The sequence below is a fragment of the Varibaculum timonense genome (assembly GCF_027694345.1).
Lineage (GTDB): Bacteria > Actinomycetota > Actinomycetes > Actinomycetales > Actinomycetaceae > Varibaculum > Varibaculum timonense_A.
Genome location: NZ_JAQEVU010000003.1, coordinates 186,531 through 243,525, shown reverse-complemented (window position 1 = coordinate 243,525; position 56,995 = coordinate 186,531). Strand labels below are relative to the sequence as shown.

56 protein-coding genes and 1 tRNA gene (1 of these 57 running past the window's edge) are annotated in these 56,995 nt (G+C 50.5%); 21 read left to right on the top strand and 36 right to left on the bottom strand.

Going from position 1 to position 56,995, the window contains the following annotated elements:
* The 3 genes in view from PG728_RS03875 to PG728_RS03865 are tightly spaced (at most 31 nt apart) and all read right to left on the bottom strand, a layout consistent with a single transcriptional unit that may run on beyond the window.
* Positions 1-1,087, bottom strand: partial view of an ROK family transcriptional regulator gene (locus PG728_RS03875; protein WP_270625946.1) — the 5' portion only. It extends 44 nt beyond the left edge of the window; 1,087 of the gene's 1,131 nt are visible here — the first part of the coding sequence; the start codon lies at positions 1,085-1,087; the stop codon falls past the left edge of the window.
* A 31-nt stretch (positions 1,088-1,118) separates the two neighbouring features.
* Entirely contained in the window at positions 1,119-2,657 is a 1,539-nt protein-coding gene (locus PG728_RS03870) for a sulfatase-like hydrolase/transferase (protein ID WP_072509529.1), read from the bottom strand.
* 1 nt (position 2,658) lies between these two features.
* Positions 2,659-4,116, bottom strand: coding sequence for a sugar porter family MFS transporter (locus PG728_RS03865; RefSeq protein ID WP_270625945.1), 1,458 nt, complete (start codon positions 4,114-4,116; stop codon positions 2,659-2,661).
* Positions 4,117-4,281: 165 nt separating this feature from the next.
* On the opposite strand from PG728_RS03865, the gene PG728_RS03860 reads away from it, so the two are divergent.
* Entirely contained in the window at positions 4,282-4,596 is a 315-nt protein-coding gene (locus PG728_RS03860) for a DUF3039 domain-containing protein (protein WP_072509531.1), read from the top strand.
* Positions 4,597-4,602: 6 nt separating this feature from the next.
* Here the strand turns inward: PG728_RS03860 and PG728_RS03855 are convergent, their stop codons facing one another.
* Positions 4,603-5,997, bottom strand: coding sequence for a nicotinate phosphoribosyltransferase (locus tag PG728_RS03855; RefSeq protein WP_072509532.1), 1,395 nt, complete (start codon positions 5,995-5,997; stop codon positions 4,603-4,605).
* A 157-nt stretch (positions 5,998-6,154) separates the two neighbouring features.
* Here PG728_RS03855 and PG728_RS03850 point away from each other — a divergent pair, with 157 nt between their 5' ends.
* Genes PG728_RS03850 through PG728_RS03835 form a run of 4 tightly spaced genes read left to right on the top strand, consistent with a single transcriptional unit; the run spans position 6,155 to position 8,657 of the window.
* A complete protein-coding gene (locus PG728_RS03850; protein ID WP_072509533.1) occupies positions 6,155-6,451 on the top strand; it encodes an ATP-dependent Clp protease adaptor ClpS in 297 nt (98 codons plus the stop codon).
* Positions 6,448-7,047: a DUF2017 family protein gene (locus PG728_RS03845; RefSeq protein WP_072509534.1), complete on the top strand. Its 600-nt coding sequence runs from the start codon at positions 6,448-6,450 to the stop codon at positions 7,045-7,047. Before PG728_RS03850 ends, PG728_RS03845 begins: the two co-directional genes overlap by 4 nt.
* A gap of 9 nt (positions 7,048-7,056) precedes the next feature.
* Positions 7,057-7,869 carry a glutamate racemase gene (gene murI / locus PG728_RS03840; protein WP_270625944.1) on the top strand — a complete coding sequence of 271 codons (813 nt, stop codon included), beginning with the start codon at positions 7,057-7,059 and terminating at the stop codon, positions 7,867-7,869.
* A 2-nt stretch (positions 7,870-7,871) separates the two neighbouring features.
* Positions 7,872-8,657 (top strand): MBL fold metallo-hydrolase, encoded by a 786-nt coding sequence (locus tag PG728_RS03835; RefSeq protein WP_270625943.1) that lies wholly within the window; start codon positions 7,872-7,874, stop codon positions 8,655-8,657.
* 44 nt (positions 8,658-8,701) lie between these two features.
* On the opposite strand, the gene rdgB is transcribed toward PG728_RS03835, so the two are convergent.
* On the bottom strand, positions 8,702-9,361 hold the full coding sequence (rdgB, locus tag PG728_RS03830; protein ID WP_270625942.1) for an RdgB/HAM1 family non-canonical purine NTP pyrophosphatase: 660 nt from the start codon (positions 9,359-9,361) through the stop codon (positions 8,702-8,704).
* Positions 9,358-10,092, bottom strand: coding sequence for a ribonuclease PH (gene rph, locus PG728_RS03825; RefSeq protein WP_270625941.1), 735 nt, complete (start codon positions 10,090-10,092; stop codon positions 9,358-9,360). Before rph ends, rdgB begins: the two co-directional genes overlap by 4 nt.
* A gap of 130 nt (positions 10,093-10,222) precedes the next feature.
* Here rph and nudC point away from each other — a divergent pair, with 130 nt between their 5' ends.
* Positions 10,223-11,242, top strand: coding sequence for an NAD(+) diphosphatase (gene nudC, locus PG728_RS03820; RefSeq protein ID WP_270625940.1), 1,020 nt, complete (start codon positions 10,223-10,225; stop codon positions 11,240-11,242).
* A gap of 9 nt (positions 11,243-11,251) precedes the next feature.
* On the top strand, positions 11,252-13,294 hold the full coding sequence (locus PG728_RS03815; protein WP_270625939.1) for an ATP-dependent DNA helicase UvrD2: 2,043 nt from the start codon (positions 11,252-11,254) through the stop codon (positions 13,292-13,294).
* Here PG728_RS03815 and PG728_RS03810 read toward each other — a convergent pair.
* Entirely contained in the window at positions 13,291-14,232 is a 942-nt protein-coding gene (locus PG728_RS03810; protein ID WP_270625938.1) for a hypothetical protein, read from the bottom strand. The two genes, PG728_RS03815 and PG728_RS03810, sit on opposite strands and share 4 nt — an antisense overlap.
* 73 nt (positions 14,233-14,305) lie before the next feature.
* Positions 14,306-15,934 carry a zinc-dependent metalloprotease gene (locus PG728_RS03805; protein WP_270625937.1) on the bottom strand — a complete coding sequence of 543 codons (1,629 nt, stop codon included), beginning with the start codon at positions 15,932-15,934 and terminating at the stop codon, positions 14,306-14,308.
* Positions 15,935-16,060: 126 nt separating this feature from the next.
* On the opposite strand from PG728_RS03805, the gene PG728_RS03800 reads away from it, so the two are divergent.
* Positions 16,061-17,152: a YlbL family protein gene (locus PG728_RS03800; protein WP_270625936.1), complete on the top strand. Its 1,092-nt coding sequence runs from the start codon at positions 16,061-16,063 to the stop codon at positions 17,150-17,152.
* On the opposite strand, the gene PG728_RS03795 is transcribed toward PG728_RS03800, so the two are convergent.
* A complete protein-coding gene (locus PG728_RS03795) occupies positions 17,133-17,729 on the bottom strand; it encodes a PPA1309 family protein (RefSeq protein ID WP_270625935.1) in 597 nt (198 codons plus the stop codon). The two genes, PG728_RS03800 and PG728_RS03795, sit on opposite strands and share 20 nt — an antisense overlap.
* 118 nt (positions 17,730-17,847) lie before the next feature.
* Between PG728_RS03795 and PG728_RS03790 the strand changes: the two genes are divergently transcribed.
* Positions 17,848-20,958, top strand: coding sequence for a UPF0182 family membrane protein (locus tag PG728_RS03790; RefSeq protein WP_270625934.1), 3,111 nt, complete (start codon positions 17,848-17,850; stop codon positions 20,956-20,958).
* Between the two features lie 181 nt (positions 20,959-21,139).
* Here the strand turns inward: PG728_RS03790 and ilvA are convergent, their stop codons facing one another.
* A complete protein-coding gene (gene ilvA / locus PG728_RS03785; RefSeq protein WP_408648199.1) occupies positions 21,140-22,399 on the bottom strand; it encodes a threonine ammonia-lyase IlvA in 1,260 nt (419 codons plus the stop codon).
* A gap of 92 nt (positions 22,400-22,491) precedes the next feature.
* Between ilvA and orn the strand changes: the two genes are divergently transcribed.
* The 3 genes from orn (at position 22,492) to PG728_RS03770 (ending at position 24,199) form a co-directional block, all read left to right on the top strand.
* Entirely contained in the window at positions 22,492-23,118 is a 627-nt protein-coding gene (gene orn / locus PG728_RS03780; protein ID WP_072509545.1) for an oligoribonuclease, read from the top strand.
* 52 nt (positions 23,119-23,170) lie between these two features.
* Positions 23,171-23,341 (top strand): hypothetical protein, encoded by a 171-nt coding sequence (locus PG728_RS03775; protein ID WP_270625932.1) that lies wholly within the window; start codon positions 23,171-23,173, stop codon positions 23,339-23,341.
* 174 nt (positions 23,342-23,515) lie between these two features.
* Positions 23,516-24,199 carry a tyrosine-type recombinase/integrase gene (locus PG728_RS03770; protein ID WP_270625931.1) on the top strand — a complete coding sequence of 228 codons (684 nt, stop codon included), beginning with the start codon at positions 23,516-23,518 and terminating at the stop codon, positions 24,197-24,199.
* Here PG728_RS03770 and PG728_RS03765 read toward each other — a convergent pair.
* From PG728_RS03765 to PG728_RS03675, 20 genes are all read right to left on the bottom strand, one after another.
* Entirely contained in the window at positions 24,183-24,407 is a 225-nt protein-coding gene (locus PG728_RS03765) for a helix-turn-helix transcriptional regulator (RefSeq protein WP_270625930.1), read from the bottom strand. The genes PG728_RS03770 and PG728_RS03765 overlap by 17 nt on opposite strands.
* A gap of 375 nt (positions 24,408-24,782) precedes the next feature.
* Complete coding sequence (locus PG728_RS03760; protein WP_270625929.1) at positions 24,783-25,121, bottom strand: hypothetical protein; 339 nt, start codon at positions 25,119-25,121, stop codon at positions 24,783-24,785.
* Between the two features lie 2 nt (positions 25,122-25,123).
* Positions 25,124-25,324: a phage holin gene (locus PG728_RS03755; RefSeq protein WP_270625928.1), complete on the bottom strand. Its 201-nt coding sequence runs from the start codon at positions 25,322-25,324 to the stop codon at positions 25,124-25,126.
* A gap of 3 nt (positions 25,325-25,327) precedes the next feature.
* Positions 25,328-26,077, bottom strand: a complete 750-nt coding sequence (locus PG728_RS03750; RefSeq protein ID WP_270625927.1) for an N-acetylmuramoyl-L-alanine amidase — start codon at positions 26,075-26,077, stop codon at positions 25,328-25,330.
* Positions 26,078-26,089: 12 nt separating this feature from the next.
* Positions 26,090-26,530: a hypothetical protein gene (locus PG728_RS03745; protein WP_270625926.1), complete on the bottom strand. Its 441-nt coding sequence runs from the start codon at positions 26,528-26,530 to the stop codon at positions 26,090-26,092.
* Positions 26,514-28,379: a hypothetical protein gene (locus PG728_RS03740; protein WP_270625925.1), complete on the bottom strand. Its 1,866-nt coding sequence runs from the start codon at positions 28,377-28,379 to the stop codon at positions 26,514-26,516. The genes PG728_RS03745 and PG728_RS03740 overlap by 17 nt, the downstream gene beginning before the upstream one ends.
* The gene (locus PG728_RS03735; protein ID WP_270625924.1) at positions 28,376-30,583 is read right to left on the bottom strand and encodes a phage tail tape measure protein; all 2,208 of its coding nucleotides are present in this window, start codon (positions 30,581-30,583) and stop codon (positions 28,376-28,378) included. Before PG728_RS03735 ends, PG728_RS03740 begins: the two co-directional genes overlap by 4 nt.
* Before the next feature lie 78 nt (positions 30,584-30,661).
* Positions 30,662-30,979 carry a hypothetical protein gene (locus PG728_RS03730; protein WP_270625923.1) on the bottom strand — a complete coding sequence of 106 codons (318 nt, stop codon included), beginning with the start codon at positions 30,977-30,979 and terminating at the stop codon, positions 30,662-30,664.
* Positions 30,976-31,419, bottom strand: coding sequence for a hypothetical protein (locus PG728_RS03725; RefSeq protein WP_270625922.1), 444 nt, complete (start codon positions 31,417-31,419; stop codon positions 30,976-30,978). The genes PG728_RS03730 and PG728_RS03725 overlap by 4 nt, the downstream gene beginning before the upstream one ends.
* A gap of 2 nt (positions 31,420-31,421) precedes the next feature.
* Positions 31,422-31,856, bottom strand: coding sequence for a hypothetical protein (locus PG728_RS03720; RefSeq protein WP_270625921.1), 435 nt, complete (start codon positions 31,854-31,856; stop codon positions 31,422-31,424).
* 13 nt (positions 31,857-31,869) lie between these two features.
* Positions 31,870-32,238 carry a hypothetical protein gene (locus PG728_RS03715; protein ID WP_270625920.1) on the bottom strand — a complete coding sequence of 123 codons (369 nt, stop codon included), beginning with the start codon at positions 32,236-32,238 and terminating at the stop codon, positions 31,870-31,872.
* The gene (locus PG728_RS03710; protein WP_270625919.1) at positions 32,235-32,546 is read right to left on the bottom strand and encodes a head-tail connector protein; all 312 of its coding nucleotides are present in this window, start codon (positions 32,544-32,546) and stop codon (positions 32,235-32,237) included. Before PG728_RS03710 ends, PG728_RS03715 begins: the two co-directional genes overlap by 4 nt.
* Positions 32,547-32,548: 2 nt before the next feature.
* Positions 32,549-34,102, bottom strand: coding sequence for an HK97 family phage prohead protease (locus PG728_RS03705; RefSeq protein WP_270625918.1), 1,554 nt, complete (start codon positions 34,100-34,102; stop codon positions 32,549-32,551).
* Complete coding sequence (locus PG728_RS03700; RefSeq protein ID WP_270625917.1) at positions 34,095-35,243, bottom strand: phage portal protein; 1,149 nt, start codon at positions 35,241-35,243, stop codon at positions 34,095-34,097. Before PG728_RS03700 ends, PG728_RS03705 begins: the two co-directional genes overlap by 8 nt.
* 97 nt (positions 35,244-35,340) lie before the next feature.
* Positions 35,341-36,789, bottom strand: coding sequence for a terminase large subunit (locus PG728_RS03695; RefSeq protein ID WP_270625916.1), 1,449 nt, complete (start codon positions 36,787-36,789; stop codon positions 35,341-35,343).
* On the bottom strand, positions 36,786-37,133 hold the full coding sequence (locus PG728_RS03690; protein ID WP_270625915.1) for a hypothetical protein: 348 nt from the start codon (positions 37,131-37,133) through the stop codon (positions 36,786-36,788). Before PG728_RS03690 ends, PG728_RS03695 begins: the two co-directional genes overlap by 4 nt.
* A 125-nt stretch (positions 37,134-37,258) precedes the next feature.
* Entirely contained in the window at positions 37,259-37,546 is a 288-nt protein-coding gene (locus PG728_RS03685) for an HNH endonuclease (protein ID WP_270625914.1), read from the bottom strand.
* Entirely contained in the window at positions 37,539-37,739 is a 201-nt protein-coding gene (locus PG728_RS09350) for a helix-turn-helix domain-containing protein (protein ID WP_408648198.1), read from the bottom strand. The genes PG728_RS03685 and PG728_RS09350 overlap by 8 nt, the downstream gene beginning before the upstream one ends.
* Positions 37,740-37,753: 14 nt before the next feature.
* Positions 37,754-38,896: a hypothetical protein gene (locus tag PG728_RS03680; RefSeq protein ID WP_270625913.1), complete on the bottom strand. Its 1,143-nt coding sequence runs from the start codon at positions 38,894-38,896 to the stop codon at positions 37,754-37,756.
* An 80-nt stretch (positions 38,897-38,976) separates the two neighbouring features.
* A complete protein-coding gene (locus PG728_RS03675) occupies positions 38,977-39,231 on the bottom strand; it encodes a hypothetical protein (protein ID WP_270625912.1) in 255 nt (84 codons plus the stop codon).
* A 23-nt stretch (positions 39,232-39,254) separates the two neighbouring features.
* On the opposite strand from PG728_RS03675, the gene PG728_RS03670 reads away from it, so the two are divergent.
* The gene (locus PG728_RS03670; RefSeq protein ID WP_270625911.1) at positions 39,255-39,692 is read left to right on the top strand and encodes a hypothetical protein; all 438 of its coding nucleotides are present in this window, start codon (positions 39,255-39,257) and stop codon (positions 39,690-39,692) included.
* 9 nt (positions 39,693-39,701) lie between these two features.
* Here the strand turns inward: PG728_RS03670 and PG728_RS03665 are convergent, their stop codons facing one another.
* Complete coding sequence (locus PG728_RS03665) at positions 39,702-39,950, bottom strand: hypothetical protein (protein ID WP_270625910.1); 249 nt, start codon at positions 39,948-39,950, stop codon at positions 39,702-39,704.
* Between the two features lie 2 nt (positions 39,951-39,952).
* Positions 39,953-40,165, bottom strand: a complete 213-nt coding sequence (locus PG728_RS03660) for a hypothetical protein (RefSeq protein WP_270625909.1) — start codon at positions 40,163-40,165, stop codon at positions 39,953-39,955.
* 145 nt (positions 40,166-40,310) lie between these two features.
* On the opposite strand from PG728_RS03660, the gene PG728_RS09345 reads away from it, so the two are divergent.
* On the top strand, positions 40,311-40,580 hold the full coding sequence (locus tag PG728_RS09345) for a helix-turn-helix domain-containing protein (protein WP_408648197.1): 270 nt from the start codon (positions 40,311-40,313) through the stop codon (positions 40,578-40,580).
* On the opposite strand, the gene PG728_RS03655 is transcribed toward PG728_RS09345, so the two are convergent.
* Positions 40,539-40,614 (bottom strand) — tRNA-Arg (locus tag PG728_RS03655). The genes PG728_RS09345 and PG728_RS03655 overlap by 42 nt on opposite strands.
* A 155-nt stretch (positions 40,615-40,769) precedes the next feature.
* Here PG728_RS03655 and PG728_RS03650 point away from each other — a divergent pair.
* From PG728_RS03650 to malQ, 3 genes are all read left to right on the top strand, one after another.
* Positions 40,770-41,399 carry a single-stranded DNA-binding protein gene (locus tag PG728_RS03650; RefSeq protein ID WP_072509546.1) on the top strand — a complete coding sequence of 210 codons (630 nt, stop codon included), beginning with the start codon at positions 40,770-40,772 and terminating at the stop codon, positions 41,397-41,399.
* A 94-nt stretch (positions 41,400-41,493) separates the two neighbouring features.
* Positions 41,494-43,176 (top strand): energy-dependent translational throttle protein EttA, encoded by a 1,683-nt coding sequence (gene ettA, locus PG728_RS03645; protein WP_072509824.1) that lies wholly within the window; start codon positions 41,494-41,496, stop codon positions 43,174-43,176.
* A gap of 60 nt (positions 43,177-43,236) precedes the next feature.
* Entirely contained in the window at positions 43,237-45,414 is a 2,178-nt protein-coding gene (malQ, locus tag PG728_RS03640) for a 4-alpha-glucanotransferase (RefSeq protein ID WP_270625907.1), read from the top strand.
* A gap of 50 nt (positions 45,415-45,464) precedes the next feature.
* On the opposite strand, the gene PG728_RS03635 is transcribed toward malQ, so the two are convergent.
* On the bottom strand, positions 45,465-46,235 hold the full coding sequence (locus PG728_RS03635; RefSeq protein ID WP_072509548.1) for an HAD family hydrolase: 771 nt from the start codon (positions 46,233-46,235) through the stop codon (positions 45,465-45,467).
* Positions 46,236-46,247: 12 nt separating this feature from the next.
* Positions 46,248-46,478, bottom strand: a complete 231-nt coding sequence (locus PG728_RS03630; RefSeq protein WP_270625905.1) for a PTS glucose/sucrose transporter subunit IIB — start codon at positions 46,476-46,478, stop codon at positions 46,248-46,250.
* 332 nt (positions 46,479-46,810) lie between these two features.
* Between PG728_RS03630 and PG728_RS03625 the strand changes: the two genes are divergently transcribed.
* The 3 genes from PG728_RS03625 (at position 46,811) to PG728_RS03615 (ending at position 54,155) form a co-directional block, all read left to right on the top strand.
* Positions 46,811-48,115, top strand: a complete 1,305-nt coding sequence (locus tag PG728_RS03625) for an ATP-binding protein (protein ID WP_270625904.1) — start codon at positions 46,811-46,813, stop codon at positions 48,113-48,115.
* Between the two features lie 45 nt (positions 48,116-48,160).
* Entirely contained in the window at positions 48,161-48,721 is a 561-nt protein-coding gene (locus PG728_RS03620) for a methylated-DNA--[protein]-cysteine S-methyltransferase (RefSeq protein WP_270625903.1), read from the top strand.
* 304 nt (positions 48,722-49,025) lie between these two features.
* Positions 49,026-54,155 (top strand): leucine-rich repeat protein, encoded by a 5,130-nt coding sequence (locus tag PG728_RS03615; RefSeq protein WP_270625902.1) that lies wholly within the window; start codon positions 49,026-49,028, stop codon positions 54,153-54,155.
* A 342-nt stretch (positions 54,156-54,497) separates the two neighbouring features.
* Here the strand turns inward: PG728_RS03615 and PG728_RS03610 are convergent, their stop codons facing one another.
* Positions 54,498-55,259, bottom strand: a complete 762-nt coding sequence (locus PG728_RS03610; RefSeq protein ID WP_270625901.1) for an NADPH-dependent oxidoreductase — start codon at positions 55,257-55,259, stop codon at positions 54,498-54,500.
* Positions 55,260-55,396: 137 nt separating this feature from the next.
* Here PG728_RS03610 and PG728_RS03605 point away from each other — a divergent pair, with 137 nt between their 5' ends.
* Complete coding sequence (locus tag PG728_RS03605; RefSeq protein ID WP_270625900.1) at positions 55,397-56,953, top strand: class I adenylate-forming enzyme family protein; 1,557 nt, start codon at positions 55,397-55,399, stop codon at positions 56,951-56,953.
* The last annotated feature ends 42 nt before the right edge of the window (positions 56,954-56,995 follow it).

Sequence of the window (56,995 nt, the reverse complement as noted above, 5' to 3'; positions counted from 1 at the left end):
CCAACTCGTTATAAACCGCTGCCACTGCCCCTAAGGCAACGTCACTATCAGCGAGCTTGGCGGTTACTATTTTGGGATTATGAAATAGGCGGGGAGCTACTGCTGCTGCTATTTGCTTCGACAGAGCCGGGAAGGTGTCTATGAGTTCTCCCCCTAGAACGATGGTTTTCGGATTATACAAGAGGGCTGCATATTCAATTCCTTGAGCAAGATAGGATAGTGCGCGCTGAAGAATATCTACGGTTTCGAGGTCGCCTGCCTGGGCTTTTTGAGCGAACTCGGTAAGGTTGCTAACTTTAGCTAAGCTGCACAGGGCGGGTACGCTAGTGAACTGTTCGAGGCATCCGGTGCGTCCACAATAGCAGCGTAAGTCTTGCCCCGCGGCAGGAAGATGTCCCAGTTCACCTACGATTACTGGCGAACCGGTAGTAGCATTATCTACCGTAAAGCAGCAGCTGACTCCGCCAGATATACGTATATATAGTTGCCTGTCTCCTTGGTCAGGTTGTGTTGATCGCGATTCCCCTAGCCCAGACATTTCTACTACGTTTTTAGTTACTGTCAGGCATTGCCAAAATTTGGATACTGTTTGTTCTACGCTGTTGGTTAGGTGAGGTGAGATGGGTTCGGGAATACCTACTCCCACTCCAGACAAAGAAGTTAAGTCGAGTTCTTTTAGTTTTGCGTTATCGCTGATTAACTGACAGATACTGGCTAGAGGTTCGGTCCAGTCAGAAAAAGAGCAGTAATCTTTACTAGATTTATCGAGCACATTTCCGGCGCGATCCATAATGAGCGCAGTGGCGTTATTGCGGGCAATGTTGATCCCGATTGCGTGGCCGGTTTTTTCTCGTAAATATAGGGTCTCACTTGGGCGGCCGCGAGGACGTAAAGGTGTTTCGTCCTCTGTTACTCCGGTAACGCTGGCAATACTATTAGTGTCAAAGAGCCTGGTGAGAGCGCGGCTTAGGGTTGGTCGCGATACTTTTAACGCTCTAGCTAGCTCCCTGCGAGAAGTGGGTGCTTGGCTTAGGTGCTTGACGATTCGGTTTTCTAATTCAAACGGATCGCTTAGCCGCGTTCTCATCCAGGCTCCTTTCTAGTGTATTTATCTACTATTAGTCAGTGAGTACTTCGTCAAGGTCAGACCGGGCGGTGTTGACCAAGGGAATGTCGAAATCGGTCATTGCTGCCATCCATTTTGCGAAAGAATGGTCGCCACGTTCTCGTAGTTGTTTATACAGTTCAGTGGCTAATTCTTTGCGGATTTCGTCGTAAACTGGCACGGTATAGACATTATTCATTTCTGCTGGATCTACTCGTAGATCGTACAACTCGTTGATAGATTCATGATTCATTACCAGTTTGAAATCTTTAGTGCGCAGCATTCTTTGTTGTAGCGGGAAATGGTGCCCATGGAACTCACACACGATGTTTTCGCGCCAGTTGGGAACTTCATTTCCTCGGGTTAAGTCCACAATTGAACGTCCGTCCTCGACTAGGTTTTCTGGAAGTCCTGCTATTTCCATGACGGTAGCCGGTAAGTCAATCAGCGAAATGAACTTCTCGCTGCGTCCTACTTTGGACACCCCGGGAATATGTGCGATAAAGGGAACGTTGTAAATGTCATCGTACATCGCTGGCCCTTTGTCATTCATTCGGTGCGAACCGGTAAATTCACCGTGATCAGCACAAAAGAACAAGGCAGTATCATCTAGTACTCCGAGTTCGCGGGCTACCTGCATTATTCTGCCAATCTCGTAATCAATCATGGCCACATATCCCCAATATACGGCGATTAGTTTCTTCCACTGTTCGTTGGTGAAACTTGAGGTAGACCAATAGGTTGCATAATTTTGTTGAATTGGCGGCTTACCAAATAGGGTGTCCCCGAAGTTTTCTGGTAACTCCACGTTGTCTGGGTCAATCAGGTCGAACCATTTATCTGGTAAGAAATAGGGTAAGTGGGGGCCGTAATAATGGACGTCCAAGCAGAAAGGTTTACCGCTTTGTTTCCAGTCTTTTGCGTATTCGCGTAGTTTCTCTATTGCCCGGTCGGTCAAGAAACGCTCAAAAGTTGCTTCCTCAGGTTGGTCGAGGCGGGCGGCGATAATGTGTCCGGGTCTGCCTCCTGGTAGCTCTCCTCGCCACAAATCATGGGCTTTCACCGGGGGAAGATTATTCTCTTTGAGCCAGGCGACATATTTTTCGTTCGCAACTGGGTTTTCAGCTCCCCAATAAGTGTCGTCATCGGCTCCGAATTTGTCAGGCAGATTGTATCCGCAGTGGTATTTGCCCACTATACCTACGTTGTAGCCGTGATTTCGTAGTTCTTGTGTATAAGTCCAGCTATCTAAAGGAATGTCTGTGTTGTAGGCGATATTCCATTCCGGATTGGCAAGTACCTGGTGTTTTAGGGGAAGCTTTCCAGTCATTAGGGAGGCTCTGGCGGGGGTGCAAATCGCGGTTGGGGTGAAACAGTTTGTGAAAGCAAAGCCGTTTTCACCTAATTGGTCGATATTTGGAGTTTTAGCATGGGGATTCCCTAGGCACCCAATGGTATCGACTCGGTGCTGATCGGTCATTAGCACCAGAACATTACGTACATTATCTGGGATAACTCGCGTTTTAGCTGTGCTATTGTCGGAAGTACTCATTTTAGATTCCCATCTCCTCAAGTTGTTTTCCAGATGTTTCTTGGACAAATTTTCCGGTGAAAATAACGGCTAGCACACCGAAGACAAAGAAAATCCAGTACACGCCAGCCGGTGACCAGGCAACTAGGAAGGGGAAGAAGAAAACCACTAGGAAGTTGACCAAGAAATCTGCACCGCTGGCTAGAGACATTGCGCCTCCGCGTATCTCGTTGGGGAACATTTCTCCCATCAATATTGAGAATATAGGACCCCAAGAGGAAGTGAATCCCAAGAGGAAAAGGCATAGGGCTCCCACTGCTATCCAGCCTAGGAGAGGTTGGCTAGCAACATCGGCGCTCCCATCCGGGCCGGTGGGGGCGATGGTGAATACGAGAGCCACTAGCCCTAAGGCAACGAATATCATGGTGCCGCCAATCATCAGCATTCGTTTGCGTCCCACTTTGTCAACCAGGAAGATGCCGGTAAGCACCCCCACGATTTTGAAGAAAGTTAGGAGAGTGGTTTGTTGGAATGCCATTTCTTCGCTAAACCCTACAGTTTCAAAGAGCTTATTGGAGTAGAAGAAGATACCATTTGTTCCGGTGAGCTGTTGGAAAGCAGCAATTGCCATAGCGACAAAAACCAGAGGACGCCATTTAGAGGACATAATTTCTTTAATTGTGAGCTTGCGATTTCCGCTTTGTCCAAAAGAAGCCCGAATTTGGGCAATTTTTGCCTCCGGATCTGCTTCTGCAGATACTTTAGCCAAGGTAATAGCTGCTTGTTCGTCTTTACCTACTGATACTAAGAAGCGAGGGGATTCTGGGATTAGTGCCGTCAATATAACGAATGCAATTGCCGGTATCAGTAGACATAAAAACATCCACTGCCAGGCTTTTAGCCCGAACGCCATTACCGCGAGGGATCCTTGTTCGCCGGCAATAGCTAAAATGGCGCTATTAATCCAAGCGGCTAGGAATAGCCCCAGAATAATAGCTAATTGGCGGAAACCGATTAAGCGTCCTCGAATTTCGGTGGGAGAAATCTCTGCCACATAGCCGGGAGCTACTGTAGTGGCTGCTCCGAAGCCGATTCCTCCAATCACTCGACAAAAGATTAAGAAAAAGTATCCTCCCTGAACTCCCAGTAGAGGACTGAAAGCACCGAAAATAGCTTCAAATAGCAGGAAGGGGCCTACTAGTTGTAGAGCTTTTTTGCGTCCAATTCTGTCGGAGATTCTTCCGGCGAATACCGCACCTATTAGACCTCCGATAATGCCTGCTGAACCAGCTAAACCCTGGGCAATAGTTCCTAGTTTGAAATCTCCAGCAACTGCTTTGATTGCTCCATTTATTACCATTCCTTCGAAGCCGTAAAAGAATGGCCCTAGGGTGGCAATTAGGGCGATGATGGTGGCAGTTTGTCGGGCTTTTTTAACTTTTTCGGGTGGCAGCTCTGCCACCGGGTTTGAAACGCTCATGTTCCTCTTCCTTGAAGTTTAGAGTCAGATCCGTTGCTCGGTTAAGCAAGTCTGCGGTTTTCTGGCTCACTTTCTATTAAAGAAGCTGGAAAATATGCTCAATTTGATGGACAAAAAGATTTTAGTGGAGTACCTCACTGTAATTGTTCGTCTAAAATATAAACCATGAATATACGTGATGGACTATCAGACCCAGATGAACAACACAGTCAAAGCGGAATCGGAGTCCTAGAACGTCCGGAGACCCGACGCCAAGAACCCGGTGATAAAGACCGTTACGCCCATTACGTTTCTGCACATCGCCTGGCTGCCTCGCGGATAACCGGGCAGCCGGTAGTTGCCCTCTGTGGGAAAGTATGGGTTCCCACCCGCGAGGTGAGTAATCACCCCATTTGTCCGCGTTGCGTAGAAATCAAGAAAGAAATGGATTCCAACGGGGGAGCGGACTGGCCGTTTAGAAATCCCGGTGATTCCCGCTAAAGCCCTTTAACTGCGTAAATCAGAGGAAACTGTGGGCAGCTCCACCTCGTCCTCGCGCTTTGTTAAATCAATAATTTCGGTAGGAATCGCTGCTTCCCCGGCAGATAACCTCCACCCCTGATAGGGCAGTTCGTTACGTGAGTGAATATGGCGTTCTTGAGCTTCCTGCAAAGCCTCTTTACCTACGAAACTAGCATTAGCCTGCCCATCGGTAACCAAATCCACTAATAAAGCTCGGGCGTTACGCCGCTCAAACTCTGCCTGAGCCTGCTCGGCGCTATCGGCTATCACCACCAGCTCCCCGGTCGCATAACCATCCTCTCCGCGGGCGCGACCAGCAAACTTACGTCCTCCTAAAGTAGATTTAGAGGACGAACGTTTAGCTACGTCATGAACCGATCCGTCCTCATTGACCCGCTGTACCAGTTTATAAACTAAAGCAGCTGTCGGAATTCCCGAACCGGTCACCATCTTGGTTCCCACCCCATAAGAATCGACCGGTGCAGCCCCTAAAGCGGCAATCGCATATTCATCCAGGTCGTTAGTGACCGTAATCTTGGTGCTTTTTGCGTCTAAAGAATCCAAGAGAGCACGAACTTTGAAAGCCTCCGCCACCAAATCCCCAGAATCCAAACGGACACATCCTAGTTCTCCACCGGCTTCGCGCGCCAGTTTTACTCCTCGTTTTACGGCGCGCTGCACATCGTAAGTGTCCACTAAAAGAGTGGTTCCCGGTCCTAGATTAGCTAGTTGCGCCCTAAAAGCGTCCTCTTCGCTATCGTGTATCAAAGTAAAGGAGTGTGCGGCCGTGCCAATGGTGGGAATCCCGTAACGTTTCCCTGCTTCCAGGCAAGATGTCCCTTTGAATCCTCCAATATAGGCGGCTCTGGCAGCCGAAACTGCGCTGCGTTCATGGGTGCGCCGCGCTCCCATATCTACGCAGGGACGTCCGTGAGCTGCGATAGTCATTCGCGAAGCAGCCGATGCTACCGCACAATCGTGATTTAAAATCGATAACAGCAGCGTCTCTAATAGGACGCATTCGGCAAAAGTGCCCTCTACTTGAAGCAGGGGAGAAGATTCAAAATAGCATTCTCCCTCGGCGTATCCACGAATTCGCCCTTTGAACCGATAGTCCTTTAGATAGTCAAGGCAATCATCGGAAACAATTTTCTCTCGTGACAGATAGTCGATTTCGTCTTTGGAAAACTCAAAACGTTCCAAAGCCTCGATGATGCGGGCGTTACCGGCCATCACCCCAAATCGACGTGCAGGTGGCAGGCGGCGACCAAAAAGCTCAAAAGTTACCTGCCGATTCCAGGTGCCAGATTGCAAAGTTGCATCCACCATGGTCAGTTCATACATATCGGTCAGTAGAGAGGTGGTTATCGAAGAACTCATACTTGCAGCATACTCGCAACTGGGGTGGCAGATATTTTTCTGCTCATCAGGTGGAGTTAAAGAATAAAACCTTATCCAACCAAGCATAAAAGGATGGCGGGATAAAAAAGTTTGTCAAAGCCCCCCATTAGCAGCGGATTCCTAATACCCTTAGGGTATGGTTAATGATTTGGCTTCCACTCCAGGCGCACCTACCTGTGCGGGTAAAACTACCCTTGGTAGCTGGCGGGTAGCCATCTGGCGCGATCCGGTTAATCAGCCTAGATATGTTGAAAGGGTGCTAGCTCACCAGTTTTCGATGTCCACTGAAAAAGCTAGGCGCACCCGGCTAGAGATTTTTAACCAGGGGAAAACCGAGATTGCCTACGGAACTCGGGAAAGAATGGAAGCCCTAGTACAAGCACTACATGGGTACGGCTTGCGGGCTACCCTTGGCGGACCGGAAGAAGTATGAACGCTTTCCGCCCAGTGCCGGGAGGATGGGAATGCTCACTGGGGGAAGTTGAGCGTCACCTGTTCTTAAAAGCTATTTCTGAAGTCAGAACCTTGCTTGATCCTCCGGTTTTACCTTTTGAAATCACCACCATCCTCGAGAATCCCGAGGCAGAGACGGAGGCAGAGGCTAAGGATATTCATTTAGAGAATGCTTCTTTGGATCGCTTACTTCCTCCGGGGGCTAATGATCAAAGAACCGCACAGGCAATGCGGGATTTGACCGATTCGCAGCTACGCATTCAGAAAGCTGAAAGGCTAGATTTTCTCTATGGTCTGCTCGCAAAGCAGTGCGAAAACTCGTTGTTAATAAAAAGTGGGCAGGAATGGGATTGGTTAAGCGGAGTAAATGATGTGCGTCTTGCCATATCTGGCAAGTTATATCCCGAGGAACGCGGTGATAACCCTTTGCCAGAAAAACAAGTATCTTCACAGGTGAAACCGCAATCCAGTAATGAAAAATTTGAGGAAGTTCTGGTCTCTTCCTTTTACGAATGGCTTTCTGGGTGGCAAGATTCACTGTTACAGGCGATAGATTGCTGGCCGCAGCCTAGTTAGGCTGTTTTTGTGACTAATGAATCGGCTATCGGTATTTTCGACTCTGGGGTAGGGGGTCTTACGGTCGCACGCACGGTGCTAGATGTGTTACCCCGAGAAGAAATCCGTTATGTGGGCGATACGGCGCACACCCCCTATGGGGAAAAGGATTTAGAAACCGTACGCCACTATTGTCTTTCAATCATGGATTCCCTGGTTGATTCGGGTGTGAAAATGCTGGTGATAGCCTGTAATACTGCCTCGTGTGCGGTGTTAGATCAAGCGCGTCAGCGCTATCAGGATGAACAAGGGATTCCGGTAGTAGAAGTGGTGCAACCGGCGGTTGAACAAGCACTCACCCGTTCGCGCAACGGCAAAATCGGGGTAATTGGCACCAGAGCTACGATAGAATCCGGGGTTTACCAGCGTAAACTATCTGGAATGGGGGCGGAAGTTTTTACCCAGGCCTGTCCGCGTTTCGTAGAGTTCGCCGAGGAAGGTATTACCGCTTCTCAAGAGCTTTTTGATGTCACCGAGGAATATCTAACTCCACTGAAACAGGCAGGGGTTGATACTTTAGTTCTCGGTTGCACTCACTATCCGCTGCTAGAAGGACCGATTTCTTATTTTATGGGTGAAAACGTGTCCCTGATTTCCTCCTCGTCGGCGGTGGCCAGAAAGGTTTATAGCGAACTTTTGGAGGGAAAAATGCTGCATCCTTTCGGCACTCAAAAAGCCAATCACCAGTTTATTTGTACTGAAACTAAAGACAGCTTCGCCGCTCTCGCATCTCGGATTATGGGGGCGAACTTTAATGGAATAAAGCAGGAGAAAATCGACTAATAATGATTTTAACCATCATAGGAGTAACTGGATCTATGTCGGGGCCGGCCTCGCCTGCCTCGTGTTATCTACTGCAAGCGCAAGGTAAGGACGCATTAGGGGTTCCGCACACCTATTCGGTGGTCTTTGATTTAGGGCCGGGGTCTTTCGGGCAGCTTTGGAACTATACTGACCCGACCAAACTTGATGCCCTCGTGCTTTCGCACCTACACGCGGATCATTGTTCAGATATTGTTTCTATGCAGGTTCATCGGCGTTGGCACCCGCGCGGTGCGCTCGGGCCGATTCCGGTTTATGCCCCGAAAGGGGTAAAAGATCGCGTCAGGGGACTAGATGGTTTTAGCCCGCGCGATGACTTTAGTGGCGAGTTTCAGTTCCACCAGTTAAAACAGGGGAGAGTCTTTAACGTTGGTCCCTTGGAAATTACCCCTTTTGCCTCTTGGCATTCAGTACCGGCTTTCGCGTTCCGTGTGAAAGGACCGGGTAAAGACGGGGATGCGATTTTTACCTATTCCGGCGATTCCGACGAATGCGATACTTTGGTACAGGCTGCTGCCAACTCGGATTTATTCCTCTCTGAATGTGGTTTTACCAGTGAGGACGAGGTGCGAGGAATTCATATGTCGGGCGAACGTGCCGGTAGGGTAGCCCAGAATTCTGGTACTAAGAAACTGGTTTTAACCCATATTCAGCCCTGGACTGATCGCGATGTTGCCCGCCGAGAAGCTGAGACTACTTGGCGGGGCGAGTTAGAAATAGCCCGTCCGGGGATGCGCTTTGAGCTTTAATCTCTGCTGGACTCTTGGACTCTTGGACTCTAACTTGGGGTCTGTTAGGGTCTAGCCTGAGCTGGGGTGAGATTTCCTCCGAGTTCAAGGGCGGCCGCGATAGCTGGAGCGAGGGCGCGGAAGGCTTTTCCCCGGTGGCTTAAGGCGTTTTTTTGCCCGGCGCTTAGCTCAGAGTTAGTGCAATCTTGACCATCTGCCACAAAGATAGGGTCGTATCCGAACCCTCCCTCACCTTGCGGGGTGCGAATTAAACGTCCGCTCATTTTCCCTAAGCAGTGGCGTTCTAGACCACCAGGGCAGCATAAAACTGCTGCTGAAACAAAGCTAGCTGTTCGCTGCGCATCTGGAACATCTGCCATTTGGTCAAGGAGTAGCTGCAAGTTAGCTTGGTCATCTCCGTGGTGACCGCACCAACGCGCTGAAAAAATACCGGGAGCACCTCCCATAATATCTACACAAATCCCCGAGTCATCGGTCACTGCCGGCAAACCGGTAGCTGCGCTTGCGGCTCTCGCTTTAATCAGAGCGTTCTCGGTGAAGCTCACTCCGTCCTCGACCGGTTCCGCTATCCCGAGTCCAGCGGCTCCCACAACCATATCTGAGGAGAAGCCGGGGATTAGGGGGGAAAGAATATCTGCTAATTCCCTAACTTTATGGGGGTTATGGGTAGCTAGCACTAGACGGGCAGAGCTGGGAATATTCATGCCAGCACCTTTGCTTGTAGTTCGGAAATCTGCTCGATTCCTTGACCGGCTAGGTCAAGAAGCTGATTCAACTGTGAACGGTCAAAAGGTTCCCCTTCGGCCGTTCCTTGAATCTCTATCAGTTTTCCGCAGCCGGTAGCCACAATGTTCATATCAACATCTGCGCGCGAATCCTCTTCATAAGGTAAATCCAGCAGGGGATGTCCCTCTATGAAACCGACTGAAACCGCGCATAGTGAATCTGATAGCACCTTGCCCGGACGTATCCATCCCTTTTCTTGTCCCACCTTAATCGCATCTGCAAGCGCCACATAAGCACCGGTAATGGAGGTAGTGCGAGTGCCGCCGTCCGCGCTAAGCACGTCACAGTCCAGCACAATCGTGTTTTCTCCTAGGGCGCTCATATCGACCACAGCTCGTAGCGAACGTCCAATCAGCCGAGAGATTTCATGGGTGCGTCCCCCAATTTTTCCCCGTACCGATTCGCGTCCAGAACGCGTAGCGGTGGCGCGAGGAAGCATTGCGTACTCGGCAGTCACCCAACCGAGACCGCTATCTTGCCGCCACCGCGGTACTCCTTGGGTTAGGGATGCGTTACATAGAACTCGGGTATTTCCGCAGTCGATAAGCACCGAGCCTTCAGCTTGCTTTGCCCATCCTCGGGTAATTTTTAACGGTCGCATCTGGTTAAAAGCGCGCCCATCGGCGCGGGTAAACTTTTCACTACTCACCTTGCCGATTATACGTGGAGAGCTTTTTTCTAGCATTGCTTAGTCAAATAGCTCACCTTGTCTGCATTTTTGAATTACCGCAAACCGCTTGCTGATGCCTTAAAGCGGGAAAACAGTTAGGTTAGAAGATATGAATACTCCCGCTCTGTCACGTTCCTTTATTGATCTGGATACCGGATGTCGCCAATTCGTGCACGTTCCCAGTTTGTTACGGGAGGGAACCACCGAGGTTTTTGCAGTATCAGATAAACGTCGGGTGTTGATGGAAATACCTAAAGGAGTGAGTGCCGCTCAGGGAATACCGGCTAGTCGCTCCCATATAGATGCGCCTTTAGGATCGGGCTATTTGCATCGTCTTGGAAGTGAAGAACGCGAAATATTAGGGCAGATTCAGTCCTGGGATGAGCGTTTTAACCAGGGTAAAGCCTGGTATTTAGGGCGCAACGGCGCAACTTCTCGCGTGGTCTTGTTTATTACTGATGCGCAGCTGAGCCGAATCGCGGAATATACCACCAGCTCCTTAAAACTAATGCCGCTGCGTCAAGTGGGTGCATTTTTAGTTGCAGAGGACGCGGCAATCGCTGCGCACGCGGTTTGCCTATCGGTTTGGCATTCCTATACGAGCTTTTGTTCTCGCTGTGGCGCAAGTTTAACCGTCGAGGCTGGGGGCTGGGAAATGCACTGTCCTGACTGTGCTTTCATCAGTTATCCGCGCCAAGATCCCTCTATCATTGTCGCGATTCGAGATGATAGCGACCGCCTCCTCCTTGCCCATAACACCGCTTGGAGCAGTGATTTTTATTCAATAATTGCCGGATACGTAGAGGTAGGGGAATCCCCAGAAGCAGCGGTACGTCGCGAAAGTGCAGAAGAAGTAGGTCTAGAAGTTGATGATATTCGTTATCTCACCTCCCAGCCTTGGCCGTATCCTCACTCACTAATGCTGGGCTTTTCTGCTCGCGCCCGCACGCCCTATTTCATCTTGGATTACACCGAAATAGATCGCGCTATGTGGGTTTCTCGCGCCGAATTTAAACAGTTAGTTGCAGGAAAAGAAATTAGTCCTCCCGGTCCGGCAAGTATTGCCTCGAACCTGATTGAAGATTGGTTAGGTCAGACAATTGTTCGCCCTGATACCCGTTATCTTTAAGGAAAATACGTGCAACCGGCAGAAGAACTACTAAAACATCTAGACCCTGACCAGGCGAGTGCCGCTCGGGCTTTGCGCGGTCCAGTATGCATCAGAGCTGGGGCGGGTACCGGTAAAACCCGGGCAATCACCTACCGCATAGCCTATGGGGTAGAAAGCGGGGTCTATGACCCTTACTCGGTGCTCGCGGTTACTTTCACTACCCGGGCGGCTGCCCAAATGCGCAGTCGGTTGCGTTCTTTGGGGGTTGAGGGCGTGCAGGCTAGAACCTTTCATTCGGCCGCGCTTAGGCAGCTTAAATATTTTTGGCCCACCGCTGTTGGGGGACAGTTGCCGAAAATCATGGAATATAAATCTTCCCTGGTAAAGGCGGTAGCTTCCCGCTTAGGTTTACCCCATGATAGAGCCGCACTGCGCGACTATTCGGCGGCAATAGAGATGGCGGCAGTGTCTATGGTTCAGCCCAGCGAATATGAAAAATGGGTGAAACAGACAGGAGTGCAGCCACCGGCGGGAATATCGACCTATGATATGAGCGATATTTTGCGTTTATATGCGGAAGTTAAAAGGGAACGCTCAGTTATTGATTTTGAAGATGTACTGGCTTTGACCTGTGGCATGATTGAGGAAAGAGCCGATATTGCGGCTCAGATTCGCCGGCAATACCGGTTTTTTATAGTTGATGAATATCAAGATATTTCTCCGCTACAAAAGCATTTACTGGACTTATGGTTAGGGGAAAGAAACCGGGATTTATGCGTGGTCGGGGACGCGGCGCAAACCATTTATTCTTTCGCCGGTGCTAGTCCTGACTATCTAGTGAGATTTGCGAGCGAATATCCGGGAGCTAAAACCGTTACCCTTTCGCGTGATTATCGTTCCACTCCTCAAATAGTTTCCTTAGCTAATGGAGTGGTTTCGCGTGATAAAGAGACTAATAGCCAGGCAGTAAGGCTAACTTCCATGCGCGAATCAGGCAAAGCGGTGCGCTATGAGGTATATCCCGATGATGAAGCTGAGGCGTATGCTATTGCGAAACTGATTAAAGAGCGAATAAACGAGGGCGCTTATACCAGCCAGATTGCTATCTTGTTTCGTACTAATGCCCAGTCCAGCCTGTTTGAAGCCGCTTTAGCGAGAGAAAATATCAAGTATTGTGTGCGCGGAGCCGAAGGTTTCTTCACTCGGCCCGAAATTGCTTCTCTAATGCAGCAGGCAAGTATGATAGCCCGCCGCGGAGCCAAAGGAAACATCGGAGAAATCATAGCGGAACTAGCTCGTCCTCTGGGGTGGTCAAATAAAGCTCCCGATACCCAAGGGGCGGTATTAGAACGTTGGGAAGCTCTAAATACCCTGGTAGCGCAAGCGCAGTTGCGAGAGGCGGCCGGTTTAACCCTCGCTTCGCTCCTGCAGGAATGGCAAGAACTGGCCAATGCGCAACTAGATCCGGCCGGAGGAGGGGTTACTTTAGCTTCTATTCACTCCGCTAAAGGCTTGGAATGGAACACGGTTTTCCTGGCTGGCGTTAGTGAGGGGTTAGTGCCAATCACCCAGGCAAAAACGGTCAAAGAGTTAGCAGAAGAGCGCCGCCTAGCCTATGTGGCGGTTACTAGGGCGCGAGATGAGCTTTTCATCAGTTACGCCAAGAAACGTAGCCTAGATCGGAAAGTTAGCCGAACTTGCTCCCGGTTCTTTTCGCCAGTTTGGCCAAAAGAAGAAGGGGTAAAAACCTCTCCTGCCCCGGTCAAACGCGCGAGGACTAAAAATTTTCTAAACCAGGCGAGTCACCAGGAGCGGGAATTGTTTGAGCGCCTTAGACAATGGAGGTTGCTGCTCGCCAGTTCGCTCGAAAAACCGGCATATACGGTACTTTCAGACACTACCCTTAGAGATATTGCTACCGTTAAACCTCAAACCCTCAAGCAACTGGCATTGCTGAGAGGAATCGGTCCTGTAAAGTTAGATAAGTTTGGAGCCGCGATTCTAAAAGTTGTGCGCGGCGCAGATCCAGACCAGGTTGCCGCCTGTAACCTGGAGGATTTGAAAGACTAGGATTTTACGCACCCGCATTTGGGGTGGGGATACCATTTCCTCACTTGGGGAAGCGGATCGGCAGGATTGAAAACCCAAGAGGCTCCCACCAGCGAGATTGGTAGACCAGATAGGTAGTTCAGGATTTCTCGCGTGGCAAAGGCGCTCGCGTATTCAGCTAGGGAAGTATCTGCCATTACCGGTTCGGCGCTCGCAAGTTGGGATGCTAATAGTGGCCACTCCGGGTCTATTTCCCGCTTCGCTAAGTGCTGACAGTGCAAGCAACAGGTTCTGCCGGGGATAAAAAGCGGACCGACTTCTATCTCGGTTTCGCGTTTAATAATAGGCAAATGGGGGATTGAGCTGCGGATACAGGTTTTTGCCCAGGCGGGATTGGTTAGATAAGAACAGATTGCTATTTCTAAAGTGACTGGGCGGTTAGCAAGCTGCTTATTGACTCCCAGTATCAAAGGAGCAACATCTTGACGCATAGCCCCTAAATAGTTGTCTCTATAGACGCATAAATCGCGAGTTTTTACCGGAGAAGAATCGCGCAGGATTAAAGAATCAATTCCGCAAGATACCAACTTGCGAGCTAGGGTAATCCCCAATGGACCAAGACCGCTGATTCCCACCAGTGAGCGTTTACGCGCCTTAACTAATTCATCAGAGCCATATAGATGGAATGCGCAAGCACAGTCCCCATCGGGAACCTGATGTTTGGCAGTCAGACCTCCATCTGCCAGTAAGCGCAAGATTTCGTTTACTTCTTTCTTGTTTTCTGGGAAACGTCGCTCTAAATGAGAGTTATACCAAGCTTGTTTTTCAAACAGCCATTTTAGAATGGCGATATGGGCAGGAGTTAGCCCCTTAACCAGGAAACCGTTACGTTCCCCAGTTCCAAATTGTGCTTTTCCATCGGCACGTAAAAGCATCACCGATCCATTAATCAACCGCATGGCTTAAGCATTTCAAGATTGAAACTGCGAGGCTAGAGCAACTTTAAATCTGTGGATAACTATTATTTAAACTCTATTTACCGGGAGTGTCGGGTGGTAAATCGTTTCCACCCAAGCCGTAGTCTCCATTTGATTTACCCCAATCGTCCTCAACAGAACTTTGCGTATTATCAGTCGGCCCGTCCTTAGGAGAAAATCCCACTAACTGGTCTCCCTGCGAGTCCACTTGCGGGGTCAATCCTTGCGCCCAACCCAAAGTACCGGAAAGCAGAGAATCTAAATCCTGATCAACTTGGTCTTTTTCTGATTCTTTGTCGCTTTTATTCACAAAATTTTCCGGGTCAGTCAAATCTTCCAAAGTGGGAATCATATCCGGATGAGACCAAAGCTGATCTCGTTCTTTCATTCCCCGCTGGGTGAGTAAAAGCGCCCAAAGATTTGCTGCTTGACGTGAATACTTGGGGCGTAACTCCATCCCTATCAGAGGTTTCAATACGGTTTCGATAGGGGAAGTGGTGGCTCTACGCCGGCGCATAAGCTCTCTTAGCTGTATCACATGTTCCAGGTTCGGCATACAGGCTCTGGTAGAAACCTCATCCACCCATCCCTCAATCAACGCCAGTAGGGTCTGCAAATCCTCCATAGCTTGACGCTGCCGCTCCGTCTCTTCCGCCGCAAAAATATCGGCGGGCAGGGTAGAGCTAAAACCGGCGGGATTAATCCCTCCAATGGGCAAACCAATAGCGCCTTGGGTATCGCCCAGCTGCTCTTGCAGACGATCTTGCAAATCCCTAACCGACCTATCAATAGCCTCCGGGTCAATCCGTATCTCTTGTGCATACCGGGAAATCAGCTGGGATAGCTTATGACGCAACCAGGGGACAGAATGGAAAAGTCGGGCATGAGCCGCCTCCCTAACCGCAATATACTGTCCAATTTCTTCATCACTAATATCTAAGTCATTTGAAAACTGCTGTATATTAACCGGAACTAGCCCCATAATTCGTTCTTTAGCCAGGGGGATGCCGATATCGGTTGAGCCAAAAGCCTCTTGGGCAATCTGCCCCATAGCTTGACCAATCTGGACAGCAAACAATCCCGCAGCCAAGTTCTTTAGTAATGCATCCGGATCCATTGGGCCTAGAATCTGGCCAATCCCCGGGATTGCTGCCGAGGCTTTCATCTCTTCGCGGTCTATTCCTTGCCGGTCAAACTGCTGGGCAATAGCCTCAGTAAAAGCTCGCACCACGTTAGCAATCACCGGTTCACTCAGGCGCTGCCAGGCGGGTAGGGTAGCGTTAATCCATTCCCGAGGTGTCCACGCCACCCGGTCACTGCCGGTAGGAGTCAAAGTAGTAACCGCGTCAAGCCACAGGTCGGCAACTGCTAGCTGATTGCGAATCTTTTGCGCCTGGGCGGCACTGGTAGGTGCAGATTGCGGTAGCCGCGAGGAAGCAACCTCGGTAGCAGCTTGCCAATTAACCGCGTCCTCGGAAGGGGTAAAAAACTGTTTTAGCTGACTGGAAAAAAGGGAGCCGGAAGCCCCGAAAGGCAGCGGCATTGCGCCCCCACTGAGCTTTTCGGGGTCAAGTCCTTGCGCTTGCAACTGACGGTAGGCGTCCTCGGCTGCTTCTTCCCCCAGCATTTGTTTTAGCACTTTGAACCATTCAGGGCGTTGCTCGTCGCCGTTCTGCTCTTTCAAGTGCGCACCCCCCGTGAAAATAGACTACTGTCTTTAAGAGTAGCGGTATTGAGGGCGCACTACTAGGTAGCTGAGCCGGTTTCGCCTTAGGCGGAGCGCAAAATAGGACTTTATAAAGGAGAACAGATGAAACGGGATCGATCCGCAAAATCTCTCCGCCAAGGACGGATAGGTAAAGCCATGATGGTGCTGTCAGTTATCGGTTTCATGGTGGTAGGTTTTGCGCTCCGCGCTCCTTTTATAATCGAATCTCCCGGTCCGACCTTTAACGTTTTACGTTCCCAATCCAACCATGGGGAGATTATTAAAATTAAAGGGGCAAAAACTTATCCCACTAGCGGTGAGCTTCGGATGGTGACGGTATCAATGCGGGGAGGACCGGGAACTCATGTCACCTATGCAGAAGTTCTACTTGCCAAATTTAAACCCTCAAGTGCGGTTCTACCTGAATCTGAGGTCTATCCCGAAGGGGTAACCCAAAAAGAGATTGAACAGGTATCCAAAGCGCAGATGGAAGACTCTCAAATGAGTGCGAAAGTCGCAGCCCTGAGTGAACTTGGATATAAAGTGACAGCAAAATTCCGAGTAACCGGAGTGGCGCAAGACTCTGATTTTGCAGATAAACTCAAAGAAAACGACATCTTAGAAGAAGTTACTTTTAAGGGAAAAACCCAGGTCTTAAGTTTCGCTAACTCTCTTTTTGATGTTTTGGAGGAGGCACCTGCCGATAGCTCCCTAAGCTTTAAGGTGCAGCGCGCGGGCAAGACTCTATCGGTTAGCGGGAAAACCCGTAAACCTGCCGATGGGCGCCGGGGCTCGCAGTTGGGAGTATATCTTGATACCCAAGCAAAGCTACCGATAGATATTCAAATCGCCTTACAGGAAGTGGGAGGACCATCTGCGGGAACCATGTTCGCCCTCGGGATAATCGATTCTCTCACGCCCACATCTTTAACCGGAGGAAAAAATATCGCTGGAACTGGCGCTATTTCCTATGGTGGTGAGGTTTTGGCAATATCTGGGGTTCCCCAAAAAATGGCTGGTGCGAAAAACGATGGTGCTCGCTGGTTCCTGCTGCCTAAAGCAAATTGTTCGGAAGTGAAACCCATTAAGGGAATCCAGGCTGTGCCGGTACAAAATCTGCATCAGGCACGGGAGGTTAGTGAGCAAATCGCGTCCAATAAGGTTAGTAATTTGCCTAGCTGTCCCCAGAAGTAGCTAGCTCACGAAGCTCATCATCACTAACCAACATAGCTTTCAGAACCGCTAAAAGTTCGGGGACAATGCTTTCACCGTGCGCCACCATATCATCGCTATCTTCGCTGCGTGCCCTAGAAGCGCACCAGGTATTTCCGTCACGGGTAGCGGCGGCTACAATCCGCACGTCTTGACGAGAGGGGTGAGACAGTAAGAACTGCTCCCGTTCCTTCGGGTCTTCAGGCGCTTCGGTATCGGCTTGGGGAGAAACCAAAAAACGTTCCATCGCGACTGCCACTCCCGCCACGTCCTCGCCAAAGACTAGATGCCCTAAAGTTTGCATTAAATCTGCCGAGGGAAGATGGTCTTGTAAAACTGCCGTCAAATGTAGCGGATTCTCCGTCAGCGCGCCGCGCAGCTGTTCAGCTTGCTTAGAATCCATCTCTGCTTCTAATTGCGGAAAAATTGACTTGGTGTAAACCAGGGCGAATAAGCTAGGAGGTCTATCCCAGCCTAGACTGGCAATATCTTTTTCTAAAGAGGAAACCGCTAAGCGCAAAGATAGCTGCGCAGAAGACAAATCCGGTGAAGTAGCCATGAGGTAATGTTGCCATTTTTGTAAGGGGCGCGGCTACTTTAGTTAGCCAGCGTGAGTAAAACTCTTAAACATGAAAGAATACGGTAAGGCAGATATTGACTAGAACCCGGAGGGGCTCGTGAGTAACGATTTATTTGGAAATCTTGGTTTTGGTGGCGGGAAAGGCGGGGGTTTCCCTGGTTTTCCCGGGGGATTTGGGTCAGGTCGAGGCGGTGGCAATAGCCAATCTGGCTCCGGGGGCTCTTCAAATAGCAAGGGCGAACCCTTGCCGAAAATAAAGTTTAAAAAACCCGGACCGCTCACTATCGCTATTGGCGTAATAGTAGCGCTGGTGGGGGTGCTGCTAGTGGCTTCAACAGTCTGGACCGAGATTCTCTGGTATCGGCAAACCGGGTATTTGCGAGTATTACTGACCCAATGGGTAGCTGCCGGAGGAATGTTTATAGTTGCGTTCGTCCTGGCCTGGGTGATTTTGGCAGTCAATTTGCGTATTGCCTATCGTAACCGTCCAGAAATGGGAACTGTAGCTTCCTCAATGCGCTCCTACCGTTCAGAGATTACCCGGCATAACCGTTTAATCTTCTTCGGTATTCCCGCAGTAATCGCTGCGTTCTTGGCAGTGGGAATGTCTACCAATTGGCGACAGATATTAGTCGCTTTTACCGGGGGATCATTTGGTAAAAAGGATTCCCAATTCGGTTTTGATGTTTCGTTCTTCGTTTTCCGTCTGCCCTTAATCGACCTGATTGTTACTTTCTTATTGACCCTGCTAGGGATATCTTTGGTTGCCTGTTTAATCGCCTATTATCTGCTAGGTTCAATGAGGATTAGCCCTAAAGCCAAAGCCAGTAAACCAGCCCGGATTCATATGGGAATATTGCTGGCAATTTCTTCAGTGATGGTGGGGGTAACCTATTTCATTGACCGCTGGACTATGGTTTATGGGCAAAATTCACCTACCGATGGGGCTATGTACACCGATGTACACGCGATTATTCCGGCTCGCACGATTTTGGCGGTTATCGCTTTGATTGTGGCGGCATTGTTTGTGTTCGCCGCCTTTAGGGGGGGCTGGTATCTACCGGCAGCAGGGATTGCAGTGACCGTAGTATCGGCTTTGGTAATCGGGGTGGGATACCCGTTCATTATCCAGCAGTTCCGGGTACGTCCTAACGAGCGGGAATTAGAGAGTCAATATATTGACCGGAATATTAAAGCCACTTTGGATGCCTTCGGGATGAAAGATTTAGATCTGATTTCCTATGACCAGGTAACTAATGAAACCAGCGCCAATCAGCTGCGTAAGGACGCGGACTCTACCCAGCAGATTCGCCTACTTGACCCCGAGATTATTTCTCCAGCGGTACGGCAGATGAAACAGTCTCGTCCTTACTATTCTTTCCCGGATCAATTCGCGGTTGATCGCTATAATTTCCCGGATAAAAATGGAGGAACTGAAAAACGTGATACCGTGATTGCGGTACGTGACATTAACCTGTCAGGTTTAGCCAGTTCCCAACGTAACTGGGTCAATGACCACACGGTTTATACCCACGGTTTCGGGGTAGTTGCCGCCTACGGTAACCAGGTGACTTCCGAGGGGCTACCTTCATATTGGGAATCTTCCCTGTCCGATAAAGAATCTGGAGAAATCGGAGACTACGAGAAGCGTATCTACTTCTCTAAGGCTTCTCCGCAGTATTCGATTGTGGGCGCACCTAAAGGGGCAGAGCCTAAAGAACTGGACTATCAGGATGCAAAGAACAATAAACAGGTTTACACCACTTTTGATGGTGACGGCGGTCCGAAAGTTGGAAACTTCTTTAACAAAGTGCTCTATGCCCTAAAGTTCCGTTCCACCGATTTGTTCTTCTCTGACCAGATAAACAGCGAATCCCAGATTCTCTATGACCGCGATCCAGCTAAGCGGGTAGCGAAAGTGGCTCCCTATCTCACCTTGGATTCTCGTGCCTATCCCGCAATCGTCAATATGGATGACAAGCAGGGCGCGAAGAAACGCTTGGTGTGGATTGTTGATGCCTACACCACCACTGATTCTTATCCGTATTCACAGCACATAAACCTTAACGACGCGACTGCCGATACGGCTACGGCTAAGACCATGCAGTTCGCTACCCAAAATAATGTGAACTATATGCGCAACTCGGTTAAAGCCGTAGTTGACGCCTACGACGGTTCAGTGCAGCTGTACCAGTGGGATAAAGAAGATCCGATTCTGAAAGCCTGGCAGAAAATCTATCCTGGACAGGTAAAACCACTTTCGGAAATCAGTGGCGATTTAATGAGCCACCTGCGCTACCCGGAAGATTATTTCAAGGTGCAACGCTCCCTATTGGCTAACTACCACGTCACCAATCCTTCGGAGTTTTATACCGGTGGTGACCAGTGGAAACTTTCTGAAGATCCTACGGCTACGTCCCGAGAATTAGCCGGGTCAGGCAAGCTACAGCCACCCTATTATTTGACGATGAAAATGCCTACCGGTAAGAACACCGATCAGGGTAGTGCCGAATTTTCATTAACCTCAGTGTTTATTCCCGGTGGTGAAGGTCGGCGCGCAGCCATGGCTGGCTTCTTGGCCGTAGATTCGGAAACCGGTAATCAGAAAGGTAAAGTGCGCGAAGGATACGGCAAGATGCGACTTTTGGCTTTGCCCTCTGATACCACGGTTCCCGGTCCGGGGCAGGTGCAAAATACTTTCAACTCTGACCCCGAGGTAAACCGGGAGCTGAATCTGCAAGACCAGCAAGGCTCTAGGGTTATCCGCGGAAACCTGCTGACTTTGCCAGTAGGGGGCGGTCTGCTTTATGTGCAACCGGTCTATGTTCAATCCACCGGTACTACCCAGTATCCGCAGCTCAGGAGCGTACTGGTTGGCTTTGGTGATAAGGTCGGATTCGCGCCTACTCTCAAAGACGCTCTAGATCAGGTATTTGGCGGAAACTCTGGGGCGGTTACTGCCTCCAATGACGGCAACAAGAACGCCCCGGCAGCTAAAGGGAAGGAAACGCCGGCGGCTACCAAAGCACCCAGTGCTCAAGAAAAGCTCAATACCGCTTTGCAAGATGCCAAGAAAGCGATGGCGGAAGCTAATACCGCTATGAAAGCTGGCGATTGGGCAAAATATGGGCAAGCACAAAAATCTCTTGACGAAGCTATTTCTCGGGCAGTAGCAGCTCAAGAAGAGGGTGCAAAAACCATGAAATAGTTGAATAGTTAAGGGCAAAGTTTTGGGGCTGCGCTAAAATCGCTTAGCGCAGCCCCAAAACTATAGGTAATGGCGCAATAGTATTGGATTAGTACCCAAATAATCAGCCCAAAGATTTAGCTAAATCCCAAAACCAGGGCAGAAATGGGCTAATAGAGTAGGGGAGTCAGCCCCAAGAAATCTAGACCAAAATCTTAAAGATTTGCGAAGACGGATCGATTTCTTGTACTTGCAGGGGAGAAGCAGCCATCCGTCTGCGCAGTCCTTTAATATCTGTTGAATCCGGTAGCTCAATCCCTACTAGCGCCGGACCGGTATCCCGATTATTCTTCTTGGTGTACTGGAAATAAATAATATCCTCACCGTCGCTGAGCACGTCATTTAGGAATGAGCGCAAAGCCCCCGGCTCCTGATTAAAAGTAACCAGGAAATAGTGGCGTAAACCTTCGTAACGTCCAGAACGCTCCGTTACTTCCGCGTAACGTGACAGGTCATTATTGCCGCCAGAAACCAGGCAAATGACCGAACCATTAGGGATTTGGGGTAAAAAGTTGCGTGCCGCTGCCGACGCGAGCGCCCCGGCTGGTTCCGCAATAACGCCCTCGGAATGATAAAGGTCAAGCATCTCGGTACAAACTGCGCCCTCGGGAACCACCACAATATCATCCACCAGTTCCCGCACAATCTGATAGGTCAAATCTCCAGCTCTGCCCACGGCGGTGCCATCTACGAAAGAATCTACCCGATCTAGGGAAACCGGATTCCCTGCCTGAAGGGCTGCTTTCATCGAGGCCGCGCCGGCAGATTCCACCCCCACAATCCGGATTCCAGGGCGGTGGGCTTTGAGCCAAGTCGCCATTCCGGCGATTAAACCGCCACCTCCCACCGGAATTAAAACCATATCGGTATCAGCTGGCAGCTGAGAATCTAAATCCACTGCAATACTGCCTTGACCGGCTATAGTGTAGGGGTCGTCATATGGGTGTACATATACTTTGCCCCCCTCTTTAGCGGCTGCCGCTGCCACCCGGTTAGCTTCATCAAAATCCCCGGCCACGATCACCGGCTCCACCCATTTGCCCCCAATAGTGGCGATCCGTTTACGTTTTTGCCTAGGGGTAGAGGCCGGCAAGAAAATAGTTCCCTTAATCCCTAATTTAGAACAGGCATAGGCAACTCCCTGGGCGTGGTTACCCGCCGAAGCGCACACCACCCCGGCTTTGCGTTCGTCCTCATCCATAGCTGCCATACGCACATAGGCGCCGCGCACTTTAAAAGAACGGCAAATCTGCAAATCTTCGCGCTTAAGATAAACCGGTCTGCCCACTTCGGAGCTTAGACGCTCACTTTTTTGTAGCGGAGTTTTGCTCGCTACCTTGGCTAATACCCCGGCAGCCACCTCGATATCTTTAGCGCTAACAGTATTCATCATTCCTCCCATAATCGATATTTCATAACCTATCGGGATTATGAACCAAGCTGCGCGGGCTTTCGCTATCTGGCACTGAGGCAAGTTTGGATTAGGGTAAAGGTATGAGTAATAACTTGAAAGAACCGCTCGTGTGGATTGACTGCGAAATGACCGGTCTGGATTTAGAGAAAGATTGCCTACTAGAAGTGGCAGTGATTATCACCGATGGACAGACCAATATCGTGGATGAGGGAATCGATTTGCTGATTAAACCTAGGGCGGAGGCCTTAGATCATATGGGGGATTTTGTGCGCGAGATGCACACTAAGTCCGGTTTGTTAGCGGAATTGGAAACTGCGGTGGCGCTCGATTTGGCGGAGGCCGAAAAACAGGTTTTGGACTACATTAAACGTTTCGTTCCCGGTAAGGGGCAGGCTCTGCTGGCGGGAAATTCGGTAGGTACTGATAAACAGTTCCTGGAAAAGGAAATGCCACAGGTAATCTCACACCTGCATTACCGGCTAGTGGATGTTTCTTCGGTAAAAGAACTGGCCAAACGTTGGTATCCGCGCGCCTTTTATAACGCACCGGAAAAGCATGGGGGGCACCGCGCCCTCGCCGACATTCGTGAATCTATCCAGGAACTGCGTTACTACCGCAAAGCACTTTGGTCGCCCGGAGAAGGCCCGTCCAGCGAAGAATGTCAAGAGGTCGCGAAAGAGGTTTTGGCGCAAGGCTTGGGGGCGTAGGGCTAACAATCCGGTTCTTAAGGACGCGCAGCTGTACGTAGTCTAAAGATTGGTGATCGAAACTAGCGAAAGCTGTCAGGGCGTAGTTACTAAAGCTGTCGGGGAGGGGGTATTGGGAATACTGGCAGGTAAAACCGGTTTACCTGGGTTACACTTGGCGCCCCCGACAGGAATCGAACCTGCAACCTCGGGATTACAAGGCTTTGGGTATGAGATGGATTAACAGTTTCTTCTAAGCCGATATGTAAAATGAGAAATGATTGGATTAGAGCCTGTTCCTGCTGGCTGGGAGGAACCACTTAAGCAATTTGTCAGTTTTCTAGTTTCTGAGGGGCGCCCTGCTACTACCCGGGATTTGCGGTTTAGGTGGGTTAGACGGTTTGCCCGCTGGGTAGATATGCCGCCGTGGCAAGTTGATTTAGGCGCGGCGGTGGCTTGGTCAGCTGCTCACGATTGGGCGCCTAATACCCGCCGGTCTGCTCATCAGTCGGTCAAGTGCTTTTATTCCTGGGCGGTGCTTGCCGGGCGGGTGGAAGTTTCCCCGGTGGCAGATTTACCCGCATGTAAAAAGTTCAGAGCGATTAAGCGCCCTGCCACTTTGTCAGAGGTGGAGCAAGCGCGCGCGGTAGCTTGCGAGCGTGTAGAGATGATGGTCAGGCTTGCGAGCGAGGCAGGGCTAAGACGCGGTGAAGTAGCCAGGGTACATGCCCGCGATGTCACCGCCGATCTTTTAGGTGCTTCTCTTATTGTGCATGGCAAGGGCGGTAAAGATAGGCAAGTGCCTATTACCGAGAGCCTAGCAGGAGCGATTAGACAAGGCGCGGCGGGCGGCTTCCTTTTCCCGGGAGCAGACGCCGGTCATCTCGCACCGGCCACAGTAGGCGCGCTGGTGTCCAGGGTGCTACCTAGCGGTGTTTCTATGCATGACCTTAGGCGCGGGTTTGCCACCCGTGCCTATCAGGCTACGGGGGATTTGCTTAGCGTTCAAGAGCTTTTAGGGCACGCTTCCCCGGAAACTACGCTAGCTTATGTGACGGTTGCGCCCGCTAGGTTGCGGGCGGCAGTTATGGGCGCTGCTTGATGCTGCCTTGGGGTCTGCCGGGTTTGCCGGGGCGGGTTTGCTGCCAGTTGTCTACGGTTTCGGGTAGCCAACCGTATTTTATGGCTTTTCCTGCTCCAATCGCGGCATCAGGGGCGGGGAATGTTCCTCGCGTGATATAGCTTTTTATGGTGTGAGGGGATAGCCCGAATCTTCGGGCTATCCCGTTCACCGTTAAATAGTTAATCATCGTGCTTGTTTTGGCGGTAGACGGCGATAACGCCAGCCAGAGCTACTAACGATATTGCTAGCTGTAATATCTGCATAACCATAATGTTGCCCTCCTAGAGTAAGAGAAAGTTCCCCCTCCTTTCGGAGGGGGCTAACCTTTCTTTTACTTTTTGCGCTTGTCCCACCAGGTGAGCCAGGCTACAATAGCAATTGAAAGGTTAGTAATCATGTTTACTATTTCGACAGGTAACATGATTTTCCTTTCTCTTGTTTTATCCCCCGGCCTGCCCGGGGGATATTCTTTCGGTTTCCCTCAAGAACACTTCCATTTTATCCACTTATGCAGCAATTATGCAAGCTGAAAGCTGCATTATTTTAATTGTGTTGGTCACATTTATTGCAGTATTTTGATGGTGGTTACTGCGTCTCGGTTTTCTTTTATTTCTTTTTCGTGACGCTCGAGTGTATGGTTTATGGCTTCGTGTTCTCTTGCCATGTCTCGCCTGATTTCTCCTACTTGGTGACCGACTGATTTTACCGAGTCGGTCAAGAGGTTTATTTTGTCTACCAGGCTTGACCCGTGGTTAGGTTGGAACTCTTTGCCGATTTCGTCTCTAGTCTTTTTTAGGTGTATTGCCGCTATTGTGCCTGGGATAGAGGCTACAGCTGTTATTAGGGCTGCGATTCCGGCGAAATCTTGCCACCAAATGAGGGGGCTTGTCGGTAGTGTCATTTTCACTCTTTCTTTGGGGTGTGGGCTAGCGCGGTGGAAGTGCCTAGGATAGACGCTGCTAGCGCTATCCAGAGCGGGGCGGTTTGCTCGTCTAGTACGCCGTAAATGATTAGGAGGGGTACTAGGGCAGTTATTACACCGTAGAGCCAGCCGCGAACTTGCGGGGTTAGCCAGTTGAATCTTTCTTTTGAATGTCGCCCCATGACTTACCCCTTTAGCCTTTTGTTTACGATTGCTTGCACCGCTTGATAGTTAGCGCCTAGGGCGCGCTTGCGGGCTTCTCCGTTGCCGTATTTCCCGGCGATTACCGCGGTAGCGAGTGCTTCTAGGTTCACGCTAGGGGCGGGCTTTGATTTGCCGGTTAGCCGTTTGTTCACGATTGCTTGCACCGCTTGATAGTTAGCCCCTAGGGCGCGTTTTCTTGCTTCACCGTTGCCGTATTTCCCGGCGATTACCGCGGTAGCGAGTGCTTCTAGGTCTAGGCTAGGGGCGGGGGCGGGGGTCGATGTTCCGCCTTTTAGGCTGTTTGCTAGGTTGGATAGTTCTTGTAGGCGGGGATACCATCTTCCGGGGCAATCGGTGTTCATATGGTCTTTGTGTCCTACCAGTGGTAGGTTGCCGTAGGTTTTGCGCAACTCAGCGATTAGTTCTGCGACTGTCCTAAAATCCCCATCAGAGCATTCGGGGCGGCACTCAATACCGATTCCGCGCGGGTTTCCGGTTTTTCCGGCGTGCCAGGCGCGATCATCGGGGTCTACGATACAAGTTACGATTCCAGCGCTTGCTACGTAGTGAGCGGAAGAGTTCCCGCCTTTTCTACATAGGTAGGACACTACGTTATGGTGTTTTTGCCCGTCGATTCCCCAATGATGGATAACTATGAAAGCGGGCGCGCCCGCTGGTCTGCCTTTTTGGTAGTTAGGGCTGTTATATTGAGTCTCGTAAGTGTAAGACATTGTTATTTCTCCTTAATTTAGTCGGTTTGGGTCGGTAGATGTAGGTACGAGGCGCCAGCCGATTAGCTTTAGGGCTTTGGGGTCGTTTGACCAGGTTTGTATGAATCGACAGGTAATCATTTTTTGGTCTCGTTTTAGCTCTGATGTGCATACAAACGTGGTTGAGCTGGATTCTAAGACGAAAGTTTCAAAAGTGTATCCGGCGGGCGGGATATATGGGGCTGGTATGTCAAAAGCTGCATAGAACCAGGGTTTTTGTCCCGCAAACTGCCAGTTTTCAGGAGGGATAGCTGCTCCGTTGATAGGGTATTTAGCGCCGTCAATTAAAACGAATGGTTCGTGCAGATAGTCGTCAATTATCTGCATTGCGTTTTGGAGTGTTTGGGGTGCGTCTCTTACGGGGTCTCCCCCGGTTGGGTAGGGGATTTTGAATTGGCTAGTTGTTGCGGGCATCTTTGTATCCTTCCTTTATTTTTGCTTTGGTTGTTAGGGCTGCGAACCGTGCCCATGGCAATGGGGTTTTGTCCCAGGTGGCGGGGGCGGGGATTTCTTCCCATTTGAGGGCGTAGCCGGCGCCTCCTGGTCTGGTTAGGTTTAGGTCGATAATCCACCCGTTTTTGTGGGAGGTGAGGGTTCCGCCTTCTATGCAGAATCGTTCGATGTCGTGGGCGGTGGGTATCCAGGCGGGCATTGAGTAGATTACTAGCTGCTGTCCGATACGGTAGAGGATATCGATTAGTTGCCCGGCGCTGGTATCGCCTTTTAGGCGGTGGGTGTCGATTCTTATTCCGCTTATTTTCCAGTCACCGCGCTCGACTCTGCGTAGCCATCGGTTACCGGTTTCTGTCGCGTCTTTAGGGTGTTTTAGCCAGGTGTCGATTTTTAGCCCGGCAGGCCCGATATATCCGGTTAGGGTTTTGCCGGTTTCGTAGGAGATTTGCCCGCTTTGGGGGTCGGTTTTTTCTATCGGGTAGGTGACCTCACATTGGGTTGCGGATACTTCCCCATCTTTGGTTATTGTTACCCCGTCTAGGGGGATTTGTGACCCGTCTACTATGACACAGTTGGTGTGGGTTTTTTCGGTGGATACTATCCCGGCTGAGTCTAGGGTGATGTAGGAGATGGCGGGGCGGGCGTCTGCGTCTTCTAGGAAGATTCCCCAGTCTCCACCTTCTGATACTACTGGCCAGGCGGTTAGAGCAGCTGAGTTAGCGGCTTGGTTTATCAGGTCAAGGGCGGTGCGTGCGTCTACGTCTATTGATTGCAGAACCGGGTTTATGTCGGATTGGGTGAGCAGGGCTAGCGGGGTGTATCCGGCTCCTGTTAGGTAGTCGGCGGTCTGGTCTAGCACCCATTGGATACGGCTGGTTAGGGGTTCTGCTTGCCGGCGGGGAGCTGCGATTTTTGCGGCGTTTAGCGGGTGGAGGTGGTCGGAGGCGGTCAGGTTGATTTCGCTTTTCCCGCCGGGTAATCCTTTTATCTGTAGCCCGGTTATTACCCCGGAAAATACGTTTACGGATTGGGAAGCGCGAGAGGTTGCCCCTAGTTTTAAGGTTTTTTCTATTTTCCAGCAGCCCCATATTCGCCAGGAGGGGTTAGGGATAGTTTCCCAGGTTTCTTCTTCTGGGTGGTTATCCCAGGTGAGGGCGGGGGCGTGTAGGTAGAGTACGGGGTAGCCTTCTTGTGGCATGGCGCCTTGCCCCGCGATTTTCCAGGTTTCGGTCTCGGTGTTGTGGGCTTTTATTTCTGGGTCGGATTCCAAAATGGTTAGATAGGTGGAATCCGGGTTAAAGACATTAGTCAGGCGGGCTATCGGGGGAACGGGCGCATATTGGGGGGCGATGATAGTTAGCTCTATATCTATGATTGAGCCGGCGTTTACTTTATCGGCTACATATCTCCATTCTTGAGGGTTACCGCTATTCCACGTACCGTGTCCTATCCAGCAAGACCCGGAAACGTAATAGTTCCCGCTATATTCGGCGTATCCTATGGGCTCACCGTCTTGGATATAAGGGGTTATCCACCCGTCCTTGATGGTTTTAGTTTCGGCTATGGTGTGGGATAGCTCGGTGGTGGCGTTTAGGACGCATGGGAGACCTGGCCGGATTTTTTGGGCGTTTTTAGCTGCTTGAATACTCTGGCAGCGGATTGTAGCCGTAAGTGTCCCTATTTGCGGGGTGTCTAGCTGTCCTTGTCGCCCAAAGGTGATGCGTACCCCGTCTAGTACCGCGAAACCACCTTTTTCGAGCGCGGCGGTGTCATCTGGTATTTCCCAGTCTCCTACCCATAGTCTGCTCATGCGATTACTGCTCCTGAGTGGATTGTGATTTGACCGCGGCCGCGCTCAAGAGTGGTTAGTAGCTGTTTTATTTGCCTAGCTACTGCTAGGGGGTCGAGCGCCCCGTTCACGGTGATGTTTATGGGCGCTACTTGCCCGGGGTGGTGGGGCTGGTGGGGGTTTATTCGGGCACTGATTTTGGGTATGGGCTGGCTTGCTGGGATTGATACTAGATTTTTTGATGCCCGCCTAGCGTCACCAGCCATGGATTCTATACCGTTGATGAAGCCTTGACCGGTTTGTTTACCTATGAGGGTGAAAACTTTGGAGGGGGACGCGATTCCTAGAAAGTTTTTAATCGAGCTGATGGCTTTTTTCGCTATGTTTTTACAGGCGTCCCAAATCGCGCTTCCCATGGAGCCTACCCCGTTGATCATGCCTTGGATTAGGTCTTTTCCGGCTCCAAGTAGTTTTGACCCTAGGTTACCGATAGCTTTCACGGCTTTAGAGGGTAGGGACTTTACTACTGATATAGCTTTGCTTACCCCGGACGATATCGCCCCGGTGATGCTGCTCCAAATCGAGGAGGCTTTATTTTTGACCCACCCCCACCCGGCAGACCAGATATTTCGGATTAGGTTTATCCCGGAAGTGAAAACGGATTTAATTTTTCCCCATACGTTTCCAATCACGGAGCTTACTGCACCAAAAATAGTTGATGCGAGATTTTTTATTCCGCCCCATGCACCTGACCAAATGTTTTTCACCCCTGCTAGAGCGCTGGTGAAGATTGTTTTGATTAGCCCGAAAGCACCGGTAACTATCCCGCTGATGGCGCTCCACACCCCGGAGAGTATGGATTTAATCCCGTCCCAAAGGCTTGACCAGTCCCCGGTTAGTATCCCTTTGAATACTTGCACTATTCCTTTGATTATCCCGAAAGCGCCTTTAATGATTCCACATATCGCGGTGACATTAGAGGAAACTACGGGTAGTAGGGATAAAAAGATGGGTTTAACGGTTGATGCGATTTCAGCCAAAGCGGGTTTGGCGGTTTGATATACGGAAGATATTTGACTTCCGATTGACTGGAAAATAGCGCCAGCCGATTTTAGGGCTGGTGAATCAAAGGCTTGACCTAGTGAGGATAGCCCGCCAGCGCCTGTTAGGAGTTTTATTTTATCGGCTAGCCACCCAAGGGTTTGCCCTAAAGCGTTGAATACCCCTGAAGCGAGGGGCTCTAACGCTAGTTTGGCGTTGTTTTTGAGTAGTTGCCAGGCTTCGGCTGCGTCAGCGGTTTCTTTGCCTACTCCTAGAATGGTGTCCCCGCTTCCTTGCGCGGCTTTGCCGATGGCGTCCATGTTGATTGCCCCGGATTTTAGAGCCCCGATAAATTGGGGGGCGCCTCGGGTTCCAAACAGCTTAGAAGCGAGGTTTAGGGCTCCTGCTTCGTCTCCTTTTTTGAGCATTTCCCCCATTTGCCCGGTAACCCGCTTGAAAGCATCGGCGGGTTTTTCCCCGGACTTGGAGACCTCTAGGAGGGCTTTACCCATAGAACCAAGAGTCTTATTAGCGTCCAGCCCGCTCTTGTCTAGTAGCCCTGCCATGGCCGCGGATTCGTTAAAGGAAAACCCTAGGGATTGCAGGGCGGGCGCGTTCTTACCCAGGATTCCCGATAAATTGTTCATGGAGATTCCGGTAGCCTGGGAGACCCGGAAAAGGGTGTCCATGCCGGCTTCTGTTTGTTTGCCGGTGATGTTGAAACTGTTTAGCGCCCCGGTTGCTTTTTGGATATTGATTTCTTCGCCTAGGATTCGCCCGGCTTCTAGGAACTGGCTAGAGACGGTTTCTAGGGTTTTACCGGTGAGCCCGGTGCGCGTGTTTACGTCTGCTAGGGATTTTCCGATTTTGTCAAAATCAGCGGGCACACTGGCTGCTACGTTGCGGGCGGAGTCTTTTAGAGCCTCGAAAGCTTTCCCGCTAGCGCCGGTTCCAACCCTGATGGTGTCGTACATGCCGTCAAATTCGGCGCCGATGTTGTAGAGTCCTTTGGCTGCTGCTAGGGCTGCCACGGGGATAGCAGCGATGCCAGCAGCGACCAAAGGCCCGGCTTTGCCAAATTTGGCGGTGAACTTGCTGAGGAATCCGCCCGCGCCGTTTAGCGCGTTGGTAGCACCGGTAGCGTCACCAACTATCTTGATTGCCATTACGGCGGGGCCTGCCATTATTCCTCCTGTAGTTCTACTAGTTGCTCGAGCGCTTCATATAAAATGCCTGGTGGCGCGTTCAGCCACCCGGCGGGGCTAGTTTGTGTCGCTAGACATAGGGCTGCTATCGCAGTTGTTAGAGTCGGTTCCTCGAAAAGGGACGCCTTGCCCCTCGGTTTCTTCTACTGCTACTAGGGATTGCATCCAGGTCTTAAACTCTGGGGTATCGGATTCTTTTTTGCGCGCTACGCTCCAGGCTGCATAGAGGGTGGATTCGTAGGGCATTTGAGCGGTTGTCATACCGATGGAGGTGGCGTAGCCTTCGGCTTCTACGATAGCGGTCGGGATAATCGGGTAGGTTGCTTCACGGCCGTCTTGATAAATTACTTCTACCTGTTTGATTTTGATGCTCATAATCTTGCTCCTTTGAGTTGTTTGGTTTTTTGGTCGATTACTTTGGCGTACATTGCTTGAATTTCGCTATCCATAGCGCGCGCTGTCTCCATGATGAATGGGCGGGCTTCTACGGGGGCGGCAAAGGGTTTACGCCCCGATGTGGGCGGGTCAGCCGTCTTAGATGGCCACATCTTCCGTCCCCAATGGATTACCCACGCATATTTAACGCGGGCGTTACCAGCTCTAACGGTGGCTTTGCGTTTCGCCCCGCCACCCCTAATAGTCGGTCTTAAATTGTCGTCCTTGTGCGGGGCTTTGGAGCGGGCGCGGGAAGCCACCTTTTGGGCTATCTCGGAGTTTAGGGCTTTGAAGTCTTCTAAGTCGTCCCCGATTTTACGCAAGGAATACCTGAGCTCGTCTAACCCTAGGATTTGGACAGCGCCGCGGTCTTTCGCCATGGCTATTCTTGACTGGAAGCTTCAGCAGTTTCTAGGGTGGGTTTACCCACGGTAGGAAAGCTAAAGGAAGTCGAGTTGGATTTTTTGACGTCGCCACCGATTTCTACCGGTGCCACCTGGCAGCGCCCTTTAATCGTAAGCGCCCTAGTGTTATTGGGTTTGAAAACAAAGTTCACTTCCTCACCCATATGGTCAAAACACCATTTCGGCAGCGAGTCTGTTCCGTAGTCTTGCATGATCTCACCCTCTAGAGAGCCGGTCAGTTCCCCGGGCTCTAGATACTCGCTTCCATCTAACATGGGGGTGGGGTCACCGGTTTTATATTCGGGTTTATAGGTGAGTTTGGTGCATTGCCCGGCAAACTCTTTAGCTTGCCCTCCTTCATCAGGGGTAAACGTGAGTTTTCCAGGTCCCAGCTTGTCTGCTTTTACTGCCATGATGTTTTTCTCCTTATATTTGGTAGCTGTTTGTATAGTTGATTTTGTATGCCGCGTAGTAGCGGCTGGTTCCAGGCGGGGTTACCCCTAGCGCGTAGGCGTTATCAAACCCGATTAGCATTAGTGCCTCTATTGCCTCTGAGAGGGCGGCGCGGGCTTGGCTCTGGTCTTGAGAGGTGGCGATTAGCCAAACCTCAAAATCTACTGCTAGCTGGCAGTAGGATTCTGGTTTTAGGTTCGGTTCGGTAATAATCGCCGTATTTTTGCCTGCTGCCAGGGCTGCGTAGCCGCTAGTTGGCTCGGCGGTTACTAGGAAAGATTCCGGCAACGCGGCCGCTAATGCCATCTGCTCGGATTCGATAATGTCGGCTAGTAGGCTCATGCGATACCAACTCCTAGCCAGGGTGCTAGCAGAGCGCGGGCGGGGGTGAGCGGGTCAAGAGCCGGGCGGGTAGGAGACGCTAATAAAGTGCCGTCTCCGAAAGCCGCTAAATCCTGCTTGCCTACCCGCCGCTGCCAAAGATTCCCAGCAACCTCAAGAATTGCCTGGTTTAGCACGGGTTCTGGTACTTGACAGTTCCCGATGTGGAGTTTTACCCGCTCGGTGGCAGCCTCAAGACAAGCGGATAAGTATTCGCTATCTTGCGTGGCTGCCCCGGTAAAGGCCCGTAGCTGGTTGATATCTGCCATTTCTAGGCGCCAATCTTGACCGGCTTAATCAAATCCGGGTGCTGGCTGAAAATCGCGGCATAACCGTAGACTGCGAACTCTTTAGTTAGGGTAGTAATGTTTTCATCCTCGAGACGCAAGGGCGCGCCGGGAAGCTCCGCCGTAGTTAGCGCATCTTTCGAGTAGGCAACCATGTGGTCACCTTCCCACTTAGGAACGCGGGTAATGGTGACAGCCCCGATTTGAGCAGACGGTAAGTTAAACGTGATAGTTCCTTGATGCTCTAAGGGTGCGCCTTGTAACTGCAACGCGCGCGGGTCGCGGGGTAGGTTCTTTACCCACTTGAAAACGGTAGGCGATACTAGCAGACCGTCCATAGAGTAGGGGATATCCTCGTAAACGTCTTGTAAATCTAATAGGAGGTCTTCAAGGTCTGCCACGCTAGCAGTAGTCCCCTTGGTAAGCGTCAAAACCGGGGTATTAGCGGTCACGATGGCTTGGAACTTTTCCCTAACGTCTGCTTCGATGGTGGCCGCGTATTGATATGCCAAATCCTTGAAGATTTCATCTAAAATAACAGGGCTGGTGGTGCGCTCGATAGCTTGCCGGGTGATGCCTTCTACCGCGCCGCCGTAGGTAGACACGGTAGCGGACTGCACGCTCCAGGTAGCGGGAAGCCCGGTAGGTAGCTTTGCGCCCTCTTTCGCCTGTTTTGCGGTCTTGATAGTAGACGGCTCTGCCTTTTGCGCATATTCCATGGTCATACCAGTAGACGGTAAGGCGATAGTGGTAAAAAGATTTTTTATCGGTTGCTTTGCCTCCATGCGCTTTTCAATATCGCCTAGCCAGATAGGTAGGTTCACGAAATCGGCGCTAGTGCCAGTAGCAGCGGCGCGCGCTAACTGTTTAGCTTCGTCTTCGCCCTTCTTATATCCGGCTACGTATTCTCCGTAAGAGCGGTACTTAATACCCGGGGTTGTGGGGGCGGGCTTGTCTTTTAGGGAGGCGAGGGAGCGCTCCAGGGCTTCCATACGCTCCAAAGTCCCTACGGATTCGGTTGTGGTTTCGTTTTCCATATCTTTTTCCTTTTCTTCCTTTGGTTTGGTTTGTTTTTCTCGGACTTTTTCTATCTTTGCGGCGTCATAGGCAGGGAATTCCACGATGGAGAATTCGCGGGCGCGTACTTTCTTCCAGGTGATATGTGCCCCGTCTTCTCGGTCTTCTTGGTCGTATTCGATGCCCTCAAACCCGATAGAGCAAGAGGTGAGCACCCCGTCTTTTAGGAGCTGGTAGACCTCATCTCCCCGTGTGGTGTGGGAGATGAGCCCGTCAAACTCGATACCGTTTTCTGTTTCGCGGGTAGCGGTGATGCGCCCTATTGGCTCAGAATGCGCATAACGCAGGATTGCGCCTTCTGCGTCTACGGAGCCGGGCGCGAACTGCTCATATAAACCCTCGAAGATTAGGGTTTCGTCGTTATATGGCACGCCTAGCGCGGTAACCTGGCGGGCGTTTTCTTCGTTGCCGTCTGCTCGGATTGTGAGGGAGCGAGTCTGGAACTGGTCTAGGTCACTCATTAACGTTCTCCTGCTCTTCGGTTTCGGTTTGGTTTTCTTGGTCGTCTAGGGGTTCGAGTCCATCTAACGCGCGGCATTCATTTCTGGTTAGTAGCCCGCAATTGATAGCGATTTGGTAGGACTCGTACCGGGTTTTGGTGTCAGCCCTAAGTAAGCCTTCGTAGTTGAATTTGGCTTGCATTCCCGCCGGTAACATGCGGGTGAGTTCGCCCTCTATTTTGCGGGTGTATCCGGTGAGGGTGAACCGGCTGAACTCTATCCATGCTTGCTCGATATTGCTGTAGGTTTGGGAGTTGCCGTCTACGGCGGCTAGCAGTAGCCCGGCGGGTACGCCAAACAGGCGCGCTATCTCGGTGGTGGTAAAGGCGCGTGCTTCTAGCCATTGCGCGTCTTTAGGGCTGATGAGAATCGGGGTGTACTTGATGCCTTTGGGGAGCACTCTTACTCTGGAGGGGTTAGCGGCCATGTCCAAGGGCTGACCGTTTTCATCTAAATAGTTCCAGACTGAGAGAATGTCTTTTGCTTCTGCTTTGTTTAGGGGCTGCTCGGTGGAGAGGATTCCGGCGGGCTGGCCAGAAGAAGCAAAATAATCGGTGGCGTAATCGCGGATGGCGGCCGCGCCTTCTAGGTCGCGCCGCGCGGCGGTGATAGGCCCGATACCGGTAAGCATTCCCGGCATACGCGATAGGGCGGCGTGTCCCATCTTCCCCGGCTCTACCTGCTTGCCGTTAATGGAATATACGCGGCGGGTTTTGGTTTTATCCCAGGTAACGGTAACTAAATCCGGGTGTATCGCGCGTAGTTCAGCCGGGGCGCCCCTATATTCCCCAATAGCCAGCCAATAAGCATTACCGCGGAGCGCTAGGGATAAAACTAGCTGCTCTATGAACTCATCCCTAGAGATGCTCAGGTCAGGGGTTTTAAGGATTCCCGGGGTCTGGCTAGGGGTGAGCCGCTTGCCGTTCTTCTCAGCATAAAGCGGTAACTGACTAATGCCGTTAGCGATTACCTGCACCGCGCGATAAACAGCGGGCAAAGATAGCGGTTCATCTAGCCGGGCGGTTCTCGGGGGCGGGGTGATACCTTTCCCAGTAGAAACGCTAAAGGTTTTAGAGCGTTTGAAAAAGTCTAGGATTCCCATACCCGAAAAGCTAAGCCACAGCCCCCTAAAACTCCTAGGGATTGTTTACAGGAGGGACATGGAGGGATATGGAGGGACACTAAGGGATAGCGGCGGTTTATATATAGATGGCTAGTTTTTCGTCCCTGGAAGCACCCCATGCGGCCACGGACGCCGCTATCATGGCGGCGGGGTCATTGGCTGACTTATCCCGGTCGATGCGCTCTAAACCGTTGGTTATTTTTACCATTATCCCGTTCCTAGCTTCATCTAAAGCGGGGGAATGATCATGCGCCAAAGTCCCGGTTCTTATCGCCGTGAAATAGTCACCGTCTGCAAGTAACCGCTGTTTTAGGTCTACTTCCTGGACTCTTACGCCCTGAGCCGCGAAATCTTCTAGCAAGCGCCGGTTGGGTCCAGCAGCGTCCACATACACCGCCGCGGTAGGGAACTTGACCTTTAGGGCTTTAAGGGCGGGAATAATCCACCTAGTGAAAGGCGCTTGCTTAATAATCGCAACGGACGGCCCCGGGTTGGGCTCGCTTCTCTGCCAGGCAGCCGCGATAGTAGCAGCCGTACCGCGCCCGGAAACTTCCACAGAGAAAGTTAATGTTGGGTTGTCTTTGGGGATATTACCGGCTTCTTCTAAACCTTCCCACATAGCAGAGGGTACGTATTCCCCGGTAAGGGTCTTAGTAGGACGGTTGCAGTAACCACGCTCCCACTCTTGCGGGGTGCGTTCCCAAAGAGAAAGAAAATCGGATTTGAGGGTGTCTAGGGTTTGGGTGTTACCAAGAGCGGGGTGAAAGCCCCAAAGGCTAGAATCTGTGGGGTCTAGACCGGGCGCTAAAGACCATTCAAAATAACCCAAATCCGCGCGTTTACCTTCCCTGCCATCTTGAACCATGTCGTTAAGAAAGTCGCTTTTATCGGTTCCCATGGTTGATAAATGCCAGATTTGGGCTTCATCTCCAAAGGTTGATTGCGCGGGGCGTATCCCTCCCACCAGGTCAGCGCCCTCTAACGCATTTAGAGTCCATATCTCATCGTTAATGACTAGCCGCGGGGATTTGGAGTGCATGGCTTCTGGTCCCCTAGTGAAACGCTGAAATATGGAGCCGTTCTTAGCTTGGAATCCCTCAGACCCGTTAGAGCGTAGGAAATCAAAACACGCTTTTAGGTCTTTATCCCAATGGGTTTCCCACGCGGAGCCTAGCTTTTTCATAGCAGCGGAAGCATATAGCCCGGATTGCGCAGAAAAATAAATCTCGCACCCCGGATTAAGCAAAGCCCTATAGATACCGAGAGCACATACCAAGGTTGTTTTACCCGATTGGCGCGGAACAGAGATAAGGACTTCACGGAAACGGTAATGCCGCTTCCCTTTTTTGTCTTGCTTGTACTGGGTAGCTGCCTTGAGTACTCGGCGTTGCCAGGGCTGCAAGTCCCACCCCATCATTGCCGCAATCACACAGATAGGCGCCGCTTCAGATTTATATCCTTTAGCGGGCGCGGGGGCGTAGGAGGGCGGCGGGTCAGCCACCCATTTAGAGGCAGGTATTTTCATGACACGATATGTAGCAGCTCGGCTACTCTTTCTTGCGGGGTAGCATTACCGGTACTATTAGCGGCGCGTTCTCGCTCGTCAATCACCTCGTAAAGCTTGCCTAGAATCCCTAAATAAGTCTTACGGATAGCAGCGCGACCCGAGGCAGCATCACCCGGGGCTATGGAATCAATATCAACAGCCGTAGAGAGCAGCAACTCGCATAGGGCTGCGTCCATTTGCTCTAGCTTGCCCTGGCTTGTAAGGGCTTTAATCGTTTCACAAGCGGCTGTGTAGGATTGTCCTTTTTTGCGCTGGCTTGCGTCCCATTCAGGGATTAAAGAATCAATGATATTACCTGTCATTTTTGGTTTCTTTCCTGGTCAGGGGATTTTTTTTGAGTTAAAAGGGGAGGGATTATAGCCTGGCGGCGTGGAGTGGACAGGGCGTATTCTCTCAGAAAAAACCGCGCCCGGTAGATTCCAGTTCCTCACGCCAATAACACTTCCCGCAAGATATCGTAGATGACCACCCGCCGCTTCATTTTGTTTCCGCGCGCGCTGTTACAGCCCCAATGAGCAGCCCTAAGGTTATCAATCGTGGACGGCCCGCCGTGTGATTCCGGAATGATATGGTCAGCGGTCAGCTGGTCACGACGACGCAACGGGTAACGGCTGATGGGTAGCCCGCATAGCTGGCACACCCACCCATCACGCTCAGCTATCTGTGCCGTGAGCTCACGCCTTACCCGGTAGGGTAGTTCTTTCCATTTAACCATTGCGTACCTGCCTAGCGTAAGCGGTGACATCACCCGGCGCGTACCTAATAGCCCGCCCAAGCCTAATGAACGCCGGCCCCTTATCCATGTACCTGAGCTGCTTAACATACCCGGGCGATACTCCCAGAATCGCGGCTACTTCCTCAGTGGTAAGCAACCCACCGCCCCTCGTGGTTCTTAACGGTTTCCTCATCGCCTGCCTACTTTCTATCGCCATAACACCGCTGCTCCCTTGGCTTCATATTCCTTAACCAAACGGTCAGCGGTAGTAATGATGTACGCTATCCACTCCGCGCGGTCTTTGAACGCCATGGATTCGGCTTGCTTGGTAGCTATCTGGGTAGCGCGGTCTCTGATTATCTGCTTGTCTGATACCTCTAACAGCCCGGCTTCTTCCGCTCTCTTATACGCCGGGTCTTGACCAACCCGCCGTCTCCAGCTCTCCATCTCGCTCTTATTCCTGGTAGCGTCCACACAAAGGTGACACTGCGCCGGGTCATATCCACCATGTGGACAAATGTCCGGTAGGCGGTCAAGGTGGGCTGCGGGCATAGGTGGCAACATTTCCAACTCCTCATAATTGCTAATCAAACTCTCTTTTACTTCTGGTGACAGCGCCGAACAACCCTCCACCGGATTAGCCGACGCGCTAAACAAATCAAGCGCTTCGCGCTTGTCCTTATCTGGTGAGCGGAACAATCTCTTTCTTAGGCGGGTTACCCCCCTAGCGGGGTAACCTCCTAAGGACTTAGAGGGGCTAGCATTCACTTCCGCATGGAGCGACCAGGCAGAACGCGCTTGCAAGTCATTAGTCTGAACCCCGCCCCGCCCTTTAGACGGCACACGCACGCTATCAGGGGTGCGCTCCTCCCCGTCCTTACCGCGGCGGCGCTTCAAAATATCCATGAGCCGGGCAATAAACTTATTACGGGTCTCCTCATCAATCCGCTTAGAGCGAGGCCGGGCAAACTTAATCAACTCGACCAGTTTTCGCTTAACCACGGTAAACAGGGACGAGGTGGGATTACCGGAAACAATCATGCCCCGCGTCCACCGAATCACCCCCATCTCCTCCAAAGCCTGTAGCGCTATCCGCGTCCACCGCTCGCAATACCCCGAAATCCTTTGCAACTGGCAAGCCGTAGAAAGCACCTCACCCTTATAATCAAAACGCGCTACAGCGCTTTTAGAGGTAGGAACCAAGGTCAAAGCCTGTAACACACCCCTAACAGCCCTCCACTCCGGACCATCCAACACACCCCAATAAGACCTAGCTAAAGACGAAATAAGAACCGAGGTAGGCGCGCCAGCGGTTAATCTCATTTCCGGAGTAGCCGCTTCATCACTCACCACGACCACCCCGCGCTATAAACCACACGACCAGCGCCGCTAACGCTGAAGAGACGCACGCCAAAACGAACAAGCCAGGACTAGCAAACATCAGCAACACCCCGCGCCCGCTCCTCAGCAACCAAAAGAGTGTTAAGCTGCCATATCGCACCACCACACAACCGCGTCAGCTCATCACGAACATCAGCAAGCAAATCGCTATCAAGCTCAGGAGCCCGCTCCAACATCACCGGCAACAACTCAGATAGATTCGCGCGGAACTGCTCCGACAGCGAGCAAAGCCTATCCAAATCAATCGCCAGCTGCATCAAACCCGTATCAACACCCCTAGGCACTTTGCCCCCTTAATATTAGATTTATGAACATTTCGCTATTAATCGCATTACTGACACTGCTTTTCAGCTTCCTAACCTTTGCGTTTACCGTCATTAGTCGCTTCGGTGAACTACCAGATATAAAAGTTGAACGATTAGCCGAAAACATTTGCACGGTAACAATCTTCTGGAAACATCGAGGCTGGCTAACCAACGTGGCAATACAGCAATATAAGAGAGCCAAGCCGGAAAGTTCAGCGGCAATCATTGGGCATCAGACCTGCCTAAAATCTCCGCCATTTCAGCACGTGATACCTCATGACATGATCCTTGTTCGCTATACCAGAATCTTTTGGCGGCTTCCCTTATATCGGCGTCGGTTAGTGGTTTTTCTTCCCAGCGGTCAGACTTATCCCTACAACTACATTCACAAGCGCCGCAGACCCGAGGGCATCGAGTGGCTGACAGACTCAACGGTCTAAGCTCCATTGCTATTCGTCCTCGTCGTCGCATAAATCCGCGAGACGATGAGCAAACTCTTTAACAAACTGCTTAAAAATCAGCCCGATAGCCTCGTTAGAAACCCGGCTCTCCAAAAGGTCACGTATCGTAATATCCCACCGGTTCCTATACGCTCTTTGAAGCCACTCTCTATCAGTCGGTTCATCAGCTAGAGCACGCTTGACCGTATCCATAGGAACCCGGATATCCAAAAAATCCTTAATCTCCCACAAATCCACAGCTACACCTCCCTCGTAAACAAATCCGAAAAATCAAAACCCGCATTAGCCAATAACTGCAAGTCAGAGACTTTCCAAGACCTAGAGCCGCTAATTTTTCCGCTGATACACGCCGGAGTGACGCTAAGAATCTCCGCTAAAATGTTTTGCTTTAAATTCCGGGATTTAACCTGCTTGAGGATTAGACTAGAAATACGGCGGTTTAAATTTTGCATAACGCTAAGAATATAGCGAAACGCTAAAGATTATTAGCGAAACGCTATTTTTACGGCAAAGTGTGCTTGGGGTCACATATAGCGGAAATGGTTAATTAGTTAGCATTTTGTTTACCTCTAGCCGGAATTGCGATAAATTAACGATATGGAAACTTTGACCAGCCCTGAAATTCTTCGCATGAATATCCGACTACTCCAGGCGCGGAAAAATCTTAACAACACTGAGCTAGCGCAGGTTCTAAATCTAACTCCTACCGCAATTAGCGACAAGCAGCGCGGTAAGCGCGGCTGGAAGATTCAGGAGCTTGATAGCGTGGCTTCGGTCTTTGATACTACGCCCTGGGATTTGATGAAGCCCATGTTAGGCGATGTTTGGCGCCCCCGACAGGAATCGAACCTGCAACCTCGGGATTAGAAGGCCCTTGCTCTATCCTTTGAGCTACGGGGGCTGACCGTTTCTTAGTCTATAGGGAAAATCGCCGCGAGCTAATTCCGTGTCCCCAAGGGGAGATAATCCCACTTTTTCCTGGTGAGAGAGTTTTGTTTTTAGAAAATCTCGGGGAAACTTTGCAACATGGTGAGGTAACCAACACTAGGAGGAAAAATGAGTAAATCAAATATCGAGGTTACCTTTACCGGCTGGGTGGCAACCGCCCCCACATTTCACCGTCCTGACCCCGCTAAACCCGAAAAAGCGCTAAGTACTTTCCGGGTGATGCATACCCCCTATTACCGCGATAATCACGGTAACTGGCAAAAGGGAGAATCCTTAACAGTTCGGATAAAAGTTTGGGGCTGGGGAGCGCACTATGTTTCCCGCTCTATAAAAATTGGGGACCCAATTATTGCTTCCGGACGCCTAATCCGCAGTAAATGGGAAGATAAAGACAGCGTAACCCACTATGGGCTAGAGCTGACCGCCTCATCTTTGGGGCACGATCTCACTTTAGGGGAATCTAATTTTGTGCGGATGGTGGGTGCGCTTCCCAAACGGGGAAACCTCGGTTCTGCCCCGTCTGATACCGCTTCCTCACTTGCAGACCCAGAGGGCGAATTCGAGCTATCACCCCAAGAGAGACTTGATCATGAAACTGGGGAAATTACCAACGAATCCCCTCTGCAAGAAGGAAACCCATCTGCTGAAACCTATGATTCGTCCTCGCAACAGGAGAGCAGTTTGGATCCGAACGGCGAATATATACTCGAAACCACTTTTAACGGTCAAGCGGCCTAAGACACCTGAACCAAATCTAAGGAGGTTCGCTTTGCGTTTTTAAGTCCACTATTCTGGGTATTACAAACATACCGTCTGGCAGAAAGTGGCAGCAGTGGCAGAGTTCATTTACCAAATGATTCACACCCGTAAATCCCTTGGTGACAAGGTGATTTTAGATGATGTGACAATGGCTTTCCTTCCGGGAGCCAAAATCGGCATGGTTGGTCCTAACGGAGCCGGCAAATCTTCAATCCTTAAGATTATGGCAGGTCTAGATGAGCCTTCCAATGGAGAGGCACGTCTAAGTCCTGGCTATACCGTGGGGATTTTGATGCAAGAGCCTGTGCTTGACGACAATCTCACGGTTAAAGAAAACGTGGAGCAAGGAGTAGGTCCGCTAAAAGCCAAACTCGATCGTTTTAACGAGATATCTGCGTTAATGGCCGATCCGGATGCCGATTTTGATGCCCTAATGGAAGAAATGGGGACTCTGCAAGCTGAGATTGACGCTGCCGACGGTTGGGATGTGGATTCTCAATTAGAACAGGCAATGGATGCCTTGCGCTGTCCACCCCCGGAGACACCGGTGTCGGTGCTTTCCGGTGGGGAGCGCCGCCGGGTCGCCCTCTGTCAGCTGCTATTAAAAGCTCCTGACCTGCTGCTCCTTGATGAACCTACTAACCATTTGGATGCCGAATCCATCCTGTGGCTAGAAAAGCATCTGCACTCTTATAAGGGAGCAGTTATCGCGATTACCCACGACCGTTATTTCCTAGATCACGTGGCAGAATGGATTGCGGAAGTTGATCGCGGGCGTTTATATCCTTACGAAGGTAACTATTCGACCTATTTGGAAAAGAAGCGCGAACGCCTGGAAATCCAGGGGCGTAAGGACGCAAAGCTTGCTAAACGTCTGAAAGAGGAACTGCAGTGGGTGCGGTCTTCAGCTAAGGGACGGCAAGCCAAATCCAAGGCACGTTTGCAGCGCTACGAAGAAATGCAGGCAGAGGCCAAGCGCACCAAGAAACTGGACTTTGAAGAGATTCAGATTCCGCCAGGGCCGCGCCTGGGAACCGTGGTTTTGCGCGCCGAGAACCTGTGTAAAGGTTTTGGGGATCGCCAGTTAATCAAAGACCTCTCGTTTAACTTACCCCCGAACGGAATCGTGGGGATTATCGGTCCGAACGGGGTGGGTAAAACCACTCTGTTTAAGACAATTGTGGGGCTAGAAGAACTCGATTCGGGAACTCTTGATATCGGGGAAACTGTGAAAGTCAGTTACGTCGATCAGAACCGCGCCGGAATTGACCCTGATAAGAGCCTTTGGGAAGTAGTATCCGATGGACTGGATTTTCTAGATGTGGGGGGAGTAACCATTCCGTCCCGCGCCTATGTGGCTTCCTTTGGATTTAAAGGTGCTGACCAGCAAAAACCGGCGGGAGTGCTCTCTGGTGGGGAACGCAACCGGTTAAACCTGGCGCTTACCCTAAAGCAGGGTGGAAACCTGTTGCTCTTGGACGAGCCGACCAATGATCTCGATGTGGAAACTTTAGCCAGCCTGGAAAATGCGCTGCTAGAGTTCCCGGGGTGTGCAGTGGTAATCACTCACGATCGCTGGTTCCTTGACCGGGTTGCCACCCATATTCTGGCCTGGGAGGGCACAGAAGATGACCCGGCAAACTGGTATTGGTTCGAGGGAAACTTTGAATCCTATGAAAAGAACAAGGTGGATCGCCTGGGGGCAGAGGCAGCTCGTCCTCATCGGGTAACTCACCGCCGATTACGCCGCGCCTAACCAACATAAAGCGGTATATTAAAGGCGTATTATTTCGTGAGCTAAGGACGGGAATCCAAAATGAGCGAGGAACAAGACTCCCTAAAACGGCTGGCAAGTGCTTACGGTATTGCACTTGACTATTGGGACTATGCCGGCGTTCATCGCTTTGTCTCGGATGAAACTTTGCGCGCGGTACTCAAATCAATGGATGTAGCTGCTGAAACGCCTACCCAGATAGCTGCTTCCTTGAACCTGGCAGAGGAACGTCCCTGGCATCGCGTCCTCCCCGAATCTATAGTTACCCGCAACGATGATCACTATTGGATTCGGGTACACGTTCCGCATGGTAAAGCCGTAACTTTGACGTTACATTTTGAGGAGGGCGGGTCTTGGCAGCTTCCCCAAATGGACGTGCTAGTTCCTCCGCGGGATATTAACGGGGTGCTAACCGGTGAAGCTACATTCGATATTCCTCCCGGGCAACCTCTGGGTTGGCATCGACTGACGGCGCAAATAGAGGGAGATGAGCGTACCTATGCCTGCCCAGTGGCGGTAACTCCGGCACGCTTGATTTTGCCGGATTTGCGGCAAGGACGCGCCTGGGGAGTGATGAGCCAGTTTTACGCCACTCCCTCTCGGGAATCCTGGGGAATAGGTGATGCCGCTGACTTGGCTAAAACCTGTCAATGGGCAGCTGCAAAGGGTGCAGATTTCTTGTTGATTAACCCGGTACATGCTTCCCAAGTGACCTTTCCCCTGGAAAACTCACCTTACCTTCCCTGTTCCAGGCGTTTTTGGAATCCGATTTATATTCGCCCCGATGCGATAAAAGAGTCTAAACTTCTTTCAAGTACGAACCGACAAAAGATTGAGCAGCTCCGGCAAGCAGCCCAGCTTAGTCTCGGTGAACAAGATTCAGAAGCTATACCCGGCAACTCTGACGTTAGTGCCGCTTTCTTCAGTGGTGATTTGATTAAACGTAACCCGGTTTGGGCAAGTAAATTGCAAGCCCTAGAAATTATCTATCAGGTTCCACTATCCGAAGAGCGAGAAGAAAACTATCAAGGTTTTGTTTCCGAACAGGGCACTGCGTTAGAGCAGTTCGCTACCTGGTGCGCCCTAACTGAAAAATACGGACTTAATCTGCCCGAAAAGTGGCAAAACCCTAGCGCAGAACAACTTGAAAAAGCTAATCATGAGCTGGGCGAGCGCCGTGAGTTCTATAAATGGTTGCAATGGATTTGCTACGGGCAGCTACGTCAAGCCCATGAAACAGCTATCGAATCCGGCATGAAGATTGGGGTAATGCACGATTTGGCGGTGGGAACCCACCAGCTTGGTGCTGATCATTGGAGTGACACAGATGTGTACGCCAAAGGGATATCAGTGGGTGCTCCGGCGGATATGTATAACCAGTTAGGTCAGAATTGGTCGCAGCCGCCGTGGCGTCCCGATCGCCTCGAACAGCAAGCCTATGAGCCTTTGCGTCGCATGGTGGCTGCTGCCGCAAAAATGGGGGGTGCACTTCGTATCGACCACGTGATGGGACTGCTGCGCCTATGGTGGATTCCAGATGGGATGCTCCCCAAAGATGGCACCTATGTACGCTATAACCATCAAGCGATGGTGGGGGTGCTGCTGCTAGAGGCTTACCGTCACCACCTGGTTATTGTGGGAGAAGATTTAGGTACAGTAGAACCCTGGGTACGCGACTACCTGCGCTATCGGGGGATTTTAGGCACCGGGGTACTGTTCTTTGAATTCGATGCTCCCGACCATTTGGTTCCACCTGCCGATTATCGCCGAGAACAACTGGCGGCAGTGAATACCCACGATATGCCGCCAGTAGCTGGCTATCTTACGGGGGAAGACCTGCGGGTACGGGAATCCTTAGATTTGTTGGATTCTTCTCGCGAAGAGGCGGAAGCTAATCAGGAACGAGTTTTTGGAGCGGTACGCCGCGCCCTAATCGAATATGCTGGTCTAGCCGAAGATGAGCAGGACATGGGCGAGATTATTAAGGCTCTTTACCGTTATATTGCCGCTACTCCCTCGCGCCTGTTAGTGCTGACTTTGGCGGATGCGGTCAAGGAGCAGCAAACCCAAAATCAGCCGGGAACAGAGTTTGAATACCCGAACTGGTGTGTTCCGCTGCGCGACGAGGACGGGAAAACCAAATTCTTAGAAGAAATTACCGCTGATTGCTTCGCTAATCAGCTGCTAGAAATGCTGGAAGCCCAGGTTCATCCCGTTTAATCAAGCGTTTAATCAAGCACTGGTGCGGAACTGAGCGGTCTAGAAAATGCTCACCTCCAGCTTTTCGGAAAATAGGGGAGCAGTTCTTCTAAACTGTGGGTAACTCTATTAGCCCCTGCCTCTAGCAGGTCATTCGGAGATTGGCTGGTAGCTACCGCATAGATTTTACCGACTCCGGCCCGGCGGGCTGAACAGATTCCGCTAACGGTGTCCTCTATTACTATGCACGAGGACGCAGATAGGTTCAGGGTGGCTGCCCCTAAAAGATAGGGTTCTGGGTGCGGTTTACCGTTGCTAATATCTTCCTGAGTGACGATTTTCAAATCAGCGGGAGAATGGAGCATTTGGGAGGCTAAAATTGCCCAGGTGCGCCACGCGGAAGTAACTAGACATTTCGGGACGTTTAGCTGCATGATTTTGCGGGCTCCAGCAAAGATACGGGGAGGGTCGCGCTGGATATCAACATAGGAGCGGGCTTCTAAACCTAGTGTTTCGGGGTCGAGACCTCTCCAAGGACCGGGTTCATTTTGAAATACTTCCGGGCCGGGACGCCCTTTGAAAATATCCAGTTCAGCTTCTGCTACCTGCCAGCCTTTGGCTTTAAACATTCGCCTATAGGCGGCCAGATGAGTGTGTTCAGAGTCGATTAAAGTGCCGTCTAGGTCGAGCAGCAGCCCTCTAAAACTGTTTTTGCTGGTTTCAGGGCGGGTGCTGTCTTTATCGGGGGAGGTAGCGACCTTGGTTTTAGGTGAGTTAGGGGAGATGGGAGGGTTTTGGGTGCCGGAATCGTTAGCGGGGCTATCATTTTCGAGAGGATGCATAACGCTCGCGGTTTAACGTAGTTTTTCTAGGTCGGCTGCCAGGTTGTCGGCGACCGAGCCTACGATTAGTTGAATAATGTGACCGGTTTTCACCACCCCTTTTACTCCGCTATCCGCTAATATATCTTCATTTAGCTTTAGCGGGTCTTTCAGCTCTATCCGCAACCGGGTGATGCAGGGTTCAATCTCGATAATATTCTCGGCTCCGCCTAGCCCTGCCAGCAGTTGTTCTGCCTGTTCCATGGATTTCTCCCCGCCTCGTCCTACAGGATTAATGGTTCAATAGCGACATTACCATCAATGCCCAACTCGCTTTGACCATGAATTAAAGCTCTAATGGAGACCCAGTTTCCACCTCCTGGTGATGAAGTTGCACCTCAAGCGGACGGCTTGAAACCTGCCGTCTTGGCGATACTCTTGCCGCAGTTTTCAACTATGAATTCCCGTAGCTTCTACTGGCGGAAAACTAACTTATGCGAAAATAAGGACATACTTTCGCATAAATGTGTCAAATTAAGGACATAGTTTCACATATTTGTGCTAAAATCAGGACATAACCTAAAAGGAGGGGCATCGTGGAACGGTTCCTCATGGATCAGTTACTCGCCTGGAAAGAATCGTCTCGGCGCAAGCCTTTGATATTAAACGGTGCGCGCCAAGTGGGGAAAACGTGGATACTGCGCGAATTTGGCAAACGCTACTTCAAGAACGTTGCCTACATTAATCTCGACCATAACCCCCGGATGAGCGCCCAGTTCAAGGTGGGTTTTGATACGAAACGATTGCTCCGCGCCTTTGAAATCGAAACTGGCGAAACCATTGCGCCTGGGAAAACCCTGATAATCCTAGACGAAATTCAAGAGTGTCCGCTAGCGCTCACCGCCCTCAAGTACTTTTGTGAAAACGAACCTCAGCAAGCGCTAGCAGTGGCCGGATGCCTACTGGGGATTACTTTTCACTCTGGCAGTGGGTATCCGGTAGGGAAAGTTAATACTCTGAATCTCTATCCGTTAAGTTTTCGAGAATTTTTGGACGCCACCGGTAACGACAAGCTGCGCGAACTAATCGATGAGGGCGATAAAGACCTGCTAGGCAGTTTCGCCTCCAAGCTGATATCACTATTGCGCCAGTATTACTTCGTCGGGGGGATGCCTGAGGCGGTTGCCACCTATGTTCATACCGAAAGTTTCCCGGAAGTTCGCGAAGTGCAGCGCAATATCTTGCAAGGATATGAACGGGATATGTCCAAGCATCTTACCGGTTTAGATATCCAAAATGCTTTGGAATTGTGGCATTCCATTCCGGTGCATCTGGGCAAAGAAAACAAAAAGTTCATTTTTGGGCAGATTAAAGACGGGGCTAGGGCGAAGAACTACCGCTCAGTGGTTACTTGGCTAACCCAAGCAGGGCTCACTCACAAAGTTTCACGCATCAAGAAGCCAGGGATTCCTTTAGCTGGATATCACGATTCGCTAGCGTTCAAGTTATTCCTGGTAGATGTGGGGCTGCTGGGGGCAATGTCGGATTTGGATGCAGCCAGCATTATTGATGGTAATGCGATTTTTACCGAGTTCAAAGGGGCGCTTACCGAGCAATATGTCTGCCAGCAGCTGATTACCGAAGGTGAATCCGCAGCCTATTACTGGTCGGCAGAGAATTCTCGCGGTGAAATTGATTTTTTGGTGCAAAGATCTGGACAAGTTTATGCGTTGGAAGTTAAAGCGGAAGAAAACCTGCGCTCGCGCAGTCTGCGCGCCTTTAGTGAACGCTATCCGCAGGCCGCCCGGCTGCGGCGCTTTAGCCTCTCTGGTTTTCGTGGCCAAGAATGGATGGAAAACGTGCCCCTTTATGCGATTGGAAATCCCCAAAACTGGGAGTAGTAGGCGCGGTTCCGGGGAGCTAGGATAAGAAAGATAGGAGAGGTTTTGAGACATACGGCTACGGACACCTTCATCCAGTTCTATGATTCTCCGCTGGGCGAGTTGGTAATGTCCAGCGATGGCAGCGCGCTGACTGGGTTGGGGCTGGCATCACAGCGAGCCGCGGTAGCAACTGCTGCGGGCGCTCGTCCTCGGGAAGAATCATTGTTGATATTCCGTGAAACTGCCCGCTGGTTAGATACTTATTTTCGAGGACGCGCGCCCTCGTTTACTCCAAAGATAAAGCTCTCGGGTTCGGACTTTCAAAAACGAGTTTGCGAAATTATGCTCACCATCCCTTTTGGGGAAACCGTCACCTATGGGGAAATCGCTGCCCAGATAGCGCGCGAGAGAGGAATCCCGCGCATGTCCGCGCAGGCAGTCGGGGGAGCGGTAGGAGCAAATCCGATTCTGCTAATTGTTCCTTGTCACCGGGTAATCGGGGTGGGCGGCAACCTCACTGGTTATGGCGCCGGCATAGAGCGAAAAATCCAGCTGCTAAAACTAGAAAAAGTCGATATGGAAAATCTATTCGTACCCAAGGAAAAGTCGCTGCCAAAAAAATAATAGGTGCCAAAGAAATAGCCGCTGCCAAAGAAACAGTCGATTACTAAAGAATCCGCGCCCTCACCGCGAAGAAAAATAGTGTTTCCTAAGGAACGCTACATAGGTGGTTGGAGTCCGGGGGGGGTAAATCATCTATTTCGGGGCTGAAAAATCAAATAAAACCCTGGTAATACATAGTTTAAACTTCCCGGATTCCACCTTGTCGCGGATATGTGTAGGCGAAGAAATGGGTATTGAGTAATTCTAATGAACTTGTTAGGGTAGACTTTGTTAGTTTGTCCTTACTAGAGATAGGCGAGTTGTAGTGAAACGAGAACCTAACCCCGTACGGAAAGTATTGGCTCTGTTGCTGACAATCTTCCTGGTGTCTGCCGGGGTGATTATGGATGGCGCTAAGTCGGTTGCATTAGAAAGTTCTTCGCAGATAACGGTAAAGGCAAAAAACAAAATAGATTCAACAATTACTGCCAACCAAGATGGATTAGTGGACGTTCTAGTCACGTTTCAAGATGATGCCCCAGATAGAAGGCTGGGGGAAGCTAAACGTTTGTTAGGCTCCCAAGCTTCTCCTGCGGCTATCTCGTTAAAAGCAGCACAGCTGCGTGCGCAAGCAGCGCAAAAATCAGCACAGGTGTTCTTAGCCAATAATTCTAAAGTTAAAAAATATGAGTCTTTAGAGATAGCAAATACTATCCGGGTATTAGGTAAACAAGAAATATTGCCAGGACTAGCAATGCTCTCACCGGTGATGAGCATAACCCCTAATAGACTGGCGCAAATGATTGTTCCGTCTAAAACCAGTCAAGCGGTAGGGGGGACTTCTCGTAGTGCAAGCATTAACCAAGAAGCAGAAATAGAAGCCAATTTACGGGCTATTCGCGTCGATAAAGTTTGGAAAGACAAAAACATTACCGGATCGGGAGTTACCATCGGTCTAATCGATCAAGGAGTAGATTATCAACATCCTGCATTGCGCAGCCACTTTCGCGGCTTTGATGCCAAGACTGGAAAGTTTGTTTTAAAGGGAAACTACATAGATTTTGTAGGCAGTGGAACAACTGACAATCATGGGACTCACGTTGCGGGAATCATGGTGGGATCCGAGATGCGTAAGACAGGTAATAAAACAGTTGAAGTGAATCGAATCGGAGTAGCTCCTGGGGCAAAATTTATTGCTGCCCGTGCTTTCCGTGATGGGGTAGGTGGAAGTAACGCCAATATTATCAAGGCGTGCCAGTGGATGCTTGCGCCGGGAGGGGATAGCGCGAAGGCTCCCCGGATTATTAATCAGAGCTGGTCGGATGGAAGTAATAAAGCAGATCCATGGCTGGAAGAAGTATCTAAAACTATTCGCGAAGCTGGTATTTTGAATGTTTTTAGTGCTGGAAATAACGGAGCAGTAAAAGCAGCTCCTGGTTCGGTAGATAATCCTGGTTCAATGCCGGGGGTGCTAAGCGTGGGAGCGGTTAATAATACGGGGAAACTGGCAGACTTTTCCCGCCGCGGTCCAAGCCAATGGAAAAATGCTGGAATAAAACCAGATTTGGTTGCTCCTGGGGTGCAGATCCGCTCGGCTTTGCCGGGAGGAAAATATGCTTCCTGGGATGGCACCAGCGGTGCCGCTCCCCACGTATCAGGTTTAGCAGCCTTGGTTTTACAAGCTAATCCCCAGCTATCGGTAAACGAGTTAGAAGCTATTTTGAAATCTAATACTCGTAATGGAACTGATGAAGAATATCCAAAAACCCCAAACTATGGATATGGGTATGGGGTGATAGATGCTTATGATGCTGTGCAATCAGCTCTGCAGAAAGCAGGAAAAACTCCGGGCGGCGAAAAACTTGGGAGCCTCAGTGGCACGGTGAGTGCCGCAACTACCGTAAATACCAAGCTACCGGCGATAGTGCAGCTACCTAAACAGGCGTATGTAAGTCGAAAACTGCCCGTGTTAGTCAATCTGCAAGAGCCAAATAAATGTAAAAGTATTTCTCTGTTACTCTCCAAAGACAAAGAAGAAGTAGCTCAAGAAAAACTGGCTATAAGCAGTGCTAACAATGAAAAATCCTACGAAATTTCCCTACCTGCGGAAAAAATAACAGCGCCGGGAAATTACGAAGTTAAAGTTCAAGTAGAGACTACCAGCAATAAAATTTATGAAACCTCCAAAGCCTCGGTGCAGGTGCAGGAGGCAATTCTTCCGGGCGGCTACTTTAATGATTTTGAAAAGTTTTCGACTGGAATAGATATGGAAGGAGATTTCCGGGTATCCACCGTAAATTTGCAGACAGATCCACGTCCGGTCACTGGAGAAAGGATTTTAGGGCTTAATCCCAATCAACATGGTATGGGTACAGCCGAACAGTCTACCTTCCAACTGCCCCGAATTGATCTAACCAAGGTAGTACCCAGCGATAAGGTGGAGCTAGTCTTCCAAGAAAATGCTAGTTGGGCTGGCGGGGTAATTGGTTTCCAAGCTGTTAGTGTCCCCAAAGCGCCTGGGGAAAAAGCAGAAGGGGTATTTAACTATCCCACCGAGCTAAAACAAGAGGGATGGATTGAGCGGCGTATCGATCTTTCAAAATTTGCGGGTAAAACCATCGATTTATTTGCTTTCAGTCTTAATAAGGGAGGAGTAAGCGGAGACGGTTGGTCGATTGATAATCTTTCTTTGCTTTTAAATGGGAAAGGAGCGAGTGCTAATACCGATCCCGTGCCGCAGACAGATTTACAGTTGAATCTGAAAGGCGAAAATCCTTCGGGACAGGAAGCGCTCGCAGCAGCAATTGAAATACCACAGCTAGGGTTAAAGCTTTTAGCAGATGAGAAAAGTGGAAAATATAGTATCCCTAAGATTCCTGCCGGAACATATGATGTTTATATTGGGCATTCAGGATATGCAACGCAAAAGCATTCGGTCAAAGTGCAGCCGGACAAAGATTTAAAACTAGATGTGATTCTGGAAAAAGAAAAGTCTGGTGACGCGGAAGAACCGGAAACAGAAAAATCGAAAAATTCAGTTCCTCCCGCAGATAAACAAGTCGGTCGCCGGGAGATAGCTTATGACAATAATAATCCGTTAGCCGGAGGAATCTTACATTCAAAGGTAGGACGAGGGGTCGCGATAGACGTTACCGGAGGAGAGGATACTCAGCTGCGAAAGGTTCATATTTTTGGAGCGGGAAATAATCCTTACCTGCAAGCAGGGCAAATGAGATTATCTGTAAAATCAGTCAATTCGCTTGGTCGCGTAATTGATGTGGTTAAACCGCGCCTAATAAAAATACTTCCTGGAAAATGGAATGAAATAGATCTTCTTTCAGATAAAATCGCGGGAAACCGCCAGCTGTATATTACGGTAGAACAAGTTTTCCCAAGTGGAAAGACTCCTGCTGTGGCTTTGGATGCTTCAGTGAGGCCAAAAACTGGGGCAGTTCAACATGCTTATTTGTACACTGGGGAATTCCTGCCTTTAATCAGTGGCGGTTACTTTGGGGCACCAATGATTCGAGCGGAATTTGGTACAACCGACCCTAACGATAAAGCTGTTAGTCCGGTTCAGCCCAAATTTGCCCCAGAGGTGAGCTTATCCCCAGTAGCTGATGCGCTAGTCTCCGATGAACAGAAACCAAAGGATTTACTAACTATTGGTGACTGGGAAATCAGCCCCTCTCGCGGCATGATTACTAAATGGCTAAAATTAAAAGAGTTCTTAGAAAAGCCCTCGGAACAGCAAAATCTAGAGATTCCCGAAGCAATCGGCGGCGTAAAAATCACAAGTATTGGAGCTGGAGTTTTCAAGAATCCTACTTGGGGGATAAAAAATGTAGCTAAAGTGCAAATTCCTGAAGGGGTTACTGAAGTAAACTCTGAGGCATTCTATAACCTAGGAATTAAAGAACTTAAGTTACCGAGTAGTCTGGAACGGATATATAGTAGCGCCTTTCAAAATCTGAATGCTACACAGTTGGAGCTGCCAGAGAATTTGCGCCATATCGGGGATAACGCCTTTGCCTATTGTCGTAAACTTAAAGAATTGAAAATACCTAATAGTGTAGAATATCTGGGCAGGGCAGCATTTGAAGAAGCTGAAAGTTTAACGCTATTGAAATTACCGAATAATCCTAAGTTTACAGAAATAGCTACGATGGCCTTCCAAAATGCCGAAAAGCTTAAACAGGTAGAAATACCGGATTCGGTGAAAATAATTAAACCTAACGCCTTTGCGCGACCTTTCGCATTTGAACGCGGGGGACTTGAGAATCTGACCCTACCGGAAGGTCTAGAGTCTATTGAAAATAATGCTTTCAGTGGCAATTCTCTCAGTCAGTTGAGAATTCCAGATTCAGTGCAGGAAGTGGCGGAATCTGCTTTTGAAGGAAACCAAATAGAGACCTTAATCTTTGGGGCAGAATTGAAAAAACTAGGGGCAAGTTCCTTCGAAGGTAACTCGTTAAAGAAAGTAGTATTCACCGAAAAAATTCAGACAGTGGGGAGACGGGCATTCGCCGACAATCCACTCGAAATGGTTCGTTTGAATCGTACGATTAAGCCTTATGATAAAAACCAGAAAATAGGTTTACGTGAATATGCCTTACCGAATACCATGAAAAGCTTGGAAGTCTATCGCGATGACCAGGTTAATAAGCAGATTAAGGAATCCTTGACCCGCGATGATGACACGTTGCCTGAAATTAAAGTTGTTTCGGATAAAGAAAAACAGTTTGAAGATAAAACTAATAAAATAGTCGGAAGGATTATTGCTCTTAATGCTGGTAAAGCCGCAAAGATGAAGGCGGAAGAACTACCTCAGACGGAATCGATAGTAGCTTCTCTTAATAGGCAACTGCTTGACAATCCATATCAAAAGTTGGAAGTTAAACAGATGCTGCAAGTTGATTTGCTAGACGCTGAGAAAGAGTCTGTTCCTTGGCTAGGTACCTTGAAAGTGAAGTTACCTTTGGAAGAAGATAGCTCAGTTTCAATCTACACCCGACCGTTGGGTAGCAAAGGGAACTGGAGCTTACGTACGGGTGATTATTCTCAGACGGGTTTTGCTGTCATAGATTTGTCAATTGCGAGTGAAATAGCAGTGGTGAAAAATGCTCTTAAGGTGCAGGATTTACCGGGAATAATAGACTACGGTTTCTTGGCTCCCTGGATGTCTCCCTATCGCGCGCCACTGCCGATGAATCCACACCCAGGTGCCTCTAATAATGAGGGTGAAAATAATGCTAGCCCCGGCAATGGCGGTATTTTAGAAAAAGCGAAGCCCAAAGAAGGCTCTACTGGGGGTAATAACAGAAATAAACGAGGTAATAGTTTAGTTAATACCGGTACATCCAGCGATTTGTTGGCATTGTCATTGGGGAGCGCGTTGTGCTTTATCGCGGGTGGAGCGTTACTTATGAGACGAAGGGAGAAAAGCCTCCGTTAATTTGTCCGCTCTGTTACCCAACGGAGGGCAGTTGCAGTGATAAATACCCAGCATTTGCGCCTGGTGGTGCATACATATTGTGAACTCAGGCGTAAGTGGTAATAGATTGAAAGGACTTGCTATTAATGCTGGCAAAACAGATTTAGGAATCTAATCGTTCGGAGAACCGCGCCCTGACCCTGAGTAGTAAAATCTGCTTGGCCTGCTAGTTTATTCTGTTAATACACTAGAATTGCCTGGTCATTGCGTTGAGGTCGCGGTAACCTACTGTAACGTACTCTAACAAACTACAGTTAGAGTAGCTGGTTGCCTAGAGCTTCGATTGCGGTAGGCGGCTAACTTTTAACGGGGCTGGAGGGCGAGGTCGAAGCCTTGACTGCGCACCGCGTTTAGCATTCCGCGCCGCAGGGGCGCGTCCCGCAACATAATCCGGGTGAGGCTATCGGTGAAAGTGTCTGAGCGTTTCCCGTTTGCCCGAGTGTCATAGTAGGTAGTCATTTCCTGGTCATAATCCGCGAACTCCTCCAGATAGGAGCCCTCAAAACAGTTATAGGAGTCCTCAAACATTCGCAGCTCCATCGGCATCCGTGGCTTGAGCTGCGGCTGTTGTCCCGGGTAGCCAAACATTACTCCCAGGGCGGGGAAAGTCAGTTTCGGCAGTTGCAAAATCTCAATCATCCTCTCTGGATTATTCAAGATTGACCCTAAGAAACAAGTACCCAACCCCAGGGATTCGGCGGCGTTCACCAAGTTTTGTGCCATCAGCACCGCATCGGTAAAGCCCTGTAAAAACCCGTCCATACCGCGCACATTTGCCGTGTTCTCACCTTTTTCCTCCACAATCCGGTAGGAACGGTATAGGTCAGTCAGGAAAATCCACAGCTGGGGAGCATCGGCAATATAGTCCTGTTTGGAAACTAAAGAAATCTGCCGTTTCTTTTCGGGGGCACTCACCTGGATTATCGAAGCCATTTGCACCCCACACGAGGTAGCGGTACGCCGAGTAGCCTCTTTTAGTTGCGCGAACACTTCTGGCGAGATTGGTTGAGAATCAAAACGCCGCACCGAGCGGTGAACCAACTGGTTTTGGATGGTTTCCGACATGAGTTCTCCTAAAATCCTCGCCTACCTTCGCCACCGGGGCTGCCGGTTTCCTTGCCGCTAAGTTTAACCTACCTGCTGGTTAACTCGCTAAGGTGACCAGGTGGGTAAGATAGCCGAGGACGATAACGGGGGAAGTCATGATTAGACCGATAAGAAATTTTCAAAGAGCCGCTATTGACCATCCTCATACGCAAAGTCTGGCCGGTCCCCTGGGGCATTTTTCATTGTCCGATACCTGGTCACTATCGCAACATTTAATGCTTCACCTGCAAGCACGCGGGGTAGTTAGCGGAGATAGGGTAGCGATTTGCAGCGCGAACAGTGAATATCACCTGTTGCTTTGGATTGCTTGTGACCAGATAGGTGCGGTTTTTGTGCCGCTTGCCAAAGCCGCTGCGCCTGCCGATTTACGGCAGATGGTCTCCGACTGTTCCCCGCGGTTGCTGTTTAGTGACCAGGAGGGGGAGTTACCACTAGAAGTTGCCGTCCCCGCTGCCGCAGAATCCGCGTCCTCCTCGGGGAGCGCCCTCGGAAAACCGCAGGTGATAAACCTGGCTTACCTGCATGAACAACTCCTAGCTGCCCATAGGAGAAATCCTTTTCTTCCCGGGGAGCTAGCCGGTGAGATTGCTCCGGTAACCCAGGGCGAGCTATCGGCAATCATCTATACTTCTGGCACTTCCGGCAGGCCGCTGGGGGTGGAACACAGCCGGGAAACCATGTATTGGGCGTGGGCGAACTATCGTGACGCTTTCGACTACCGCAACTCGGATACCGGGTTGGCGCTCGCGCCCCTATCCCATATCGGCGGGTTTAACGGCACCACCAACGATATTTTCTGTCACGGCGGAAAAATAGTAGTGATTGCGGGCTTTTCTCCGCTTTCCGCTGCCCGGATTATTCGCGACGAGCAAGTCACCATCGGGTTCGCGGTTCCCACTATGTTCACCGGAATGCTAGATGCCTTGGAGAAAGAGGCGGGGGAGGAACTTACGGAAAATCCGTTTCCGCATTGGCGTCGTCCTCTGATTGGAGGCGCGCCCCTGCCGGCAGTCTTAGCGTGGCGGATGGAAAAACTTGACCTGCGTCCTATCCAAGTATGGGGGATGACCGAGACCGGAGGCGCCGGCTGCTACCTGGGAATAAATGAATCTTTAGCGCACCCGGAGGCCGCGGGACGTCCCTTCACCTATTCTCAAGTGGCGGTGCGAGGTCAGGACGGAAAAGCGCTGCCTGCAGGTAGCCAAGGACAAATCACCATCGGCGGTCCGCAGGTATGTAAAACCAACTATCCGGGCAAAGCTATCAGCGCTATCGAAGGGCAAATTGAAACCGGCGATATCGGGTTTATCGGCGAGGACGGTTTGCTGCGCCTTAGCGGGAGGGCAAGTGACGTAATCATTAGCGGCGGGGAACACGTTTTTCCCGCGCAGGTAGAGGACGCGCTCTCAACTTTCCCCGGGATTGGGCAGGTCGCGGTAATCGGTTTGGAGGACGAATACTGGGGGCAGCGAGTGTGTGCAGTAATCACCGGAACCGCCACCCTCAAGGACATTAAAGCTTTCCTAACCGGCAAATTAGCCGCCTACAAAATCCCGAAACAAATAATCCAGGTAAGCGCGCTCCCGCTAAACAGCGCCGGAAAACTATCCCGCCAAACCCTCCGCCAGTCACTAGCAGCTCGCGGGGAGTAAGTTTTTCCTCCCGCCCAAGAATTCGGAAAAAGACCGTAGGCA

Coding starts and splice junctions, on each gene's coding strand:
- PG728_RS03650 (WP_072509546.1), top strand. CDS start 40,770: ATGAGTAAATCAAATATCGAGGTTACCTTTACCGGCTGGGTGGCAACC.
- PG728_RS03705 (WP_270625918.1), bottom strand. CDS start 34,102: ATGAGTGACCTAGACCAGTTCCAGACTCGCTCCCTCACAATCCGAGCA.
- PG728_RS03770 (WP_270625931.1), top strand. CDS start 23,516: ATGCCGCCGTGGCAAGTTGATTTAGGCGCGGCGGTGGCTTGGTCAGCT.
- PG728_RS03740 (WP_270625925.1), bottom strand. CDS start 28,379: ATGAGCAGACTATGGGTAGGAGACTGGGAAATACCAGATGACACCGCC.
- PG728_RS03725 (WP_270625922.1), bottom strand. CDS start 31,419: ATGGCGAAAGACCGCGGCGCTGTCCAAATCCTAGGGTTAGACGAGCTC.
- orn (WP_072509545.1), top strand. CDS start 22,492: ATGAGTAATAACTTGAAAGAACCGCTCGTGTGGATTGACTGCGAAATG.
- PG728_RS03795 (WP_270625935.1), bottom strand. CDS start 17,729: ATGGCTACTTCACCGGATTTGTCTTCTGCGCAGCTATCTTTGCGCTTA.
- PG728_RS03855 (WP_072509532.1), bottom strand. CDS start 5,997: ATGAGTTCTTCGATAACCACCTCTCTACTGACCGATATGTATGAACTG.
- PG728_RS03700 (WP_270625917.1), bottom strand. CDS start 35,243: ATGGGAATCCTAGACTTTTTCAAACGCTCTAAAACCTTTAGCGTTTCT.
- PG728_RS03760 (WP_270625929.1), bottom strand. CDS start 25,121: ATGACACTACCGACAAGCCCCCTCATTTGGTGGCAAGATTTCGCCGGA.
- PG728_RS03800 (WP_270625936.1), top strand. CDS start 16,061: ATGAAACGGGATCGATCCGCAAAATCTCTCCGCCAAGGACGGATAGGT.
- PG728_RS03765 (WP_270625930.1), bottom strand. CDS start 24,407: ATGATTAACTATTTAACGGTGAACGGGATAGCCCGAAGATTCGGGCTA.
- PG728_RS03685 (WP_270625914.1), bottom strand. CDS start 37,546: ATGGTTAAATGGAAAGAACTACCCTACCGGGTAAGGCGTGAGCTCACG.
- PG728_RS03710 (WP_270625919.1), bottom strand. CDS start 32,546: ATGGCAGATATCAACCAGCTACGGGCCTTTACCGGGGCAGCCACGCAA.
- PG728_RS03735 (WP_270625924.1), bottom strand. CDS start 30,583: ATGGCAGGCCCCGCCGTAATGGCAATCAAGATAGTTGGTGACGCTACC.
- PG728_RS03845 (WP_072509534.1), top strand. CDS start 6,448: ATGAACGCTTTCCGCCCAGTGCCGGGAGGATGGGAATGCTCACTGGGG.
- PG728_RS03730 (WP_270625923.1), bottom strand. CDS start 30,979: ATGAGCATCAAAATCAAACAGGTAGAAGTAATTTATCAAGACGGCCGT.
- PG728_RS03865 (WP_270625945.1), bottom strand. CDS start 4,116: ATGAGCGTTTCAAACCCGGTGGCAGAGCTGCCACCCGAAAAAGTTAAA.
- PG728_RS03745 (WP_270625926.1), bottom strand. CDS start 26,530: ATGCCCGCAACAACTAGCCAATTCAAAATCCCCTACCCAACCGGGGGA.
- malQ (WP_270625907.1), top strand. CDS start 43,237: ATGAGCGAGGAACAAGACTCCCTAAAACGGCTGGCAAGTGCTTACGGT.
- PG728_RS03755 (WP_270625928.1), bottom strand. CDS start 25,324: ATGGGGCGACATTCAAAAGAAAGATTCAACTGGCTAACCCCGCAAGTT.
- PG728_RS09350 (WP_408648198.1), bottom strand. CDS start 37,739: ATGAGGAAACCGTTAAGAACCACGAGGGGCGGTGGGTTGCTTACCACT.
- PG728_RS03690 (WP_270625915.1), bottom strand. CDS start 37,133: ATGACAGGTAATATCATTGATTCTTTAATCCCTGAATGGGACGCAAGC.
- PG728_RS03810 (WP_270625938.1), bottom strand. CDS start 14,232: ATGCGGTTGATTAATGGATCGGTGATGCTTTTACGTGCCGATGGAAAA.
- PG728_RS03670 (WP_270625911.1), top strand. CDS start 39,255: ATGAACATTTCGCTATTAATCGCATTACTGACACTGCTTTTCAGCTTC.
- PG728_RS03630 (WP_270625905.1), bottom strand. CDS start 46,478: ATGGAACAGGCAGAACAACTGCTGGCAGGGCTAGGCGGAGCCGAGAAT.
- ilvA (WP_408648199.1), bottom strand. CDS start 22,399: ATGGGAGGAATGATGAATACTGTTAGCGCTAAAGATATCGAGGTGGCT.
- PG728_RS03695 (WP_270625916.1), bottom strand. CDS start 36,789: ATGAAAATACCTGCCTCTAAATGGGTGGCTGACCCGCCGCCCTCCTAC.
- rdgB (WP_270625942.1), bottom strand. CDS start 9,361: ATGAATATTCCCAGCTCTGCCCGTCTAGTGCTAGCTACCCATAACCCC.
- PG728_RS03605 (WP_270625900.1), top strand. CDS start 55,397: ATGATTAGACCGATAAGAAATTTTCAAAGAGCCGCTATTGACCATCCT.
- PG728_RS03835 (WP_270625943.1), top strand. CDS start 7,872: ATGATTTTAACCATCATAGGAGTAACTGGATCTATGTCGGGGCCGGCC.
- nudC (WP_270625940.1), top strand. CDS start 10,223: ATGAATACTCCCGCTCTGTCACGTTCCTTTATTGATCTGGATACCGGA.
- PG728_RS03850 (WP_072509533.1), top strand. CDS start 6,155: ATGGTTAATGATTTGGCTTCCACTCCAGGCGCACCTACCTGTGCGGGT.
- PG728_RS03860 (WP_072509531.1), top strand. CDS start 4,282: ATGAATATACGTGATGGACTATCAGACCCAGATGAACAACACAGTCAA.
- PG728_RS03870 (WP_072509529.1), bottom strand. CDS start 2,657: ATGAGTACTTCCGACAATAGCACAGCTAAAACGCGAGTTATCCCAGAT.
- PG728_RS03750 (WP_270625927.1), bottom strand. CDS start 26,077: ATGTCTTACACTTACGAGACTCAATATAACAGCCCTAACTACCAAAAA.
- PG728_RS03660 (WP_270625909.1), bottom strand. CDS start 40,165: ATGCAAAATTTAAACCGCCGTATTTCTAGTCTAATCCTCAAGCAGGTT.
- PG728_RS03610 (WP_270625901.1), bottom strand. CDS start 55,259: ATGTCGGAAACCATCCAAAACCAGTTGGTTCACCGCTCGGTGCGGCGT.
- PG728_RS03635 (WP_072509548.1), bottom strand. CDS start 46,235: ATGCATCCTCTCGAAAATGATAGCCCCGCTAACGATTCCGGCACCCAA.
- PG728_RS09345 (WP_408648197.1), top strand. CDS start 40,311: ATGGAAACTTTGACCAGCCCTGAAATTCTTCGCATGAATATCCGACTA.
- PG728_RS03720 (WP_270625921.1), bottom strand. CDS start 31,856: ATGGCAGTAAAAGCAGACAAGCTGGGACCTGGAAAACTCACGTTTACC.
- PG728_RS03715 (WP_270625920.1), bottom strand. CDS start 32,238: ATGAGCCTACTAGCCGACATTATCGAATCCGAGCAGATGGCATTAGCG.